Here is a 45669-nt window from a genome sequence, read left to right on the forward strand (position 1 = left end):
CACTGGCTCATAGGTTGTTCTCCTCAGCTTCCAGCAGAGTGACGGGAATACGTTCATCCGGACGCGCCGGCCGATGCTGTTCGCGCTCGGCCACGACTTGTACGTTCGGATCGCGCAGGCTGCTGTTGATAAAGTGGGCGAAACGCACCTGGGCCTGAGGATCTTCGACGGCTTCTTTCCACTCGCAGATCACCGCCTCACGCAAGCGGGCGATTTCGGCTTCCAACTGATCGTTGATGCCCAGTTTGTCGTCAATGATCACTTTGCGCAGATAATCGATGCCGCCTTCCAGGCTTTCCAGCCACACCGAGGTGCGTTGCAGCTTATCGGCGGTACGGATGTAGAACATCATGAAACGGTCCAGATAGCGTTCCAGCGTAGCGCTGTCGAGATCCGCCGCCAGCAGGTCGGCGTGACGGGGCTTCATGCCGCCGTTACCGCACACGTACAGGTTCCAGCCGTTCTCGGTGGCGATAATGCCGACGTCCTTGCCCTGCGCTTCAGCGCATTCGCGGGTACAGCCGGAAACGCCGAACTTCATTTTGTGTGGCGTACGGATGCCTTTGTAGCGGTGTTCCAGTTTGACGCCAAACCCGACGCTGTCACCCACGCCAAAGCGACACCAGGTGCTGCCGACGCAGGTTTTCGACATGCGCAACGCCTTGGCGTAGGCGTGGCCGGTTTCAAAACTGGCGGCAATCAGCTTGCTCCAGATGGCCGGCAGGTCGTCTTTCTGCGCGCCGAACATGCCGATGCGCTGAGAACCGGTCATCTTGGTATACAGGTTGTATTCCTTGGCAATCTGGCCGACCGCCATCAGTCCGTCCGGCGTAATTTCACCGCCGGCGGAGCGTGGGATCACCGAGTAGGTGCCGTCTTTCTGGATATTGCCGAGGAAGTTGTCGTTGGTGTCCTGCAGCGGCGTGTGTTGCGGTTTGAGCACGAACTCATTCCAGCAGGAAGCCAGCAGCGAGCCGACGGTCGGTTTACAGACTTCGCAGCCGTAACCTTTGCCGTATTTGGCCAGCAGTGCGTCGAAGGACTTGATGCCTTCAACGCGGATCAGGTGGTACAACTCCTGGCGTGAATAGGTGAAGTGTTCGCATAGGTGATGGTTAACCTCGATGCCCTGTTTGCTCAGTTCGGCGTTCAACACCTGAGTGATCAGAGGAATACAGCCACCGCAGCCGGTACCGGCCTTGGTTTCTGATTTTATCGCCGCGACGGTGTGGCAACCCATCCCGACCGCCTTGATGATGTCGCCTTTGGTGACGTCGAAGCAGGAACAGATTTGCGCGGTTTCCGGCAATGAATCTACGCCGATGGCCGGTTTGCTGCCCGCATGCGCCGGCAGGATCAGGCCGTCCGGATTTTCCGGCAGTTCAATGGAGTTCAGCGCCAGTTGCAACAGGTTGCCGTAGTCGCTGGTGTCGCCGACCAGCACCGCGCCGAGCAGGGTTTTGTTGTCGGCGCTGACGATGATGCGCTTATAGACTTCTTTGCTTTCATCCAGATAAACGTAGCTGCGTGCGCCTTCAGTGCGACCGTGGGCATCGCCAATGCCGCCAACGTCTACGCCCAGTAGCTTCAGTTTGGCGCTCATGTCGGCGCCCTGGAAGGCATTTTCGCGGCCCAGCAGATGATCGGCCGTGACCTGCGCCATTTTATAGCCCGGCGCCACCAGGCCGAAGGTGCGTTCATGCCAGGAGGCACATTCGCCGATGGCGTAAACGTCCGGATCGGAGGTTTGACAACTGTCGTTAATCACGATGCCGCCACGGCGGGCGGTAGCCAGGCCACACTGGTGAGCCAGCTTGTCCTGAGCGCGGATGCCGGTGGAGAAGACGATAAAGTCCACTTCCAGCGCGGTGCCGTCGGCAAACTGCATGGTTTTGCGCGCCTGTTCACCGCCGTTGACGATTTCCTGGGTATTTTTACCGGTATGGACTTTGACGCCCATGCGTTCAATCTTGCGGCGCAGTTGATCGCCGCCCATCGGATCGAGCTGTTCGGCCATCAGTACCGGCGCAAACTCGATGACGTGAGTTTCAACACCGAGGCTTTTCAGCGCACCGGCGGCTTCCAGCCCCAGAAGGCCACCGCCGACCACCGCACCGCGTTTGCTGCGGCGGGCGCAGGCTTCGATAGCGTTCAGATCTTCAATGGTACGGTAGACGAAACAGTCCTGACTTTCGGCACCTTTAATCGGTGGGATCCACGGATAAGAGCCGGTAGCCATGATCAGCTTGTCGTAGTAGACGGTGCGGCCGGTATTGGAGTGAATGACTTTCTCGCTGCGGTTAATGGTGATGGCGCGTTCGCCGACCAAAACCTTCACGCCCTGCTTCTCGTAAAAGCCTTCACGTACCAGTGAAAGTTCTTCGGCGGTGTGGTGGGAGAAATAAGAAGAGAGGTGTACGCGATCGTAGGCGATGCGCGGTTCTTCGCAAAATACGGTGATGTCGAATTGGTCTTTGTCTGCTTTTTCCAACAGATCTTCGATAAACCGGTGGCCGACCATGCCATTGCCGATGACAGCGAGTTTGACTCTGCTCATTATTGCCTCAAAATTCTGGTTTCCTAGCGTTACCTTATTCCTCCCGGTGGGCGATTTATTGATGCAAATCAATCGCCCCTCCATATACCTCTAATGTGGTATATGAATGATTTTTATCGTTATTTGTTAAGTTGCGGTTTTTATTAATCTTTAGCTGAAACGAGCCAGTTAATGCGAATTCTACCCATTCGGGAGTAATGGGTGGGGGTAATAAATTCTTGGCGTCTTTGTCAGTCTGATCCGCTGCCAGTATGATGAATGAAACAGACTGGAACAGCAGAGGTGAAGGGTGGCCAAAAGTCCATTGAAGTTTATCGATAACCTGCGTCTGAGCGGGCATGAAGGGCTGTGGCAATTGGCCATTGAGCAGGGGCGCATCGCCCATATCGTGCCGCAGCCGGAAGGGCTGGAATGGCGCAATGATGTGCTGGATGCGCAGGGCGGGCTGGCGCTGCCGGCGTTTGTCGAACCGCATATCCATCTGGATACTACCCAGACCGCCGGGCAACCGGCCTGGAACCAGTCAGGCACCCTGTTTGAAGGCATTGAGCGCTGGGCAGAGCGCAAGGCGCTTCTGACCCACGAGGACGTCAAACAACGCGCCTGGCAGACGCTGAAATGGCAGATCGCCAACGGCGTGCAGTATGTGCGTACCCATGTTGACGTTTCCGACCCAACCCTGACCGCGCTACGTGCGATGCTGGAGGTGAAACAGGAAGTCGCCCCCTGGGTCACGCTGCAAATCGTCGCTTTTCCGCAGGAAGGCATTATGTCTTATCCCAACGGCGAGGCGCTGTTGGAAGAGGCGCTGCGGCTGGGGGCCGATGTGGTGGGAGCCATCCCGCACTTTGAGTTTACGCGTGAGTACGGCGTGGATTCGTTGCACAAGGCGTTCGCCCTGGCGCAGAAATACGATCGGCTGGTGGATGTTCACTGTGATGAGATAGACGACGAACAGTCGCGCTTTGTCGAAACCGTGGCGGCGTTGGCGCTTAAGCTGGATATGGGCGCCAAAGTCACCGCCAGCCACACCACGGCGATGCATTCCTACAATGGGGCTTACACTTCACGGTTGTTCCGCCTGTTGAAAATGTCCGGCATCAACTTTGTCGCCAACCCCTTGGTCAATATTCACCTGCAAGGTCGCTTCGACAGCTACCCGAAACGGCGCGGTATCACCCGGGTGAAGGAGATGCTGGAGGCGGATATCAACGTCTGCTTCGGCCATGATGATGTGTTCGATCCCTGGTATCCGCTGGGCACTGCCAACATGCTGCAGGTGCTGCATATGGGGCTGCACGTGTGCCAACTGATGGGATACGGCCAGATCGACGACGGGCTGAAACTGATCACCAGCTATAGTGCGCGCACTCTACATCTGACCGACTACGGCCTGACCGCGGGCAACAGTGCCAACCTGGTGATATTGCCGGCCGATAGCGGCTTTGATGCGCTGCGCCGACAGACGCCGGTGCGTTACTCGATACGTCAGGGCACGGTGATTGCCGAAACCCAGCCAGCAGAAACCACGCTGTATCTGGCGCAGGATGAGAAGGTGGATTTCCGGCGTTGAGGCAGAACTACCCTAATAAAAAAGGCGCCGGGGCGCCTTTTCAATATCACGTCATTGATGACAGATCAGTGGGTCACGTGACCGTGGCTGCGGTGCTTGGTGACGAAACCGAGCAGCAGGCACATCACGAATACCGCCAGATACAGGCCGTTAGCGGTAGTCAGCGCCGCGTGCGCGCCGCCTTTGGCTACGATCGGGCCGGTCACCACGAAGGTCAGCATGGTACCGATGGTGCCGCAGGTCAGGATGAAGTTAACCAGTTTCGGTGAGGAAACCTTGGTCTGCAGCGAGCCCAGCGTGATCAGCGTGGTGTAGATTGCGCTGGAAACGAAGCCCAGAGCCATAATGTAGTAGCCCAGATGTTCCGGATTGTCGGTGCTGACAAACAGGTACATCGCACCGGTCGCCAAAGCGGCCAGAACCGTGACGATGCGCTGCAAATCGAAGAAGCGCAGGATAAAGCTGAACACCCACATGCCGATCATGTACGAGGTCCAGAAATCGCTCACCAGCTTGCCGGCCTGGCTGATATCCATCCCGAACGACTTGGTGGCGTATTCCGGCACCCACTGAATGAAACCAAGTTGGCCGAGGATGTAGCACAGTGCGGCGATCGACAGGAACAGCACGCCGATACCCCATTTTTCTTTCACCACCGGCTGGCCAGCGTCGGCACCTTTGTTGCCCAAAACCGGGAACTCGGAGAACAGGGCCAGCACAAAAATACCTACATACAGCAGGCCGATGCAGGCGTACACCCAGTACCAGCCGATCTGACGTGCCAGCAGCATCGCGGCGACAATCGGGAAAATCATCCCGGCCATGCTGAAGAAGGAGTCAGTGAACAGCAGGCGCGAACCGCGTTGGCGGCCGGCATACATATGGGTGATCAGGAAGGTGCCTATCGACATGGTGATACCGCTGACCACGCCAAGGATAAACATGCACAACGAGAACATGGTCAGGCTTTTGCCGAGCATCAGTCCGGCAATAGCCAGTACCATCAGCACAAAGCCAAATATCAGTTGACGTTTCAGCGGGATAATTTCCATCAGCCAGGCATTGAGGAAGATCGAAATCAAAATACCGGCGTTAAGGAAGGTAAAGGTATTACTCATGCTGGAAACCGGCAGATTAAAGTACTCTGCAATGTTCCCCATCACCATCCCTGTGACGATAACTAAAGCACCGGTCAGCGCATAAGAAAAATAGCTGATCCAGGTAAGCCGTAGACGGTTGCTGTCATTCATTATATAGGCCTGATTATGTCTGTTAGGATTATTCCCGTCGCCTTTCAAACCGCAGCGTTGTTACCTGCACTAACTTACCCCACTCACTTACCTAAGTAAGCTCCTGGGGATGAGTGAGCTGGGTGCCTAGCTGCAATTTGAAATTCATAGGGTATAACGCTGGATTAAGGCCGCTGGCTTTTCCTGGCAAAAGCAGGAAAAGTCCCGATCAGGCCACCAGGGAGCGGATCCTAGCACAGACAACGGGAGTTTTTGTGATGCCTATCTACTTTTTGATGCAATCAATGAGAGGCGCTGAAATATTTTTGTGATCTATTTTCTCGCCGTCACGATCGAGTCGCGGCTGATAACGAGCGGCGCAAAGCTAACCGGTGACGTGGCTGGGTCAATCAGCAGGCGGGCGGCATATTGCGCCATTTCACTGATCGGGAAATGCACGCTGGTCAGCGCCGGGCGGACAAAGGGGGCGCGTTCACCGCTGTCGTAACAGATTAGCGAGATATCTTGCGGCACCCGCAGGCGGTGTTCGTTGACGGCCAGCAGTGCGCCGATGGCCATCTCTTCATTGCAGCAGTAGATGGCGGTGGGCAGGGTTTTCATTTTCAGCAGTTGATCGGCGCAGCGATAACCGCTCTCCAGATCGTAAAGCCCCTCGACGCAGGCGACCGGCTTGATATGCGCCGTCTGCATAGCCTGTTCAAAACCCTGCAGCCGCAAGAGACTGGAAGGGCGGTCGCGCGGGCCGCTGATGCAGGCAATGTACCGGTGGCCGGCATCAATCAATTGTTGTGTTGCCATGCGGCTGGCGCACTGGTGATCGAATGTGACGCAGTGCGCTTCCAGACCAGGCACCAGACGATCGAGCAGCACAAAGCGGCGTTGCTCTGCCGCCAGTTGGCGTAACTGGTCATCGCTGAGGAAACGGACGTGCAGGATCACGCCATCGCAGCGCAGATTGAACAGTCGTTGGATCGCCTGCCATTCGTTTTCCGCACTGTTACGCCCCTGGGTCACCAACAACTGCTTGCCGTGGGATTCGGCTTCGGTTTGCACGAAGTCCATCAGTGCGCCGAAGAAGCCGCCGCGATAGGAGGTAGTGACCAGCCCCAGGGTATTGCTGTGGCTGGAGGCCAGTGCGCGGGCGGCCGGATTGGGCGTGTAGCCAAGTTGGGCCACCGCCTTTTCAACCTTCTCACGGGTTTGCCCCTTAACGTTGGTATCGCCATTCACTACGCGTGACACGGTGGCGCGGGACACGCCCGCCAGGGCTGCGACATCTTCCAGTGTCACCATCATCCGACTCCTGATTACGACAAAAATGGGGCCGACGCAGCGGCCCCCGTATATTAGGTATAGCAATGTATCAGCAACCGCGGTTGGCCCGACGGTTATTTGAACTGGGGCAGATAAGGCGCATTCACCGCCAGCACTTCATCCAACAGTGGCTGCGCCACATTGGCATTGCCGACCAACGGGTTGGTGACCAACGCCAGCAGCCCACTGCGGCGATCGCCGTGCACTGCAGCTTCGATGGTCAGGCGCTCATAAGCTTTCACCTGTTGGGTCAGCGCGTGCATGGAGTCCGGCAGCGTGCCGAAGGTCAGCGGATGGGCACCCTGAGCATCGACGATACAGTTGGTTTCTATCACCGCGTCGTCCGGTAAACCGCGAATAGCGCCACGGTTTGCGGTATTAACGACTAATTGCGTCCCGAGATTATTATGGATCGCACGAATTAGCTCCAGTGCCACTTCCGAATAATATGATCCACCGCGGAAACTTAACTGTTCCGGTTTGCTGTCGAGATGCGGATCGGCGTACAGCTCAAACAGCTCTTTCTCCACCTTCATCACCTGCTCGGCGCGGGTACCGCGTTCGGCCGCAGCGGCAATTTCCTCGGCCAGCATTTCTTTGGTTTGGTAGAAATAGCGGTGATAGGGGCAAGGGATCGCCCCGACGGCTCGCAGGAAGTCCGGTTGCCAAGGTTCTTCCTTGATGTTGTTCATGGTCAGCGCCGCACCGTCACACAACATGTCAATCACCTTGTCGGTGACGTCATGCCCGTTTTGCAGCACCTGATGCACCCATACCATGTGGTTCAGCCCGGCGAACTGCAGCTGCACCTCTTGATAACGGCTTTTCAGCATATTGGCGATCATGTGATGCATGCTGATCGGCACGTTGCACAGGCCGATGATTTTCGCTTTGGTGTAGCGGGAGACCGCTTCGGTGACGATGCCGGCTGGGTTGGTGAAGTTGATGATCCAGGCGTCAGGCGCCAGTTTTTCCACCCGGCGTGCGATATCCAGCATCACCGGAATGGTGCGTAGTGCCTTGGCAAAACCACCTACGCCGGTGGTTTCCTGGCCGATTAAATCGTACTTCAGCCCCAAGCGCTCGTCGGCGGCGCGTGCCGGTAACTGGCCAACGCGGAACTGAGTCAGAACGAAATTGGCGTCACGAATGGCCTCATCCAGTTCGAAATGCACGCTGACCTTCACCTGTTCTAGCCCGTGGCGCGCCAGCATGCGTTCGGTCAGGGCGGCAATAATCTCGACCTTTTCACGGCCAGGCTCAACGTCCACCAACGCCAGTTCGGTCACCGGCAGCTCATCAATGCGTTGGATCAAGCCATCGACCAATTCTGGCGTGTAGCTGCTGCCGCCGCCGATGACAGCGATTTTTAACGGTTTCATGCGCGAATCTCCATTTGGGTCTGACGGCGATAAAGCTCAATCATGTCGTCTGCCAGATCCTGGATCACCATGGCGTTCATCAGATGATCCTGAGCATGAACGGTAATCAGGTTGATGGTCAGTTTGCCGCAGCCTTCGTCCAGGCCGATCAGTTGGGTCTGGATCTGATGGGCCTTTTTTACCGACTGTTTGGATTCGGCCATGTGTTTGGCTGAAGCTTCAAAGTCGCCGGCACGCGCTTGTTGCAGCGCCAATAGCGCACTGCTGCGGGCGCCACCGGAGAACACCAACAGCTCCATGATGGTGCTTTCAAAATCGGGGCTGATTTCAGTTTCAGGCATCAATTCACTCACGTTATTTCTCCTGTATTGCACGGCGGTGGTGCCGGCGGACATTCATTATTCTCATCGTTGCGCCAAAATGAGAGCGCTCTCATTGACCTAATGTAACGGGAATGGAAAATGAAACCGGGAGTTGTGTCGCAAAAAACAACCAAGGCGTAAAAAGGGCAAAAGATGCGTGATGCAGTTGGCAAAAAGGTCTAAGGCGATCATACTTTTGGCAGTAAAATCCGGGGCTGACTGAGATAAGTCCCACAATTAAGTAAATATAGGTAAATGGCTGGCACTCGCAGGCGCAGCTCTTTAGAATCAATGCGCTTTTCCGTTGTTTGTCTCTCAGAGAAAGGACCCGTTAATGTTCAAACGTACTTTAGTGACCTTCGTTGCGCTGTGTTCCCTGACAGCAATGGCACCTGCCGCGCTCGCCGCCGGTGAAACTCATGTCATGCTGACTACCTCGGCAGGGAATATCGAATTGGCGCTCGACAGTCAGAAGGCTCCGGTTTCCACCAAGAACTTCGTCGACTACGTGAACAGCGGCTATTACAACAACACCATTTTCCACCGTGTGATCCCGGGCTTTATGGTTCAGGGCGGTGGTTTTACTGCGGATATGCAGCAAAAATCCACCCAGGCACCGATCAAGAACGAAGCGGATAACGGCCTGCGCAACCTGCGCGGTACCATTTCGATGGCGCGTACTGCCGACAAAGACAGTGCCACCAGCCAGTTCTTCCTCAACGTGGCGGATAACGCCTTCCTGGATCACGGGCAGCGCGATTTCGGCTATGCGGTATTCGGTAAAGTGGTCAAAGGCATGGACGTGGTAGATAAAATCTCCCAGGCACCGACCGGCAACGTCGGTCCGTACCAGAATGTTCCGAGCAAACCTATCGTCATCCTGTCAGCAAAAGTGCTGCCATAATGATTTTGCGCCGGCCCCAGGTGGGCCGGCTGCGTTGCTTTCCCCGGAAGCCTTGCCTGCATCACTGTTTTTTCCCCCTTCACATGTTTTAATCGCCAGCTTATAACCAGACCGGAAACCCGGCGTTCTGCATCTGTTTTGTTAAGGGATGAGCTGCTGCCATGTTTGAATTTAGCCAGGTTCTGCTGCTGTTGCAGCAGATGTGCGTTTATCTTGTCATTGCTTATTTACTGAGCAAAACCCCGTTATTCATTCCACTGACACAGGTAACCATTCGCCTGCCGCACAAGCTATTGTGCTACGTCATTTTCTCGGTGTTCTGCATCATGGGCACCTATTTCGGTCTGCATGTCGAAGGTTCCATTGCCAACACCCGTGCGATCGGTGCCGTATTGGGCGGCCTGCTGGGTGGGCCTTCAGTAGGGCTACTGGTGGGGCTGACCGGTGGCCTGCACCGTTATACCCTGGGCGGCATGACCGATATTGCCTGTGCGGTATCAACCGTGGCGGAAGGACTGGTGGGGGGGCTGGTGCATAGCATCGCCATGCGTCACCGGCGTATCGACCTGCTGTTTAATCCGCTGTTTGTCGCCGGGGTCGCGCTGGTGGCCGAAGTGCTGCAAATGGTGATTATCCTGGCGATTGCCCGGCCGTTCGACGAGGCGCTGCGGCTGGTGGAACATATCGCTTTGCCAATGTTGATCGCCAATACGGTGGGGGCCGCGATGTTCATGCAAATCCTGCTGGACAGGCGAGCGATGTTCGAGAAATACACCGGTGCGTTTTCCGCCAAGGCGCTGAAGATTGCCGAACGTACCGAAGGGATCTTGCGACAGGGGTTTGATCAGGAAAACAGCATGAGAGTGGCGCGGGTGATCTATCAGGAGCTGGGTATCGGTGCCGTAGCGATAACCGACCGCGATAAACTGCTGGCGTTTATCGGCATCGGTGACGACCACCACCTGCCGGGCACACCGATTTCATCAAAGCACTCGCACCGTGCGATCGACAACAATGAAGTGGTCTACGCCGACGGCAATGAGCACTCCTACAGCTGCTCGATTAACTCCAGTTGCAAACTGGGCTCGACGCTGGTGATCCCGCTGCGCGGTGAAAATGAGCGGGTGATCGGCACCATCAAACTGTATGAGCCGAAGAGCCGCTTGTTCAGTACCATCAACCGTACGCTGGGGGAAGGTATCGCCAATCTGCTATCCGCACAGATTATGGCCGGTCAGTATGAGCGACATAAACAGCTGCTGGCGCAGTCAGAGATCAAATTACTGCATGCACAGGTCAATCCGCACTTCCTGTTTAACGCCCTGAATACGCTGGTGGCGGTGATCCGCCGTGACGGCGACCGGGCCTGTGAGTTGGTGCAAAACCTTTCGACCTTTTTCCGCAAGAACCTCAAGCGTTCCGGTGATGAGGTCAGCCTGGCGGACGAGCTGGAACACGTGAATGCCTACCTGCAAATCGAACTGGCACGTTTTGCCGATCGGTTGGAAGTTGTGGTTTCGTTGCCGCAAGAGCTGTTGGCCGTGCGGCTGCCGGCATTTTCACTGCAGCCGATCGTTGAGAATGCCATCAAGCATGGTACTTCGCAGTTGTTGGGGGTAGGGCGGATTGATATCGGTGCGCGGCGCGAAGGAGAGTGCTTGTTGCTGCAGGTGACCGACAATGCCGGATTATTCCAGTCGCAGCCGAACAACAGTGGACTGGGGATGAACCTGGTGGATAAGCGTATCCGCGTACGCTACGGCGACGACTATGGCGTACAGGTAGCCTGTGAGCCGCAAACATTCACTCGCATTACGATCAATGTCCCTTTGGCGAGGGCTGCCTGATGTTAAATGTACTGATTGTTGACGATGAACCTTCTGCGCGCGATAACCTGCGGCATTTGCTGGAGGCTGAAGAAGGTATCTCTATTGTTGGCGAATGCGCCAATGCAATAGAGGCCATCAGCGGGATCCATCGCTTGCAGCCGGACGTGGTGTTTTTGGATATCCAGATGCCGCGCCTCACCGGGCTGGAGATGGTAGGCATGCTCGATCCCAATCGTATGCCGCACATCGTCTTTCTGACCGCCTACGACGAATATGCGGTGCAGGCTTTTGAAGAACATGCGTTTGATTATCTGCTGAAACCGGCGGAGCCGAAGCGGTTGAGCAAAACGCTGCAGCGCCTGCAGCAGCGCCGCGGGCAGCAGAATGTCGCGGCACTGGATGAGAGTGCCGGCTATCTGAAATACATTCCCTGTTCCGGCCACAGTCGCATCTACCTGCTGCGTTTTGACGAGGTGGTGGCTGTCCGTTCGCGGTTGAGCGGGGTGTTCGTGGTGCGCAATGACGGCATGGAGTGTTTCACCGAACTGACGCTGCGGACGCTGGAACTCCGTACGCCGCTGGTACGCTGCCACCGCCAGTATCTGGTCAACCTGGAGCAGGTACGCGAAATTCGCTTCGAGGACAGCGGTGCGGCGGAGATGATCATGCCGGCCGGAGAACCGGTGCCGGTCAGCCGCCGCTACCTGAAAGCTCTGAAGGAAGAGCTGGGACTGCGGGGTTAGGGCGATTCTGAAATTATTGGCTTTGCGGGCGTCTTGATGACGCCCTTTTTGTTTGTCCTTGACGGGGTTACGCCGCGCTTATAGCTTTATTGACATCAACAGGCGCTTTTCGCGCCGGGTCAGCGTCAAAGGAAAAGAAAATGAGTGAAGCACGGATTATCGCCAAAGCGATGAAAGACGGGAAACCGGTACAGGATCTGGCGATCCTGCCCGCTTTGGCGAACCGCCATGGTCTGATCACCGGCGCAACCGGGACGGGTAAAACCGTGACGCTGCAAAAAATGGCCGAGCAGTTCTCGCGTATCGGCATTCCGGTATTTTTGTCCGACGTGAAAGGCGACCTGTCGGGGATTGGTGCCGAAGCCGTGCCTTCCGAGAAACTGCAGACACGCCTGACGGCCATTGGCGTCACTGACTGGCAGTCTCAGGCCTGTACCATTATTCCATGGGACATTTACGGCGAGAAGGGTCACCCAATCCGCGCCACTGTGTCTGATTTGGGCCCGCTGCTGCTGGGGCGTTTGCTGGATCTGAACGAAGTGCAAAGTGGCGTGCTGCAGTTGGCGTTCAAAATTGCCGACGATAACGCGCTGCTGTTGTTGGACATGAAAGATCTGCGTGCCATGGTGCAGTACGTGGGTGACAACGCCAAACAGTTCCAGACCCAATACGGCAATATTTCTTCGGCTTCGGTGGGCGCTATCCAGCGTGGGCTGTTGACGCTGGAAGAGCAGGGTGCCAACCAGTTCTTCGGCGAACCGATGCTCGACATCAACGACCTGATGAAAACCGATGCCAATGGCCACGGGGTGATTAACCTGCTGGCGGCGGACAAACTGATTAATCAGCCGAAGCTGTATTCGGTGTTCCTGCTGTGGCTGCTGGCCGAATTGTTCGAACACCTGCCAGAGGTGGGCGACCCGGAACAGCCAAAGCTGGTGTTCTTCTTTGATGAAGCACATCTGCTGTTCAATGATGCGCCGGCGGCATTGCTGACTAAAATCGAGCAGGTGGTACGCCTGATCCGCTCCAAAGGCGTCGGCATCTACTTTGTGACCCAGAACCCGCTGGATATTCCGGACAGCGTGCTGGGTCAGCTAGGCAACCGCGTACAGCATGCGTTGCGTGCTTTTACTCCTCGCGACCAGAAGGCGGTGAAGGCGGCGGCACAAACCATGCGTGCCAATCCGGCCTTCGACGCCGAAACGGCGATCACCGAACTGGGCGTAGGCGAGGCGCTGGTGTCGTTCCTGGATGAGAAAGGGCGGCCAAATGTGGTGGAGCGAGCGATGGTGATCGCACCGGAATCCAAAATGGGCATGCTGGGGGCCGAAGGGCTGAACAGTGCGATCAACAAGTCGCCGCTGTATGGCCGCTACGAGGACATGATTGACCGAGAATCCGCTTATGAGAAGTTATCTTCGTCAGGTTTTGCTACCGTCGGCACGCCGCAACCGGGTCAGCCGGCGCAGCAACCACAGGCGCAGCAGCAGGCGGGCGGTGGCTTGATGGGCGGTCTGAACGATATCCTGTTTGGTTCCACCGGCCCGCGCGGTGGCAAGCGTGACGGTATCGTCCAGACCGCCGCCAAGAGCATGGCGCGCGACCTTGGCCGCCAGATCCTGCGTGGGGTGCTGGGGTCGATTATGGGCGGTCGCAAAAAGTAAGCTGAAATTATCGCTGGCGGCAGTATTGCAGGGGCGTTGTATAATGCACCGGTGTCAATCGGGGCGAGCCCCTTACTATGCTGTTTGTTGGAACCCCTATGCTGCTGCTAATCGATAACTACGATTCTTTTACCTATAACCTTTACCAGTACTTCTGCCAATTAGGTGCCGAAGTGCTGGTGAAGCGTAACGATGAACTGCAACTGGCCGATATCGAAAGGCTGGCCCCGCAGCATTTGGTTATCTCCCCTGGTCCTTGCACCCCAAACGAAGCCGGCATCTCGCTGGCAGCTATTCGGTATTTCGCCGGCAAGCTGCCGATCCTTGGCGTTTGCCTGGGGCACCAGGCACTGGGGCAGGCCTTTGGCGCTAAGGTAGTGCGTGCCCGTGAGGTAATGCACGGTAAAACCTCGGCGATCCGGCATTTCGACAGCGGTATTTTTCACGGGCTGAACAATCCGTTGACCGTGACCCGCTACCACTCGCTGGTGCTTGAGGCCGCTACTTTGCCGGACTGTTTTGAAGTGACGGCCTGGAGCGAGCGCGACGGCGTACACGATGAAATTATGGGGATCCGTCACCGCCAACTGGCGCTGGAAGGGGTACAGTTCCACCCGGAGAGCATCCTTAGCGAGCAGGGCCACCAGCTGTTGGATAATTTCCTTAAAAGTTAATTGGTTAAGTTTTTTTTAACTGCGAAGACGATTTGCGTTTGCCCTTTATTGGTTTTTTATGCATATTTTGTGATTATATTCTCACTTGATCGCAACCAAAAGACTGAGTCAAATTCAGGGTGGGCCCCATAATGACCGAAAAATCCGCAGTTAACCGCAGTACCTTTGACCAGGTTATCCTGCCTGTTTATGCACCCGCGCAGTTTGTTCCGGTCAGGGGCAAAGGCAGCCGCGTGTGGGACCAGCAGGGGAAAGAGTATATCGATTTCTCAGGCGGCATTGCGGTGACGGCGTTAGGGCACTGTCACCCGGCTTTGGTCGAGGCGCTGAAACAGCAGGGCGAAACCCTGTGGCATACCAGCAACGTTTTTACTAACGAGCCGGCGCTGCGTCTGGCCACCAAGTTGATCAACGCCACCTTTGCCGACCGGGTGTTTTTCGCCAACTCCGGCGCAGAAGCCAACGAAGCGGCCTTCAAGCTGGCTCGTCATTACGCCATTACCCGCCACAGTCCGTATAAAACCAAAATCATCGCGTTTTATAATGCTTTCCACGGTCGCACGCTATTCACCGTCTCGGTGGGTGGGCAGGCCAAGTATTCGGATGGTTTTGGGCCAAAACCGGCTGACATCGTGCACGTCCCCTTCAACGACCTGGCGGCGGTGAAAGCAGTGATGGACGACCACACCTGTGCGGTGGTGATGGAACCGATCCAGGGGGAAGGGGGCATTACCCCGGTTAACGCCGAATTCCTCAAGGGAGTACGCGAACTGTGCGACAAGCACCAGGCGCTGCTGGTGTTCGACGAAGTGCAAAGCGGCATGGGGCGCAGCGGCAAGCTGTTTGCCTATATGCATTATGGTGTGGCGCCGGACATTCTCACCACGGCCAAAGCGCTTGGCGGCGGTTTCCCGGTCAGTGCCATGCTGACCACCGAAGAGATCGCCTCGGTGATGCAGGTCGGTGCCCACGGCACCACTTACGGCGGTAATCCGCTGGCCTGTGCTGTGGCGGAAGCGGCGTTGGACGTGATCAATACGCCGGAAGTGCTGAGCGGCATTGAGTTGCGTCATGGGTTATACGTGCAGGCGTTAAAGAAAATTGGCGAGAAGTACGGTGTTTTCAGCGATATTCGCGGCATGGGCCTGCTGATTGGCGCTGAATTAACACCGCAATACCACGGCAAAGCGCGCGATTTCCTGACCGCAGCTGCCGCTCGTGGGCTGATGATCCTCAATGCCGGGCCAAATGTGATCCGCTTTGCCCCTTCGCTGGTGGTGGAAACCCAAGACATCGACCAGGGTATGGCGCTGTTTGAGCTGGCGGTGCAGGACGTGATTAACGCTTAATTTGCTATTTGCTGCATGGTTAACCGGGCGCCGTGTGGCGCCCTTATTCATCGCGCAGTTTGCGTTTCAGCCAGATGCCGTGGTGTGGGCGTTGGCTCCAGGCTAATGACGAGATGGTATGCATGACGCTCAGGTGCGAAAGAATGCGCCGCAGGTGGCGCTCCATTTCGGTCACCGGCATCTCAGGGTGCAAATCCGGCGGCTGCATAATGCTGTTGCCACTGCTCGGCCCGTCGTACTCCAGCCGTTGCTGGCAGCTTTGCAGCGCAATCTCGCAAGATTGCAGATACTCCTCCGCCAGCTTTGGCGTCAGCATATAGTGCTCGCGCGCCAGGATAGTCATTGCATTCAGATGCTCGACAATAAACTGGCTGTGCGTCACCCACAGGCGCATATCCGCCAGATAGTTCGATTCAAACCCCGGCTCCTGCATGGCCTGATTCAGCGAGGTGAATAACGCATTGTGCGCCTGATTGACCTGCATACGTGCGTAGGCCAGTGCACTGGGATCTGGCTCTTGCTCTTCCAGCAACAGACGTAATGCCTGCTGATCGTTTTCCAGCGCCTGATGGGCATTCTTGCGCAGTAATCCGCTTTGCCACTGTGGCCACAGCCAGATGGTACTGCCGAACACCAGCACGCAGCCGATCAGCGTGTCGATCAGCCGCGGCACCAGGAAATGTGTGCCGTTGAGGGCCAGCAGTTGCAGGGTGTAGACCGCCGTCACCGTAAAACCAATAACCGCCAATCCGTAGTTTTTACGTGAAACCAGATAGGCCAGCAGCGTAATCACCAGCATCACGCTCAGGGTCTCGGCTTCGGGCAGTTGTAATTGCAGCAGACCGGCGGCGATGACGAGTCCGGCCAGAGTACCGAGCGCACGGTGCTGGATGCGCACCCGGGTGGCATTGTAGCCGTTCTGGCTTACCAGCATGATAGTGAGCAGGATCCAGTAGGGTTTCGGCAGGTTGAACATCATCCCGAGGCTGCTGCCTGCCGCCAGCGTGACGCCTAATCGTGCCGCATTACGCATGGCATTGGATTTGAACGACAGATAACTGACCAGCGCCGGCCAAAACGGCAGGCGGTTTTGATTGGCCATCAGGTCACGCCGGTAGAGTGGATGCTGGGTACGCAGCAGGCGGGCGATGCGGCTGAAGTGGTAGTAGCAGAACTGCCCAACCGGATTCTCCGGGTGCTGTGCCGCCACTTTTTCCAATGCTGTCAGTTCATTGCCCATATTGAAGCGTTGCGAATGTTGGTGGTAGAGAATATCGTGCGCCACCGTGCGCAGCCGATTGGCAATTACCTGCGCATTGCGGCGGATAATGGCTTCGGCCTGGCTCTGTTCTACCAGTTTTTGCACCTCTTCCGGCAGGTGCAGGCTGACGGTGATGTGTTCCTGCAAATCCAGCGCGACCTGGAAGGTGCGTTGCAGGCGCTTTTGTTCGAGATTGCTGGCATGGGGGAGAAAATTAAGTTGTTGATACAGCAAGGTGATCAGATCCATGACCTTTTGCTGGCGCACCAGCAGGGGAGGTAATGCGGTCTGCGGGTCGGTGTGCTGGGTCAACAGCGAATATTTGGCTTCGAAGTAGTCCGCCAGTTCCAGATAGAGCTGATTAAGCGACTCGCGCATCGGCTGTTCTTTCCACAGCTTGAACCAGAACCAGGTAAACAGGCCGTACCAGGCCGTGCCCACGATATATAACACCGGCGCGTGCCAAAGCGGCACCGTACCGGCCATGCTGAGGGAGAAGATGGCGGCAACTAGCGCAGCAGGCAGCAGACGGGCGTGTAGCGGGCTTATTTCACCGTTGACACCGAGCAGCAGCGCCAGGCCGAGCATCAGTATCGGCAGCGGCAACTGCCACAACAGAGCTTGCTGCAGCAACAAACTGCTGAATGCAAACAGTGAACCGCCGACGATCAGGCGTTTAAAGAAGCGTTTATGAGGCGTGTCCAGCCCGGCGATGTTGCAGCAGGCGGGAACCAGGGAAAATAGCAGGCCGTATTGTAGTTGGCCGATCAACAGCCCGAGCAGAACCGGCAGGCACAGCACCAGCGTTTGTCGTAGTGCGTAATTAACTTCCGGATGATAAATCAGTCGGCGCCACATGATGACTAGGGGCATAAAAAAACGGCGCGAATTATCGCGCCGTTTTTTCAGTGATTAACGGGTGCCGTAAACGACAATAGTTTTGCCGTGGGCGGAGATCAGGTTTTGATCTTCCAGCATTTTCAGAATACGACCAACGGTTTCACGTGAGCAACCGACGATCTGACCAATTTCCTGACGGGTAATTTTAATCTGCATACCATCCGGGTGGGTCATGGCATCAGGCTGTTTCGCCAGGTTCAGCAGGGTTTGCGCGATGCGGCCTGTAACGTCCAGGAAAGCAAGGTTACCCACTTTCTCAGAGGTGATCTGCAGACGGTTTGCCATCTGAGCTGACAGGCGCATCAGGATGTCCGGGTTAACCTGAATCAACTGGCGGAATTTCTTGTAGGAAATTTCAGCCACTTCACAGGCGGTTTTCGCCCTAACCCAGGCGCTACGCTCCTGACCTTCTTCAAATAATCCAAGCTCGCCGATGAAATCCCCCTGGTTAAGGTAGGACAGGATCATCTCTTTACCTTCTTCATCCTTAATCAGCACCGCGACGGAGCCTTTGACGATGTAGTAAAGCGTTTCGGCTTTTTCACCTTGGTGAATCAGCGTACTTTTGGATGGATATTTGTGGATATGGCAATGAGACAGGAACCATTCGAGAGTAGGGTCTGTTTGCGGTTTGCCGAGAACCATTCGCTGTTATCCTCTGTTGTTATCGCTGCCTTGTGTCACAGGGGTCAGAGTTCCCTGTAAAACGTGCTGTCGCCGTTGTTTTAATGGTAGCTGGCAGCAGGTTTTGAGGCGTGTCATAAATATACGCTGTCGCTCTAGCATATTAACTTGCCGGGAGAGCTGCAAGCTACATTCTGTTAACATACCGGTAAAGGAGCCTTTCCCTGGGAGTTTCCCTGAAATCAGTGTCCCGGAAAGATTTATTGCGGCTCTGTTTGTAGCACAGAGTGAGGCGGGTGTCTTGTGTTGTCTCGCTTCAGCATGATTAGCATCAGGTTCCGTTGCCAGTTTCTATGCGAAAGCGTAGTCTGATTTTAAGAAATTAACCGGAGTGACCAGCATGCAGGCAAGAGTTAAGTGGGTGGAAGGGTTGACGTTTCTGGGCGAATCCGCGTCTGGCCATCAGGTATTGATGGACGGCAACGCCGGCGATAAAGCGCCCAGTCCGATGGAAATGGTGCTGATGTCGGTGGGAGGATGCAGCGCGATAGATGTGGTGTCGATCCTGCAAAAAGGACGCAACGACGTGCGTGATTGCGAGGTGAAGCTGACCTCTGAAAGGCGCGAAGAAGCGCCACGGTTGTTTACCCATATCAACCTGCATTTCATCGTCACCGGTAAAGATTTAAGTGACAAAATTGTTGAGCGCGCGGTGAATCTTTCCGCCGAGAAGTACTGTTCGGTGTCATTGATGCTGAGCAAGGCCGCCAGCGTGACCCACAGTTTTGAGATCCGCGCGGTGTCCTGATAGATAAAGGGGCGCGGTCCGTTGCCGCGCTCCGGTAAGTTAGCCGATTTTTTTGCCTTCCAGCAGTTGCTGCACCAGCGGCGCCATAATCAACTCCATTGCCAATCCCATTTTGCCGCCCGGCACCACCAGCGTATTGATATGCGAGATAAAAGATCCCTGCAGCATCGCCAGCAGATAAGGGAAATCGATCTGATCCAGGCCGCGGAAGTGGATCACCACAAAGCTCTCGTCCAGCGAGGGGATCGCCTTGGCGGCGAACGGGTTGGAGGTATCTACCGTCGGCACCCGCTGGAAGTTGATATGGGTGCGCGAAAACTGCGGTGTGATGTAGTTGATGTAGTCTTCCATCGAACGCACCACTGAATCCATCACCGCTTCACGGGAGTGGCCACGCTCGCCGGTATCGCGAATTAACTTTTGGATCCATTCCAGGTTAACAATAGGCACCACGCCGACCAGCAAGTCGACATGCTTGGCCACGTCGTTGTGTTCGGTCACTACGCCGCCGTGCAGCCCTTCATAAAACAGCACGTCGGTCGGTGCCGGTAAGGCTTCCCACGGGGTAAAGGTCCCCGGTACCTGGTTATAGGGCACCGCTTCATCGTAGGTGTGCAGATACTTGCGTGAACGACCGGTGCCGTTGGTACCGTACTCGCTAAAGCTTTGTTGCAGCAGGCCAAAATCGTTCGCTTCGGGGCCGAAATAGCTGATATGACGGCCAAGATCGCGCGCTTTGCGGATCGCCGCGTCCATTTCCGGCCGGGTATAGCGGTGGAAACTGTCACCTTCCAGCTCCGCGGCGCGGATGTTCAACTGCTGAAAGATTTTACGGAACGCCACGCTGGTGGTGGTGGTGCCGGCACCGCTGGAGCCGGTCACTGCGATAACGGGATGTTTGGCGGACATGGTGATGGGTCACTCCGTGTTTAATGCGCAGGCGTCAGTTAAAATTTTTGGTCTGTTTGACACCTTTTCGCCAAGGGCAAAATTCCGCGCGTTGGTTTGCAATCCCTCATTGTTACCTGATTTTTTCCGTCAGTCATAGAACCGACAGTCACTAAATTTCTTCTTGCCCGGCACGGAACTGCCCGCGCGGCATGATGTTGATGGTCTCATGCAGTTCTGACCATACCAGTAGCACCTCGCCGTTTTTCAATTGGCGGCGCACGTCTTCCACTTTATGTTCCAGGGAACGTTCATGCTCACCGTAGTCGGTCCCTTCGCGCAGCACAAAGGATTCAATCAGGCTATTGAGGGTCTCGGTTTCCAGTTCTTTCCAGGGGATGATCACTTGATTGTTTCCAGGTAAGGGGCAAGCCAGGATGGAATACGGTATTCCAGCCACATATGGGGTTTTTTCAATGTACCGCCGACAAAACCGACGTGGCCGCCAAACTCGGTCAACTGATATTCAATGTTGTGCGGCAGCGTGGCGGTTTCGGGGATCACTTCGTCGGTCATAAAAGGATCGTCCTTGGCATGGATGATCAACAGCGGCGTTTGGATCGACGGCAGCAGTGGCAGGGCGCTGCAACGGCGGTAATAATCGGTGGCATCGCTAAAGCCATGGATGCGCGAGGTAATCGCATCATCAAAGTCGCGGATCCGACGCAATGCCTTGAGCTGCGGCAGCTTGAGCGGCAGGGTATCAGGATAGTGCAGCAGTTTACGGGTGGCGTTTTGTTTCAACTGGCCGAGCAGGTAGTGCTGATAAACCCGCGAGAAGCCTTGATCCATCCGCCATGAGCAAGGTTCCAGCATCAATGGCGCAGAAACCACCACCGCCGCCTGCAGCAGACTGTCGGCGCCCTGCTGTGCCAGATAACAGGCCAGCATATTGCCGCCGAGTGAGACGCCAACGGCAGCGGTGGGGGCTTCTCCGTAGGTAGTACGCAGCCACTGGAGGAAGAAGCGCGCATCTTCCGTTTCACCGGAATGATAGATGCGTTGCTTGCGGTTCGGCACGCCACTGCAACCGCGAAAATGCATTACCACCCCGAGCCAGCCCTTTTCACGCCAGGCGTTGAGTTGACCATGGGCATAGGGACTGTAGAAACTGCCTTCCAGGCCATGGAACAGCACCACGCGCGGCTTGCCGCCGGCCTGAGCCGGATCTTCGCTCCAGGCGAGATCGACAAAGTCACCGTCGGGCAGTTCCAGCCGTTGCCAGTGGGGTTTCAACTGCACGTGGCGACGCACCAGCCGTGGTAGCAGCGTTTGCAGATGGGGATTACTGGCCCCGCTCAACGGGCGAAAGGATTCATGCATAGCTTGAATTAAATTCTTATTGGCCACTCTTGTGGGATGATTAGTGCGCTGATAGCTTCACTACCCTGAGTTAACAATAATACTGCAAAAAATGACCTGGGTGAGGAGCGCCCGCCTGATGGATGCGAGTTTATTTCTTTCGATGTTAGGTTTTCTGTGGGTTGCCGCGATCACACCTGGCCCCAACAATATGTTACTGACCACTTCCGGTGCCAACTTCGGCTTTATGCGTTCACTGTTGCTGATGATTGGCATCATGCTCGGCATGCAAAGCATTTTGCTGTTGGTGGCGTTCGGCGTCGGCAGCTTGATTCTGGTTTATCCGGCGCTGCATCTGGTGCTGAAAATTCTCGGAAGCCTGTATCTGCTGTGGCTGGCATGGAAAGTGGCTACCGCCGCTTATGAAAAACTTGAAACCGACGTGGCACCGCCCAAACCGATACGGCTGTACCAGGGTTGGCTGCTACAGTTCCTTAATCCCAAGGCCTGGTTGATGGCGCTGGGGGCGGTGGCCAGCTTCAGCCTGGCTGGTGCTCAATACAACTCCTCTATTCTGGCGATCTCACTGGGCATATTCGTGGTGAACATCATTGCCGGCGTGATTTGGCTGGGATTTGGCACGGTGATTGGCCGCCTGCTGCGCAGCAAAAAGGCCTGGATCATTTTTAACGTTTCTATGGGGTTGCTCACCGCGGCCTGTGTGTTACTCATCTGGCATTGAGGAATTGTGAATGGTGGAGAATTACTTCCATATTGCGGCCTTCACCGGTCAAGGGTTTCGTGGCAATCCGGCCGGCGTCTGCCTGCTAAAACAGCCTTTGTCGGCTGCGGAGATGCAGGCCATCGCCAATGAACTGAACCTGCCGGAAACCAGTTTTGTCTGGGACGATGGCGATATGTCGGCCATCCGTTGGTTCACGCCCCAGCGAGAAGTCGATTTGTGCGGTCACGGCACGCTGGCGGCGGCACACGTGATGTTCAGCGTGGTGAACCCGGCGCTGCAGGATATTCGTTTCCGCTCGGCGAGCGGCGACCTGTACGTCAAACGCGACGCCGAAGATGGCGAACGCATGGTCCTGGATTTCCCGTCCCGGCCACCGCAGAAGGTTGTGGAACCTGAAGGGTTGGCGGCGCTGCTGGGCGCTCATCCGCAGGAAGTGTGGCAGGCCAATGCGCTGTTGGTAGTGTTGGAAAACGAAGCGCAGGTCAGGGCATTGCAGCCGGATATCCCGGCACTGATTGCCTTGGTCGGCCGGGCAGTGATTGTCAGCGCTCCGGGTGAGGCGGCGGATTTTGTCTCGCGCTATTTTACCCTCGACGGCGGCGAAGACCCGGTGACCGGATCCGCACACTGCACGCTGATGCCATACTGGAGCGCACGTCTTGGTCGCCATCAGTTGCACGCACTGCAGATTTCGGCGCGCGGTGGAGAGTTGTTCTGTGAGCTGAAGGGCGATCGCACCTTGATTGGTGGCTATGCGCACACGTTTTTGCGTGGGGAATTGAGCCTGTAATCAGGCTGAGCCACGCTCAACCAGCCGCCACTTAAGCATTTCATTGCGCGGCGGTTGTTGCGGATTTTTGATTTTTTCCAGCAGTAACTGCACGCTGCGCACGCCGAACTGGTGCATCGGTTGTTCGACGGTGGTTAGCGGTGGCGTGGTGACGGCACCGAATGGCACGCCGTCAAAGCCCATTACCGCGACATCTTCGGGAATGCGCAATTCCTGTTGGTGCAGGGTGCTCATCGCTCCACCGGCGATCACGTCGGAGATGGTGAATACCGCATCCGGCCGCGGCTCGGTATCCAGCAGGCGACCCATGGCCAACGCACCGGCGGCATATTCCAGCCCCTCGACGTATTCCACCTGACAATAGTCGAACCCGGCTTCGGCCAGCGCCTGTCGATAACCTTGCTCTCGCTGCTGCGAGTAGAGATAACGCATGTCGCTGTTGATCAGGGCAATACGTCGTCGGCCCCGTGCAACTAAATAACGCACGCCGGCCATCGCCGCCTGATGGTTGTCAATGGTGACTGAAGAGGCGCGAAACTCGGGATCGCCTTCACCGCATTGTACCCAGGGGAAATCGCCAATCATTGCGGTCAGGCCGGGCAGGCAACTGACGGCGTCCATGGTAATCACGCCGTCGACCACTTTACCGCTCAGCAGGCTGAGATAGGCGGACTCCCGGGTTGGATTGGATTCGGAGTTGCACAGTAAAATGTGGTAGCCGTGGCGTTCGGCTTCTTCTTCGATCCCGCGTACTACCAGGGAACAAAAAGGATTGGTGATACTGGAAACCAACACCAGCAGCATACGGCTACGCGAAGTGCGTAGCTGACGCGCCAGCAGGTTGGGTTGGTAGTCGCATGCGTGGATCGCCGCCAGTACCTTGTCGCGAGTGGCCGGTTTGACGATTTGCTGGCCGTTCAATACCCGTGAGACCGTCGCGGCAGAGACGCCGGCGAGTTTCGCCACCTTTTCGATCGACATGGTTTGCTGTTCCTTCTGCCCAATTGCCCCGCACAATATGCCCAAGTGCGACAAAAAATCTGCGTCTGACCTCAGGATTGTGATGTGGGTTACAAATTCATCTTATCAGTCCCTTGCGCCAGATTAATCAGGTTGCCGAAAAAAAGAAATCGATTACATTTTGTTCATGGTGGAAATGAAATCGATTACATTTTGCGATTTCGCGTTATTTCGCTGAACCCATAATCTGAAAAGAGGTGGCGGATGCAGGTGCAACTGAGAGTAGCGGAAAACGGTGATCGCCAGGCGGTCGCACAACTGATTCATCTGTCGACCAATGCCTGGTATCAACGCCACGGCATGGGCGCCATCTTTTCCGCAGAGCCGACCAGCTGCGGGCTGTTTGTTGACGTCTATCGCCATCTGGATCCCGGCCAGCACTGGGTTGCGCACGATGAACATGGCGTGCTGTGCGGTTCCTGCTTCTTTCACTCGCGTGAAACTCATCTCGGGCTGGGCATCATGAATGTACATCCCGACTACTTTGGCCGTGGTATCGCCGCGCAACTGTTGGGCAAGGCCGATGAACTGGCGGGAGAGCGGCCTATAAGGTTGCTTTCCAGCGCGCTGAACCTGGATTCCTACGCCCTGTACCACCGCGCCGGTTTTACGCCCTATGCGATTTACCAGGATATGACGATCCCGGTGCCGGTAAAGGGATTTTCCTTCCCCAGTCTGACGCGCGGCAGAGTGCGCGCCGCCCAGCCAGAGGATCTGCCCGGCATCCTGCAGTTGGAACGAACGCTGTTGGGCATCGAACGTCGGCGCGATATTGACTACTTCCTCAACGACGCCAGCGGGCTATGGCGGACTGCCGTGTGGGAACTTGACGGCAGCATTGGCGGTTATCTGGCTTCGGTGGCGCATCCGGCTTCCCGCCTGTTGGGGCCGGGCTGCAGCCACAGCGAAGAGATTGTCCTGGAGTTGCTCAGTTGGATGCTGGATCGCCACCATCGCGGTACCACGCCGGTGGTGCTGGTACCGGCGCAACGTTCCGCCCTCAGCCAGGTACTGTTGCAGTGGGGCGGGCGGATTTGTGAATTGCATTTGGCGCAGGTGAAAGGCCGTGCGCTACAACCCGGCGGTGTGGTTATGCCGTCCTTCCTGCCGGAAAGCGGTTAGACAACACCACAACAAGACCAATGGGGGAATTATGCAAACTGACAGCGCGGTCCTGGGGACCAAAAGCGTCACATTTAAATGGGTGGTGCCGCGGTTGGCACTGATGATGTTTCTGCAGTTCTTTGTTTGGGGGGCGTGGTACGTTACGCTCGGCGTAGTGATGGGTAAGTTCGGTCTGGCGGCGATCATCGGCGATGCCTACTCGACCGGGCCGATCGCTTCGATTCTGTCACCGTTCGTGCTGGGTATGCTGGTCGATCGCTTCTTTGCCTCGCAGAAGGTGCTGGGGGTGCTGCATCTGATCGGTGCCGGGTTGTTGTGGCTGATGCCCGGCTTCTTCCACAGTGGACAGAGCGGTCTGTTGTGGATCATTTTCGGTTATGTGCTGTGTTATATGCCGACTATCGCCCTCAGCAACAACGTGGCGTTTTATAGCCTGAGCAACAGCGAAAAAGCCTTTCCTGTGGTGCGGGCGTTCGGCACCTTTGGCTGGATTGTCGCTGGGCTGATCGTCGGTGCCAGCGGGTTGTCAGACAGTACCGGTATTTTCACACTGGCGGCGGTGGCCTCGTTGGTGTTGGCCATTTACAGCTTCACCCTGCCACACACCCCGGCGCCGGAACGCGGCAAACCGATAAAAATGCGCGACCTGTTGTGTGCCGATGCTTTCGCCATGCTGAAGCAGCGACACTTCCTGGTATTTATCCTCTGCGCGACGCTGATTTCCATCCCTTTGGCGGCCTACTATGCCTATGCCGCGCCTTTCATCGCGGCGACCGGTTTCAGCAATGTCGGCGGGGTGATGTCGCTGGGGCAGATGTCCGAACTGTTCTTTATGCTGCTGATCCCGTTTCTGTTTGTACGGCTGGGCATCAAGGTGATGCTGCTGATTGGCATGTTGGCGTGGTTCCTGCGCTACGTGATGTTTGCGCTGGGGATTACCGAAGAACTGCGTTGGATGATTTACCTCGGCATCATTCTGCACGGCATGTGCTACGACTTCTTTTTCGTGATCGGTTTTATCTACACCGACAAGGTAGCCGGTGACAAAGTCAAGGGCCAGGCCCAGAGTCTGCTGGTGTTATTCACCTATGGTCTGGGCATGTTGATCGGTTCGCAAATCAGCGGTGCCCTGTTTAATCGTTTGGTGACTGCAGAAGGGGCGGCAGCGCTGCCGCAGTGGCAGAGTTTCTGGTGGTATCCGGCCATTGGTGCGTTGGTGATCGCGGCACTGTTCTTCTTCACCTTCAATTACCGGGAAATCCCGCAGGGGGAGAAACGCGATGACTGACTTGCGCGTACTGGTGGTGGGCTGCGGCAATATGGGGGCTTCACATGCTGAAGCCTATGACGGTCTGGACGGTGTCGAGATTTGTGGATTGGTGGCGCGCGGTGATTCCCGACATCGGCTCAATACTCGGTTGGGGGGCGGCTACCCGGTGTTCGGTGATTTCGCCCAGGCGCTGACGGTGACGCGTCCGGATGCGGTTTGCCTGACCACCTGGCCAGATACCCATGAGGCCTACGCGTTGGCGGCGCTGGCTGCCGGTTGCCATCTGTTCATTGAAAAACCGCTCGCCACTACCCTGGTCGGTGCGGAGCGAGTGATTGCCGCCGCACGGGCCACCGGGCGGCAACTGGTGGTCGGCTATATTCTGCGTCACCATCCGTCATGGCAACAATTTGTCGCATTGGCCCGTGACCTGGGCAAACCGCTGGTGATGCGCATGAACCTCAATCAACAGAGTCACGGTGCGATGTGGGATGTACACCGCAATTTGATGCAGTCGCTGTCGCCGATTGTCGACTGTGGCGTGCATTACCTCGACGTGATGTGCCAGATGACCCAGTCGGAGCCGGTCAGCGTCAGCGCCATCGGTGCACGACTGAGTGGGGAGCTGCCGCCGGAAATGTACAACTATGGCCAGTTACAGGTGCGTTTTGCCGATGGCTCCGTTGGCTGGTACGAAGCCGGCTGGGGGCCGATGATCAGCGAAACCGCCTACTTCGTCAAAGACGTGATTGGGCCGCGTGGCTCAGTCTCGATCGTCGCGCGGCAGGCGGATGCGGATTCAGATAACGTCGACGGCCACACCCGTACCGACTCGTTGCGTATCCACAGTGCGGCGTTGGATAGCACTAATCAGTTTATCCAATCGGACCGCTGGATTGACTGTCAGGACGAACCGGACCATCTGGCGCTGTGCCTGAGCGAGCAGCGCTATTTTCTTCAGGCGATCCAGGGCGGGTTGGATCTCGACCGGCATTGGCAGGATGCCCTGAACAGCCTGCGGGTGGTACTGGCGGCGGACGAAGCGGTGCGCAGCCGACAAACAGTAATATTAGGGAGGTCATCAGCATGAAAACCATTCAGGGGCCGGGGCTGTTTCTGGCCCAGTTTATCGGCCCGCAAGCGCCGTTTGATTCGCTGAACGGGTTGGCCGGTTGGGCCGCCGGGCTGGGGTTTAAAAGCCTGCAGATCCCGACCACGTCCCCTGCTATTTTTGATCTCAAGCGGGCGGCCCACAGTCAGGAATATTGTGATGAGGTGCGCGCGTTGCTGGCGGGACACGGCCTGACGATCTCCGAGTTATCCACCCATTTGCAGGGGCAATTGGTGGCGGTGCATCCGGCTTACGATCCGGCTTTTGACGGCTTTGCTCCGGTCCAGGTGCGCGGCAATCCTCAGGCCCGGCAGGCATGGGCAACGGAGCAATTGCTGATGGCAGCACAGGCATCGCAGCGGTTGGGTTTAGCGGCACACGTGACTTTTTCCGGCGCGCTGGCCTGGCCCTATTTTTACCCCTGGCCACCGCACAATGCGCTGTTGCTGGAGGAAGCCTTCGGACAACTGGCACAACGTTGGCGGCCGATCCTCGATGCTTTTGACGACGTCGGTGTCGACCTTTGCTATGAACTGCACCCGGGGGAGGATCTGCATGACGGTGTGACCTTTGAGCGCTTCCTGCGGCAGGTTGGTAATCACCCGCGTTGCCATATCCTGTATGACCCCAGCCATCTGCATTTGCAGCAGATGGACTATCTTGGCTTTCTTGATGTTTATCACCCGCGCATCCGGGCGTTTCACGTCAAGGATGCTGAATATCGGCCCAGTGCTCGCAGCGGCGTGTACGGCGGTTATCAGCCGTGGCTGGAAAGACCCGGACGTTTTCGTTCACTCGGCGATGGGCAGATCGACTTCCCGGCAATCTTCAGCAAGCTGGCGCAGTACGATTTTCCCGGCTGGGCCACGCTGGAGTGGGAGTGCTGTCTGAAATCATCGGAGGACGGTGCGCGGGAAGGGGCTGAGTTTATCGCCCGCCATATTATTCCGGTTGCTGAGAGGGCGTTTGATGACTTTGCCGCTGTCGGCGGTGAACGCAAACAGGTCAGACAGATGTTGGGTATGGGAGAGCAACCATGAGATTACGCTTGGGGATGGTCGGCGGGGGCGAAGGAGCCTTTATCGGCGCAGTGCATCGTCTGGCGGCGCGGATGGACGATGAGTTTGAGCTGGTAGCCGGGGCTTTCTCTGCGGATTGGGAAAACTGTCGCCGCACCGGCGAACGGCTACACCTCGACCCACAGCGCTGTTATCACGATTTTAACCAAATGGCGCAGGCAGAGGTGGCGCGTGAAAACGGCATCGATGTGGTGGCTATCGTCACCCCCAATTATCTGCATGCGCCGGTGGCGACCGCGTTTCTTAACGCCGGCATCGACGTCATCTGCGACAAGCCTCTGTGCAACAGCTATGCCGAGGCCTTGCAGTTGGCCGAGACGGTGCGGCGTAGCGGAAAGCAGCTGATATTGACCCATAACTACAGTGCCTATCCATTGGTGCGCGAGGCGCGTAGTCGGGTATTAGCCGGTGAATTGGGGGCAATCCGCTTTATCGAGGTGGAGTATTTACAAGAATGGCTGGCGCAGCCGCTGGAACTGACCGACAACAAGCAGGCTGACTGGCGTTCCCAGCCAGAAAAGGCCGGGGCCGGCTGTATTGGTGATGTGGGTACCCATGCCTGGCAGTTGGCGCACTTTGTCAGCGGCCTGTTGCCGCAGGCGATCAGCGCTGAACTCACTGCGTTTATTGCTGGGCGTCAGATAGACGACGATGTGCGGGTGCAAATGCGCTACGCCAACGGTGCCAGAGGTCGACTGTGGGCCAGTCAGGTGGCTTGCGGCCATGAGAACGACCTGCGTTTGAGAATCTATGGTAGCGACGGCAGCCTGGAATTTTGTCAGGAGCAACCTAATCAGCTGTGGATGCGGCCCCGGGATGCGCCAGCCTATTGCATAACCCGCGCCTCTTCATTCCAGTATACGGAGAATCGTTCACTGGCACGGGTACCGGCAGGGCATCCTGAAGGCTATCTGGAAGGATTTGGTCAGATTTACCGCGAGGCGGCGGCACGATTGCGGGATGGGGCGCAGGCGGCCCCCCTGTTACCGGGGATTGATACCGGGGTGCAGGGCATGGCATTTATCGATGCTGCCCAACGTAGCAGTGCTGCTGGAGGGCAATGGATCGACCTGAATGAACTTTTATTCCCATAAGTAATAACGCAGTTTTTTTTATTCTTTTATAGCTCGTCACCGCTCAGATAAAACTGTCAGCAACTGAACAGACTTTTATCAACGGAGCGGAACATGGCGAGCAAACGGTTTTCATTACGCAGCGCGGCACTTTTGGTGTTGTCACTCAGCGCAGCCAGCGCCTATGCGGTGGACGTGACCGTGGCTTACCAGACGTCTGCGGAACCTGCCAAGGTGGCGCAGGCGGAAAACAGCTTCGCCAAACAATCCGGCGCCACCGTCGACTGGCGTAAATTCGACAGCGGCTCCAGCGTGCTACGCGCGTTGGCTTCCGGTGACGTGCAGATCGGTAATATCGGTTCCAGCCCACTGGCGGTGGCCGCCAGCCAAAAACTCCCTATCGAAGCCTTCCTTATCGCCTCCCAACTCGGCAGCTCCGAAGCCCTGGTGGTGAAAAAAGAGCTCAAAAGCCCGCAGGAGTTGATCGGCAAGCGTATCGCCGTGCCCTTTATCTCAACCACTCACTACAGCCTGCTGGCCTCGCTGAAGCATTGGGGCATCAAGCCTGAACAGGTCAAAATTATTAATCTGCAACCGCCGGCCATTGCCGCAGCCTGGCAGCGTGGTGATATCGACGGGGCTTACGTCTGGGCACCGGTGGTGAATGAATTAGCCAAACAGGGCAAGGTACTGACCGATTCCGCCCAGGTTGGACAATGGGGCGCGCCAACGCTCGACGTTTGGGTAGTGCGCAAAGACTTTGCCGAAAAACACCCGGAAGTGGTGACCGCCTTTGCTGCCAGCGCGCTGAACGCGCAAAAAGCCTATCTGGCGCAGCCGGAGCAGTGGCTGAAGGACAAGGGCAATCTCAGCACGCTGGCCCACTTGAGCGGCGTGCCGGAAGAACAGATACCGGTGCTGGTGAAGGGCAATACCTATTTGCCGGTGGCGGAACAAATCACCCAATTGGGCCAGCCTGTGGACAAGGCCATTCGCGATACTGCCGAGTTCCTTAAACAACAGGGAAAAATTCCACGAGTCGACAGCGATTACAGTACCTACGTCACCGATCGGTTTGTAAAACAGGTGCAGGCTGCGCCGCAGTCGTAGGGGAGCAGAATGTTAAACGTTAATCACCTTTCAGCAGAGTATCAGGGCCGCCCCGCGCTGCGCGACGTCTCTTTCCAGATTGCCACCGGGCAACTGGTGGTGGTGCTCGGGCCTTCGGGCTGTGGCAAAACCACGCTGCTGAATTTGATCGCCGGGTTTATTGAGCCTTCAGCTGGCAGCATCACGCTTGATGGAACGACCGTTAGCGGCCCCGGAGCCGAGCGGGGTGTGGTGTTCCAGCATGAGGGTTTACTGCCGTGGCGCAACGTAGTGGATAACGTGGAGTTTGGTCTGCAACTGGCCGGTGTCGGCAAACAGCAGCGACGTCAGGTGGCGCAAAAGATGTTGCAACGCGTCGGCTTGGCTGGCTATGAACAGCACTTTATCTGGCAGCTCTCCGGTGGTATGCGTCAGCGGGTAGGGATTGCCCGTGCCTTGGCTGCCGATCCGCGCCTGTTGTTGCTGGATGAGCCGTTTGGCGCGCTGGATGCTTTTACCCGCGAGCAAATGCAGGAACTGCTGTTGACCATTTGGCGTGATACCGGCAAACAGGTGCTGCTGATCACCCATGACATTGAAGAAGCGGTGTTTCTGGCCAGTGAACTGCTGTTGCTATCACCGGGACCGGGGCAGGTGGTGGAACGCCTGGCGCTTAACTTTGGTCAACGTTATGCCAACGGAGAGCCCTGCCGTTCGATTAAGTCCGACCCTGAATTTATTGCGCAGCGCGAATATGTGCTGGGCAAAGTCTTTCAACAGCGCGAGGCCTTGCTATGAGTCTGCACTCCGCTCTCAAAGAGGTGGTTCAGCCGCAGGTTGCAGCACCGACGCGTCGTTTTAGCGTACCGCGTAATGTTTGGCTAAGCAGTATCACCCTGCTGGTGGTATTGGCCATCTGGTGGGGCGTGACCGCGTTGAATCTGATCAGCCCGTTGTTCTTGCCGGCGCCGCAGCAGGTGCTGCATCAACTGATTACCATCGCCAGCCCGCAAGGCTTTATGGACGCCACGTTATGGCAGCATTTGGCCGCCAGCCTGGGGCGCATTCTGGTGGCGCTGTTGGCAGCGGTGATTATCGGCGTGCCGGTGGGTATCGCCATGGGGCTGAACGATACGGTGCGCGGCATTCTCGATCCGTTGATTGAGATTTACCGTCCGGTGCCGCCGCTGGCCTATTTACCGCTGATGGTGATTTGGTTCGGCATTGGCGAAACCTCGAAAATCTTGCTGATTTATCTGGCGATCTTCGCCCCGGTGACGCTTTCTGCCGTAGCCGGTGTGCGCAGTGTGGCGCTGGTTCGTGTGCGGGCCGCCCAAGCGCTGGGGGCAAACCGTTGGCAGCTGCTGCGTTTTGTGGTGCTGCCTAGCGCCTTGCCGGAGATTTTAACCGGCATCCGAATTGGGCTGGGGGTTGGTTGGTCGACGCTGGTGGCCGCAGAACTGATCGCTGCCACCCGCGGCCTGGGATTTATGGTGCAATCCGCCGGTGAGTTTCTGGCTACCGATGTGGTGCTGGCCGGTATCGGTGTGATTGCGATTATTGCATTTGGGCTGGAGCTGGGGTTACGCGCCCTGCAGCGCCGATTGACCCCGTGGCACGGAGTAAACCAATGAACGAACGTTTAAGTATCACCCCGTTGGGGCCTTATATCGGTGCGCTGGTGGAAAACGTTGATCTGGCACGCCCCTTGGGTGACGGCCAATTCGAACAGCTCTACCATGCGCTGCTGAAACATCAGGTGCTGTTCCTGCGTAATCAGCCAATCACCCCGTTGCAACAGCGGGATTTGGCCGGTCGCTTCGGCGACCTGCATATCCACCCGGTCTATCCGCAAGCCGCCGAGGTGAAAGAGATTATCGTGCTGGATACCCATGACAATAATCCGCCGGACAACGATAACTGGCATACCGACGTGACCTTTATCGAAAACCCACCGTTGGGGGCGATTCTGGCGGCGAAAACCCTGCCTTCCACCGGTGGTGATACGCTATGGGCCAGTGGGATTGCGGCCTATGAAGCGCTGTCTGAGCCATTCCGGCAACTGCTGGCTGGGCTGAAGGCGGAGCATGACTTCACCAAGTCATTCCCGGAACACAAGCATCGTGGCAGCGAGGAAGAACATCAGCGCTGGCAGGCAGCGGTACAGAAAAACCCACCGTTGCTGCATCCGGTAGTGCGCACGCATCCGGTCAGCGGCCGGCAGGCTCTGTTCGTCAATGAAGGTTTCACTACGCGGATTGTTGATCTGGCACCGAAGGAAAGCGACGCGCTGCTGAATTTCCTGTTCGCCCACGTCACCAAGCCGGAATTTCAGGTGCGTTGGCGCTGGCAGGAAAATGACATTGCCATCTGGGATAACCGCGTGACGCAGCATTACGCCAACGCGGATTATCTGCCACAGCGGCGCATTATGCACCGCGCGACCATTCTGGGGGATAAACCTTTCTACAAGGTTTAAGGGCAGAGGCCTTAAAGGTTAAACTCGTTGGTGAACTGTTCCAACTGCTCTTGCGCATCCAGCCAGGTCATTTCCGTTTCTTCCAACGCGGATTTGGCCTGGCTTTGCTGTTGCAGACAAAGCGTTAAATCGGCCTTGCGGCTGATGTCGTACAACGCGGAGTCCGCCAGCTTCTCTTCCACCGCCGCCAGTTCGGCACTCAGTTTTTCCATCTGCTGTTCCAGCTTGGCGATCTGCTTGCGCAGTGGCTGGGTCTGGCTACGGAACTCGGCTTCCCGACGTTTCTGATCTTTACGGGCTTGCGCGCTGTTGGCGTTGTTTTCCTTGTCCGGCGCATCCTGCTGGTTTTCCTGGCGTTGCAGGTCAGCCAACCATTGCTGATAGTCGTCCAAATCGCCGTCGAATACTTCCACCTGGCCGTCGTGCACCAGATAGAGATCGTCGGTGGTGGAGCGCAACAGGTGACGGTCGTGCGAGACCACCACTAACGCACCTTCAAAGTCGATCAGCGCTTCGGTCAGCGCCTGACGCATATCCAGATCCAGGTGGTTGGTCGGTTCATCGAGCAGCAGCAGGTTAGGGCGCTGCCAGACAATCAGCGCCAGCACCAACCGCGCCTTTTCGCCACCGGAGAAACGTTCGGTAATCTCGGTGACCTTATCGCCCTGGAAGCCAAAGCCGCCCAGGTAGTCGCGCAACTGCTGCTCCAGCACTCGCGGGGCGATGCGGCTCAGATGCTGCAGCGGGGATTCGTCGGCGCGCAGGAACTCCAACTGATGCTGGGCGAAGTAACCCAGTTTGATGCCTTTCGCCAGACCAATCTCACCGCTTAGCGGCTCCAGCGAACCGGCCAGCATTTTGATCAGGGTGGATTTACCGGCGCCATTACGGCCCAGCAGACCGATACGTGAGCCGGGTACCAGGTTGAGTTTGATCGAGCTCAGGATCACCTTGTCGCCATAACCGGCGCTGACCTTCTCCATGCGCAGCAGCGGATTCGGCAGGCTTTCCGGCTGACGGAAGCTGAAGCTGAATGGGTTATCGACGTGGGCAGGCGCAATCAGCTCCATGCGTTCAAGCATTTTGATACGGCTTTGCGCCTGTTTAGCCTTGGTGGCCTGGGCGCGGAAGCGGTCAATGTAGCTTTGCAGGTGTGCCACTTTCTCCTGTTGGTTCTGGTACAGCGCCTGCTGCTGTGCCAGTTTGGTCGAACGTTGACGTTCGAACGAGGAGTAGTTACCGGTATATTCGTTAATGGTTTCTTGTTCGATATGCAGAATCTTATCGACGATCGGATCGAGGAAATCGCGGTCGTGCGAAATCAGCACCAGCGTGCCTGGGTAGCTTTTCAACCAGCGTTCCAGCCAGATCACCGCGTCCAAATCCAGGTGGTTGGTGGGTTCGTCGAGCAGCAGCAGGTCTGAACGACAGACCAGGGCTTGTGCCAGGTTCAGACGCATACGCCAGCCGCCCGAGAAGGCGCGTACCGGATTGAGCAACTGTTCGTTGGAAAAGCCCAGGCCGTGCAGCAGGCTGGCGGCGCGTGAACGGATGGTCCAGGCATCAAGGGCATCGAGTTTGCCGTGCAACGTGGCGATGGCGTGGCCGTCGTTTTTATCGTTTGCCACCTGCAGTTCGGCTTCAAGCTGGCGGAATTCGCGGTCACCGTCGATCACATACTCAAGCGCAGGGACGTCCAGCGCCGGTGTTTCCTGATTAACCCAGGCCAGGGCCCAGTTGCTTGGAAAGGTGTAGCTGCCGCCGTCTGCGGCCATCTCGCCTTTCAGCAATGACAGCAGCGTGGATTTGCCGCAGCCGTTTTTACCCACCAGGCCGACCTTCTGACCTGGATTAACCGTCGCCGTGGCGTTGTCCAACAGGACGCGGGTGCCGCGTCGGATTTGTAGCGAGGAAAATACAATCATAAAGTGCCGTATGTTCAGAGTATGTTAAATTGAGTGAGTTCTAAGTTAACAGGACGCAGACTGTCCTATTATTAGTCTTTGCGGAGCATGGTAACGGAAAACCGCTACCCTGACGACGCTTTGGAGGGGAATGATGTCGCAGCCGCCGAAGGTCTTGCTGCTGTATGCCCATCCGGAATCCCAGGACTCGGTCGCGAATCGGGTTTTGCTTCGACCGGCACAGCAGTTGGAACATGTCACCGTGCACGATTTATACGCGCACTATCCTGATTTTTTTATTGATATTCACCACGAACAACAACTGCTGCGTGAACATCAGGTCATTGTTTTTCAACACCCTCTCTATACCTATAGTTGCCCGGCTCTGCTGAAAGAATGGCTGGATCGCGTGCTGTCGCGTGGTTTTGCCAGCGGCATGGGGGGCAATGCGCTGACGGGAAAGTACTGGCGTTCGGTGATCACCACCGGTGAACCGGAGGGAGCCTACCGTACCGGCGGCTATAACCGCTATCCGATAGAAGATATTTTGCGCCCGTTTGAGTTGACCGCCGCCATGTGCCATATGCACTGGCTGACGCCGATGCTGGTGTATTGGGCGCGTCGGCAGAAGCCGGAGGTGCTGGAAAGCCATGCCACGGCGTATGGCGACTGGCTGCGCAACCCGCTGCCACACGGAGGGAGGTAAACATGGAAGGCTCAACTTTACTGACCGCAATTTTATTGTTTCTGTTCGCTGCGGTGGTCACGGTGCCGATTGCACGCCGCCTGGGTATTGGCGCGGTATTGGGCTACCTGATAGCCGGCATTGCCATCGGCCCCTGGGGGCTGGGCTTCATTCGCGATGTCGATGAGATCCTGCACTTCTCTGAACTGGGCGTGGTTTTCCTGATGTTTATCATCGGGCTGGAACTGAACCCCAGCAAGCTGTGGGAGTTGCGGCGTTCAATCTTTGGCGTCGGTGCCGGGCAGGTGCTGATTACCGCCACAGTGCTGGGGGCCCTGCTTTACCTGACTCATTTTGCCTGGCAGGCCGCGGTGATAGGCGGCATCGGGCTGGCGATGTCGTCAACCGCCATGGCGTTGCAGCTGATGCGCGAGAAAGGCATGAACCGCAATGAGGGCGGCCAACTGGGGTTCTCGGTGCTGCTATTCCAGGATATGGCGGTGATCCCGGCGCTGGCGTTGATCCCCATCCTTGCCGGGGCCGGTGGCAGCAGTGACGACTGGGCACAAATTGCACTCAAGGTGGCGGCGTTCGGCGGCATGCTGATTGGCGGGCGGTTCCTGTTGCGGCCACTGTTCCGCTATATCGCCTCTTCCGGGGTACGCGAAATCTTCACCGCTGCCGCTCTGCTGGTGGTGTTGGGGGCAGCGCTGTTTATGGATGCGCTCGGCCTGTCGATGGCGCTCGGCACCTTTATCGCTGGCGTGTTGCTGGCGGAGAGTGAATATCGCCATGAGCTGGAGATTTCAATCGAGCCGTTCAAGGGGCTGCTGCTGGGGTTGTTCTTTATCTCGGTGGGCATGGCGCTGAATATCGGCGTACTCTATACCCATCTGGCCGAAGTGCTGCTGGGAGTGGTGCTGCTGGTGACGATCAAGTCAGGGGTACTGTATTCGTTGTCGCGTATTTTTGGCCTGCGTAGTTCGGTGCGTTTGCAGTTTGCCGGCGTGCTTAGCCAGGGCGGAGAGTTTGCCTTCGTACTGTTTTCGGCGGCGGGCACGCAGAAGGTGCTGCAGCCCGATCAACTCGCGCTGTTGCTGGTGGTGGTGACCTTGTCGATGATGACTACGCCGCTGTTGATGCAAATTATTGACCGTATTCTGGTGCGGCGATACAACGCCAGGGATGAAGACGAAGAGACGCCGTATGTGGAGGACGATGACCCGCAGGTGATTATTGTTGGCTTCGGGCGTTTTGGCCAGGTGATCGGCCGGTTGCTGATGGCCAACAAGATGCGCATCACCGTATTGGAGCGCGATGTCAGCGCCGTTGGCGTGCTGCGCCGCTACGGTTACAAGGTCTATTACGGCGACGCCACCGAACTGGAGCTGCTGCGAGCGGCCGGTGCGGCGAAGGCCAGGTCGATCGTGATCACCTGTAATGAGCCGGAAGACACCATGGAAATTGTGCGGCTGTGCCAGCAGCATTTCCCCGATCTGAGCATTTTGGCGCGAGCACGTGGTCGTGTGGAGGCTCACGAATTGCTGCAGGCCGGGGTCAAGCAGTTCAGCCGTGAAACCTTCTCCAGTGCGCTGGAGCTGGGGCGAAAGGCACTGATGGAGTTAGGCATGCATCCGCATCAGGCCTATCGTGCGCAACAGCACTTCCGCCGGCTGGACATGCGCATGCTGCGTGAGTTGATGCCGCCGCATCACGGCGATGTGGCGCAAATTTCCCGCGTGAAAGAAGCGCGGCGTGAGTTGGAAGAACTTTTCCACCGAGAAATGCAAAAAGAGAGTCGCCAGTTCGACGGCTGGGATGAATACGAATAATTTGGAGCATTGAGATGTCTGCAACACGTAAAAGATTTATCGCCGGAGCTGTCTGCCCGAGCTGTAAGGCTATGGATACGCTGGCAGTTTGGCGGGAAGACCAGGTCGAAGTGGTGGAGTGCGTCAAGTGCGACCATCACCAGCGACAGACCGAAGAACAGGTGGAAAAGCACGTCCGGCCGCAGGAGCAGGTGATCGGTATTTTCCATCCGGAGTAGCGTTATTGGGCGCGATTTTTTATGCTGAAGGGTACAGCGGGAAAGATTTCCGATACAATCTGTCCGGTTAAGGCGCGGCCCCCATGACGGTTGCGTCCAAGTATCCAACGGTAGGAGATATCATGAAAGTAGCAAAAGACTTGGTGGTCAGCCTGGCTTACCAAGTACGTACAGAAGACGGTGTGTTGGTTGATGAGTCTCCGGTGAGTGCGCCGCTGGACTATCTGCATGGGCATGGTTCACTGATTGCGGGTCTGGAAAAAGCACTCGAAGGCCACGAAGCGGGCGATCGTTTTGACGTGAATGTTGGCGCTAACGATGCGTACGGCAACTACGACGAAAACCTGGTGCAGCGCGTGCCGAAAGACGTCTTTATGGGCGTTGACGAGTTGGAAGTGGGTATGCGCTTCCTGGCTGATACCGATCAGGGCCCTGTGCCGGTCGAAATCACCGAAGTGGACGGCGACCACGTAGTGGTTGACGGTAACCACATGCTGGCGGGTCAGAACCTGAACTTCAACGTGGAAGTTGTCGCGATCCGCGAAGCTACCGCTGAAGAACTGGCTCATGGCCACGTACATGGCGAGCACGATCATCACCACGACCATGAACACGGTGAAGGCTGCTGCGGCGGTCATGGCCATGACCACGATCATGACCATGCACACGACCAGGCTCCAGCCAAGAAAGGCGGTTGCGGTAACGGCGGTTGCGGTTGCCACTAATCGCAATACTGTAACGGCAAAAAAAGGGCGGCCCTGGGGCTGCCTTTTTTATTGTTTATCAATAATGTGGCGGTGGAGTTTCTTCCGACTGCGAAGCGATCATCGACGTCTGGCTCGAACGCAGTTTATCGGTCAGCACGCGCAGGTGCTCTTGTAATTTCAGCATTTCAAACTGGTGTTGCACCACGATCTGATTAAGCTCTTCGATGGTGACTTCTTGGAAGGCCTGGCGGCTCTCCAGTTCTTCCAGCCGCAGTAACAGGCTGTGGTTATCGGCGTTGTGCATGGTGCTACCTCTGACGCGGTTTAATCCTGAATCTGACGTTATGTTAACAGCTGCCGCCGGCTTTGCGCTGCGCTATTTCACCTCGTTTCGTGGGGGTGATAACCGAACGCTTCAGAGCACTGTGTAAAGTGCTGAAAAATAGAGCGCTTACCTCGGGCGGATTTGTTATCGTTGGGCGTCGGATGATGGAAAAATCTGATTTATCATACGGGTAGCACATTAAAGGAAACTTCTGTTTAAAGCTGGAGTCACACTTTGACTCGATTGGTTACCTGTGTGGCTGTTTTGTTTTGTTTCGGACAGCTATAGTAGCCCGGTTATCTTACTTAATGATTGTTTGGGGCATTGCTTCAGACACTGGAGAAATGGATGAAATCTTTGTTTAAAGTCACGCTTCTGGCAACCACCATGGCTTTTGCTTTGAATGCGACCCAGGTTATGGCTGCTGATGCAGCTAAACCAGCAGAAGCGGCTAAAGCTGCCGACGCGGCACCAAGCACTGGCAAGTTCAAGAACGATGACGAACAAGCGGCCTACGCATTGGGTGCATCCCTTGGCCGTTACATGGACAACTCGCTGAAAGAGCAAGAAAAACTGGGCATTAAGCTGGATAAAGAACAGTTGATCTCAGGCGTTCAGGACGCTTTTGCCAACAAGAGCAAGCTGAACGATGCAGATATCGAAAAAACCCTGCAAAGCTTTGAAGCACGCGTGAAGGCTTCCGCTCAGGCGAAGATGGAGCAGGACGCGAAAGATAACGAAGCGAAAGGCACCAAGTACCGTGATACCTTCGCTAAAGAAAAAGGCGTGAAGAAAACCGAGTCTGGCCTGCTGTATCAGGTAGAGAAACCAGGTACCGGCGCGGCACCTAAAGACAGCGATACCGTTGTGGTGAACTACAAAGGCACCCTGACCGACGGTACCGAGTTTGATAACTCCTACACCCGTGGTGAGCCACTGTCATTCCGTCTGGACGGTGTGATCCCAGGCTGGACTGAAGGCCTGAAACACATCAAGAAAGGCGGCAAAATCAAGCTGGTTATCCCACCGGCGCTGGCCTACGGTAAAACTGGCGTCCCGGGTATTCCGGCTAACTCCACTCTGGTGTTCGACGTCGAGCTGCTGGATGTGAAAGCCACGCCGAAGGCGGACGCCAAGGCTGAGAAACCGGCTGATGCAGCGGCTGATGCCAAAGCGAAGTAAGTCTGCCTGAGCCCCACACCGCCGCGAACATTCTTTGCGGCGGTGTTCATTTCAGCCTGCCAAATCAGGCGCAACTTTCGCTTCCTCCCCCACTGATCGCTTGACGCCTGCCGGGCATCGGGCTTAACGTCAATACCACGCGCAAACGCAAGGACTTTACTCTGGCTGTTTTGCTAGACTAATTGTCCGGACTTATAAGTCATGCGCCTGCCCCTTAGGGCGTGTACCTAAAACTGTTCCTGGTCGTCAAGGCCGGCGGACGCACATCGTGCTGTTTCAGACTGATATCAGCCAGCCACCCTGCGTAATCACAAGGGTGTGCCGCCTGTGGAAGGGAACCCGCACGAGCAGTTTTAGCTGCGCCCCCTGGCACAGGCGATCTTTGAGGGTGGTATTTTCGATGTCTAATTCGCTTTTATCCAGCGAAGCCAGCGAACTTGATTTGCTGAACGAACGTCCGTTTACCCAAACGGATCATGAAATTTTGAAGTCTTACGAAGCAGTAGTTGACGGCCTGGCGATGTTGATCGGCGGGCACTGTGAGATCGTGCTGCACGCACTGGAAGATTTGAAATGCTCGGCGGTACGTATTGCCAACGGTGAGCATACCGGGCGGCAAATCGGTTCGCCGATTACCGATCTGGCGCTGCGCATGTTGCACGATATGGCCGGCAATGACAGTAGCGTATCGCAGGCCTATTTTACTCGCGCCAAGAGCGGTGTGCTGATGAAGTCGGTGACTATCGCCATCCGCAATCGCGAGCAGCGAGTGATCGGCCTGCTGTGTATCAACATGAACCTCGACGTGCCTTTCTCGCAGGTGATGCAGACCTTTATGCCACCGGAAACCCAGGAAGTGGCCCCTTCGGTCAACTTTGCGTCCTCCGTTGACGATCTGGTGGCACAAACGCTGGAGTTCACCATCGAAGAAGTTAATGCCGACCGCAATGTTTCCAACAATGCAAAAAATCGTCAGGTGGTGCTGAACCTCTATGAGAAGGGCATTTTTGATATCAAGGATGCGATTAATCAGGTGGCGGATCGTCTGAATATCTCCAAGCACACCGTCTATCTGTACATCCGCCAGTTCAAAAGCGGCGATCTGCTGGGAACTGAGCGCTGATGCTGAATTACTGCCTTTTGGTCACCGGCCCGGCATATGGCACTCAGCAGGCCAGTAGCGCCTATCAGTTTGCTCTGGCTCTCTTGGCGAAAGGACACCGCCTATCCAGCGTGTTTTTTTACCGTGAAGGGGTGTTGAATGCCAACCAACTGACTGCACCCGCCGGTGATGAGTTTGATTTGGTCCGTGGCTGGGCACAATTGGCGCAGCAGCATGGCATCGAGCTCAATGTCTGCGTTGCCGCCGCGTTGCGACGTGGGGTAACCGATGAGCAGGAGGCGGCGCAACAGGGGCTGCCTGCGGCAAACCTCCAGCCGGGTTTTATCCTCAGCGGGTTGGGCTCACTGGCCGAGGCTGCGCTGAGCAGTGACCGCCTGGTGCAGTTCTGAGAGAATTTATGAAACGAGTTGCTTTTGTTTTTACCCAGGGGCCTCACGGCAACGCCGGCGGCAGGGAAGGGCTTGATGCGTTACTGGCCACCTCGGCGCTGAGTGAAGATCTGGGCGTGTTTTTTATCGGCGATGGGGTACTGCAGCTATTGCCGGGTCAGCAACCGGAAAAAATTTTGGCGCGTAATTATATCGCCACCTTTGGTGTACTGCCATTGTATGACGTTGAACGGTGCTATCTGTGCCAGGCATCCTTGCAGGAGCGCGGTCTGAGTCAGGTGACTGACTGGGTGCTGGACGCCGAGGTATTGGCACCGGACGCGCTGGGCCAGCTATTGGCCGGCTATGATGCGGTGATGACTTTTTAGGAAATTCTGATGCTGTATACCCTTAGCCGTTCCCCCACTCAATGCGATTTGCCTGCACTGCTGCGGCTAACTACATCGAGCGACGACCTGCTGCTGTTACAGAATGGCGTGCTGGCTGGTCTGGCCGGTAGTGCGCATCTTGAATTGCTGCTTAATGCCCCCATATCCCTTTATGCGCTGCAAGATGACCTGGAGGCCAGAGGCTTGATTGGTTATTTTTCGCACAAAATCACCGTCGTCGGCTATAATCACTTCGTTGAATTAACCGAAAAGCATTGCAGCCAAATGTCTTGGTGATGAGAGTAATGTTGTATATTTCTTGACACCTCTACTACTCAGCCATAAAATTCTGCGTCCCGTACTTTGCCTGTAGTGCATACGGGGGGATTTATCATATGTTTACGAAGCAACAAACGAAGCAAAAACCAGGAGCTTTTTAATGGCAACAATTAATCAGCTGGTACGCAAACCACGCTCTGTGAAGGCTGCTAAAAGCAACGTTCCAGCGCTGGAAGCTTGCCCGCAGAAACGTGGCGTATGTACTCGCGTATATACCACCACTCCTAAGAAACCAAACTCCGCACTGCGTAAAGTATGCCGTGTGCGTTTGACTAACGGTTTTGAAGTTACCTCCTACATCGGTGGTGAAGGTCATAACCTGCAGGAACACTCCGTGATCCTGATCCGTGGCGGTCGTGTAAAAGACTTGCCAGGTGTGCGTTACCACACCGTCCGTGGTGCACTTGACTGCTCCGGTGTTAAAGACCGTAAGCAAGCTCGTTCCAAGTACGGCGTGAAGAAGCCAAAGGCTTAATGGTTCTCCGTTAAGTAAGGCCAAACATTTTCACTTTAATGTCAAAATAAACTCGTAGAGTTTTGGACAATCCTGAATTAACAACGGAGTATTTCCATGCCACGTCGTCGCGTAATCGGCCAACGTAAAATCCTTCCAGATCCTAAGTTCGGATCCGAACTGTTGGCCAAATTTGTAAACATCCTGATGGTAGATGGTAAAAAATCTACTGCAGAAGCAATCGTCTATACCGCGCTGGAAACCCTGGCTCAGCGTTCTGGTAAAGATCACCTGGAAGCTTTCGAAGTAGCTCTCGACAACGTTCGCCCGACTGTAGAAGTTAAGTCGCGCCGCGTTGGTGGTTCTACTTATCAGGTACCAGTTGAAGTCCGCCCGGTCCGTCGTAATGCTCTGGCAATGCGCTGGATCGTTGATGCTGCTCGTAAACGCGGTGATAAATCCATGGCTCTGCGCTTGGCGAACGAACTTTCTGATGCAGTTGAGAACAAAGGTTCTGCTGTTAAGAAACGTGAAGACGTTCACCGTATGGCAGAAGCCAACAAGGCGTTCGCCCACTACCGCTGGTAATTGCCACGCAGTAGTTATGCTAACCAAGCGGGCGCTTCAAGAAGCCAACCCGCTTGGGTTAACTGAACTTGAACGCCTAAGGCAATAGAGGAATCAAATGGCTCGTAAAACACCCATTGAGCGCTATCGTAACATCGGTATCAGCGCCCACATCGACGCCGGTAAAACGACCACTACCGAACGTGTTTTGTTCTACACCGGTGTAAACCACAAAATCGGTGAAGTGCACGACGGCGCTGCTACCATGGACTGGATGGAGCAGGAGCAGGAACGTGGTATTACCATCACGTCCGCTGCGACTACTTGTTTCTGGTCTGGTATGGCCAAGCAGTTCGACGCACACCACATCAACATCATCGACACCCCAGGACACGTTGACTTCACCATCGAAGTAGAACGTTCCATGCGTGTTCTTGATGGCGCGGTAATGGTTTACTGTGCAGTTGGTGGCGTTCAGCCACAGTCTGAAACCGTATGGCGTCAGGCTAACAAATATAAAGTTCCACGCATCGCGTTCGTTAACAAAATGGACCGCATGGGTGCTAACTTCCTGAAAGTTGTTGATCAGATTGAAAAACGTCTGGGCGCAACTCCGGTTCCTCTGCAGCTGGCTATCGGCGCAGAAGAGAAATTCACCGGTGTTGTTGACCTGGTGAAAATGAAAGCCATCAACTGGAACGAAGCCGATCAGGGCGTGACCTTCGAATACGAAGAGATCCCGGCTGATATGCAAGAACTGGCTGAAGAATGGCGTCAGAAGCTGGTTGAGTCCGCTGCTGAAGGTTCTGATGAGCTGATGGAGAAATTCTTTGGTGGCGAAGAGCTGACTGAAGAAGAGATCAAAGCTTCTCTGCGTAAGCGCGTTCTGAAAAACGAAATCATCCTGGTTACCTGTGGTTCTGCGTTTAAAAACAAAGGCGTACAGGCAATGCTGGATGCTGTTGTTGAGTATCTGCCAGCACCAACTGACGTTGAAGCAATCAACGGTATTTTGGATGACGGTAAAGACACTCCAGCAGTTCGTCGTTCTGACGATGCTGAGCCGTTCTCTGCTCTGGCGTTCAAAATCGCTACTGACCCATTCGTGGGTAACCTGACGTTCTTCCGTGTTTACTCCGGTCTTGTTAACTCAGGTGACACTGTATTTAACCCAGTGAAATCTCAGCGTGAACGTCTGGGCCGTATCGTTCAGATGCATGCTAACAAGCGTGAAGAGATCAAAGAAGTTCGCGCAGGCGACATCGCTGCAGCTATCGGCCTGAAAGACGTGACTACCGGTGACACTCTGTGTGATCCGAACAACGTGATCATTCTGGAGCGCATGGAGTTCCCAGAGCCGGTAATCTCCGTTGCAGTTGAACCAAAAACCAAAGCTGACCAGGAAAAAATGGGTCTGGCTCTGGGCCGTCTGGCGAAGGAAGATCCATCATTCCGCGTATGGACTGACGAAGAATCAGGTCAGACTATCATCGCAGGTATGGGTGAACTTCACCTGGACATCCTGGTTGACCGTATGCGTCGTGAATTCAACGTTGAAGCAAACGTGGGCAAACCTCAGGTTGCTTACCGTGAAGCGATTCGTTCGAAAGTTACCGATATCGAAGGTAAACACGCCAAGCAGTCTGGTGGTCGTGGTCAGTATGGTCACGTTGTGATCGACATGTACCCACTGGAGCCGGGCTCAAATCCGAAAGGTTTCGAGTTCATCAATGACATTAAAGGTGGTGTGATCCCAACGGAATACATCGGTGCCATTGATAAAGGCCTCCAGGAGCAGCTTAAGTCTGGTCCACTGGCCGGTTACCCGGTAGTTGATCTCGGTGTGCGTCTGCATTTCGGTTCTTACCACGATGTTGACTCCTCCGAATTGGCGTTTAAACTGGCCGCTTCTATCGCCTTTAAAGATGGCTTTAAGAAAGCGAAACCTGTTTTGCTTGAGCCAATCATGAAGGTTGAAGTTGAAACGCCGGAAGAGAACACTGGTGACGTCATCGGTGACCTTAGCCGTCGTCGTGGTCAACTGAAAGGTCAGGAATCCAACGCTACTGGCGTTCAGATTCACGCTGAAGTTCCGTTGTCCGAGATGTTCGGCTACGCAACTCAACTGCGTTCTCTGACCAAAGGCCGTGCTTCTTACTCCATGGAGTTCCTGAAGTACGATGATGCGCCGAACAACGTCGCTCAGGCCGTTATTGAAGCCCGTGGTAAATAAGCTTTCGGGTTTAACACATTGATCAGTGCTCTCTCCATGAGGGGAGAGCATAAGAGTAAGGAATATAGCCGTGTCTAAAGAAAAATTTGAACGTTCCAAACCGCACGTTAACGTT

45 protein-coding genes (1 of these 45 only partly in view) are annotated in these 45669 nt (G+C 55.9%); 31 read left to right on the forward strand and 14 right to left on the reverse strand.

Features of this window, described 5'->3' with window-relative positions; translation table 11 throughout:
* Together nirD and nirB are read right to left on the reverse strand one after the other, a co-directional pair.
* A protein-coding gene (gene nirD, locus ACUTSU_RS20115) for a nitrite reductase small subunit NirD (RefSeq protein ID WP_445652849.1) crosses the window boundary here: on the reverse strand, positions 1-11 show its beginning. The gene continues 316 nt to the left of window position 1, outside the view; only the first 11 of its 327 coding nucleotides appear in the window; the start codon lies at positions 9-11; its stop codon lies off the left edge, out of view.
* Positions 8-2557 carry a nitrite reductase large subunit NirB gene (nirB, locus tag ACUTSU_RS20120; protein WP_445654650.1) on the reverse strand — a complete coding sequence of 850 codons (2550 nt, stop codon included), beginning with the start codon at positions 2555-2557 and terminating at the stop codon, positions 8-10. Before nirB ends, nirD begins: the two co-directional genes overlap by 4 nt.
* 304 nt (positions 2558-2861) lie before the next feature.
* On the opposite strand from nirB, the gene ACUTSU_RS20125 reads away from it, so the two are divergent.
* Positions 2862-4130, forward strand: a complete 1269-nt coding sequence (locus tag ACUTSU_RS20125; RefSeq protein WP_445654659.1) for a cytosine deaminase — start codon at positions 2862-2864, stop codon at positions 4128-4130.
* A gap of 65 nt (positions 4131-4195) precedes the next feature.
* Here the strand turns inward: ACUTSU_RS20125 and tsgA are convergent, their stop codons facing one another.
* The 4 genes from tsgA to ACUTSU_RS20145 form a co-directional block, all read right to left on the reverse strand.
* The gene (tsgA, locus tag ACUTSU_RS20130) at positions 4196-5380 is read right to left on the reverse strand and encodes an MFS transporter TsgA (RefSeq protein ID WP_445652851.1); all 1185 of its coding nucleotides are present in this window, start codon (positions 5378-5380) and stop codon (positions 4196-4198) included.
* Between the two features lie 312 nt (positions 5381-5692).
* A complete protein-coding gene (locus tag ACUTSU_RS20135) occupies positions 5693-6673 on the reverse strand; it encodes a LacI family DNA-binding transcriptional regulator (protein WP_445652880.1) in 981 nt (326 codons plus the stop codon).
* A 95-nt stretch (positions 6674-6768) separates the two neighbouring features.
* Positions 6769-8076 (reverse strand): 6-phospho-beta-glucosidase, encoded by a 1308-nt coding sequence (locus ACUTSU_RS20140; RefSeq protein WP_445652852.1) that lies wholly within the window; start codon positions 8074-8076, stop codon positions 6769-6771.
* Complete coding sequence (locus tag ACUTSU_RS20145; protein ID WP_445652881.1) at positions 8073-8417, reverse strand: PTS lactose/cellobiose transporter subunit IIA; 345 nt, start codon at positions 8415-8417, stop codon at positions 8073-8075. Before ACUTSU_RS20145 ends, ACUTSU_RS20140 begins: the two co-directional genes overlap by 4 nt.
* A 355-nt stretch (positions 8418-8772) precedes the next feature.
* On the opposite strand from ACUTSU_RS20145, the gene ppiA reads away from it, so the two are divergent.
* From ppiA to argD, 6 genes are all read left to right on the forward strand, one after another.
* Complete coding sequence (ppiA, locus tag ACUTSU_RS20150; protein WP_012147266.1) at positions 8773-9342, forward strand: peptidylprolyl isomerase A; 570 nt, start codon at positions 8773-8775, stop codon at positions 9340-9342.
* Between the two features lie 161 nt (positions 9343-9503).
* The gene (locus ACUTSU_RS20155; RefSeq protein WP_445652853.1) at positions 9504-11189 is read left to right on the forward strand and encodes a LytS/YhcK type 5TM receptor domain-containing protein; all 1686 of its coding nucleotides are present in this window, start codon (positions 9504-9506) and stop codon (positions 11187-11189) included.
* Positions 11189-11914: a two-component system response regulator BtsR gene (btsR, locus tag ACUTSU_RS20160; protein WP_445652854.1), complete on the forward strand. Its 726-nt coding sequence runs from the start codon at positions 11189-11191 to the stop codon at positions 11912-11914. Before ACUTSU_RS20155 ends, btsR begins: the two co-directional genes overlap by 1 nt.
* A 140-nt stretch (positions 11915-12054) precedes the next feature.
* Positions 12055-13581 (forward strand): helicase HerA-like domain-containing protein, encoded by a 1527-nt coding sequence (locus tag ACUTSU_RS20165; protein WP_445654651.1) that lies wholly within the window; start codon positions 12055-12057, stop codon positions 13579-13581.
* A 98-nt stretch (positions 13582-13679) separates the two neighbouring features.
* Positions 13680-14255, forward strand: a complete 576-nt coding sequence (locus ACUTSU_RS20170) for an aminodeoxychorismate synthase component II (RefSeq protein WP_445652856.1) — start codon at positions 13680-13682, stop codon at positions 14253-14255.
* Positions 14256-14386: 131 nt separating this feature from the next.
* Positions 14387-15604: a bifunctional acetylornithine/succinyldiaminopimelate transaminase gene (argD, locus tag ACUTSU_RS20175; RefSeq protein WP_445654652.1), complete on the forward strand. Its 1218-nt coding sequence runs from the start codon at positions 14387-14389 to the stop codon at positions 15602-15604.
* 43 nt (positions 15605-15647) lie between these two features.
* Here the strand turns inward: argD and ACUTSU_RS20180 are convergent, their stop codons facing one another.
* On the reverse strand, positions 15648-17723 hold the full coding sequence (locus ACUTSU_RS20180; protein ID WP_445652882.1) for a YccS/YhfK family putative transporter: 2076 nt from the start codon (positions 17721-17723) through the stop codon (positions 15648-15650).
* Positions 17724-17777: 54 nt separating this feature from the next.
* Positions 17778-18410, reverse strand: coding sequence for a cAMP-activated global transcriptional regulator CRP (crp, locus tag ACUTSU_RS20185; RefSeq protein WP_004718520.1), 633 nt, complete (start codon positions 18408-18410; stop codon positions 17778-17780).
* 379 nt (positions 18411-18789) lie between these two features.
* Here crp and ACUTSU_RS20190 point away from each other — a divergent pair, with 379 nt between their 5' ends.
* Positions 18790-19197 (forward strand): OsmC family protein, encoded by a 408-nt coding sequence (locus tag ACUTSU_RS20190; RefSeq protein ID WP_012147257.1) that lies wholly within the window; start codon positions 18790-18792, stop codon positions 19195-19197.
* Between the two features lie 39 nt (positions 19198-19236).
* Here ACUTSU_RS20190 and ACUTSU_RS20195 read toward each other — a convergent pair whose 3' ends face one another.
* The 3 genes from ACUTSU_RS20195 to ACUTSU_RS20205 form a co-directional block, all read right to left on the reverse strand.
* Positions 19237-20106 (reverse strand): phosphoribulokinase, encoded by an 870-nt coding sequence (locus ACUTSU_RS20195; protein ID WP_261097093.1) that lies wholly within the window; start codon positions 20104-20106, stop codon positions 19237-19239.
* A 151-nt stretch (positions 20107-20257) separates the two neighbouring features.
* Complete coding sequence (locus tag ACUTSU_RS20200; protein WP_445652858.1) at positions 20258-20491, reverse strand: YheU family protein; 234 nt, start codon at positions 20489-20491, stop codon at positions 20258-20260.
* Positions 20488-21468, reverse strand: a complete 981-nt coding sequence (locus tag ACUTSU_RS20205; protein WP_445652859.1) for a hydrolase — start codon at positions 21466-21468, stop codon at positions 20488-20490. The genes ACUTSU_RS20200 and ACUTSU_RS20205 overlap by 4 nt, the downstream gene beginning before the upstream one ends.
* 118 nt (positions 21469-21586) lie before the next feature.
* Between ACUTSU_RS20205 and ACUTSU_RS20210 the strand changes: the two genes are divergently transcribed.
* Entirely contained in the window at positions 21587-22189 is a 603-nt protein-coding gene (locus ACUTSU_RS20210) for a LysE family translocator (RefSeq protein ID WP_174355160.1), read from the forward strand.
* A gap of 10 nt (positions 22190-22199) precedes the next feature.
* Positions 22200-22982: a PhzF family phenazine biosynthesis protein gene (locus ACUTSU_RS20215; RefSeq protein ID WP_445652860.1), complete on the forward strand. Its 783-nt coding sequence runs from the start codon at positions 22200-22202 to the stop codon at positions 22980-22982.
* Here the strand turns inward: ACUTSU_RS20215 and ACUTSU_RS20220 are convergent, their stop codons facing one another.
* A complete protein-coding gene (locus tag ACUTSU_RS20220; RefSeq protein WP_445652861.1) occupies positions 22983-23963 on the reverse strand; it encodes a LacI family DNA-binding transcriptional regulator in 981 nt (326 codons plus the stop codon).
* Positions 23964-24206: 243 nt separating this feature from the next.
* Between ACUTSU_RS20220 and ACUTSU_RS20225 the strand changes: the two genes are divergently transcribed.
* The 9 genes from ACUTSU_RS20225 to tauD all read left to right on the forward strand — a co-directional run bounded on the left by ACUTSU_RS20225 (position 24207) and on the right by tauD (position 33228).
* Positions 24207-25124 carry a GNAT family N-acetyltransferase gene (locus ACUTSU_RS20225; protein WP_445652862.1) on the forward strand — a complete coding sequence of 306 codons (918 nt, stop codon included), beginning with the start codon at positions 24207-24209 and terminating at the stop codon, positions 25122-25124.
* Between the two features lie 31 nt (positions 25125-25155).
* Positions 25156-26415 (forward strand): MFS transporter, encoded by a 1260-nt coding sequence (locus ACUTSU_RS20230; RefSeq protein WP_445654653.1) that lies wholly within the window; start codon positions 25156-25158, stop codon positions 26413-26415.
* Positions 26408-27487 carry a Gfo/Idh/MocA family protein gene (locus ACUTSU_RS20235; protein WP_445654654.1) on the forward strand — a complete coding sequence of 360 codons (1080 nt, stop codon included), beginning with the start codon at positions 26408-26410 and terminating at the stop codon, positions 27485-27487. Before ACUTSU_RS20230 ends, ACUTSU_RS20235 begins: the two co-directional genes overlap by 8 nt.
* Positions 27484-28548, forward strand: coding sequence for a sugar phosphate isomerase/epimerase family protein (locus tag ACUTSU_RS20240; RefSeq protein ID WP_445652865.1), 1065 nt, complete (start codon positions 27484-27486; stop codon positions 28546-28548). The genes ACUTSU_RS20235 and ACUTSU_RS20240 overlap by 4 nt, the downstream gene beginning before the upstream one ends.
* The gene (locus tag ACUTSU_RS20245; protein WP_445652866.1) at positions 28545-29681 is read left to right on the forward strand and encodes a Gfo/Idh/MocA family protein; all 1137 of its coding nucleotides are present in this window, start codon (positions 28545-28547) and stop codon (positions 29679-29681) included. The genes ACUTSU_RS20240 and ACUTSU_RS20245 overlap by 4 nt, the downstream gene beginning before the upstream one ends.
* A gap of 93 nt (positions 29682-29774) precedes the next feature.
* Positions 29775-30770 carry a taurine ABC transporter substrate-binding protein gene (tauA, locus tag ACUTSU_RS20250; protein ID WP_445654655.1) on the forward strand — a complete coding sequence of 332 codons (996 nt, stop codon included), beginning with the start codon at positions 29775-29777 and terminating at the stop codon, positions 30768-30770.
* A 9-nt stretch (positions 30771-30779) separates the two neighbouring features.
* A complete protein-coding gene (tauB, locus tag ACUTSU_RS20255; RefSeq protein WP_445654656.1) occupies positions 30780-31547 on the forward strand; it encodes a taurine ABC transporter ATP-binding subunit in 768 nt (255 codons plus the stop codon).
* Positions 31544-32383, forward strand: a complete 840-nt coding sequence (gene tauC, locus ACUTSU_RS20260; protein ID WP_445652869.1) for a taurine ABC transporter permease TauC — start codon at positions 31544-31546, stop codon at positions 32381-32383. Before tauB ends, tauC begins: the two co-directional genes overlap by 4 nt.
* Positions 32380-33228 (forward strand): taurine dioxygenase, encoded by an 849-nt coding sequence (gene tauD / locus ACUTSU_RS20265; RefSeq protein ID WP_445652870.1) that lies wholly within the window; start codon positions 32380-32382, stop codon positions 33226-33228. Before tauC ends, tauD begins: the two co-directional genes overlap by 4 nt.
* A gap of 11 nt (positions 33229-33239) precedes the next feature.
* On the opposite strand, the gene ACUTSU_RS20270 is transcribed toward tauD, so the two are convergent.
* Positions 33240-35153 carry an ABC transporter ATP-binding protein gene (locus ACUTSU_RS20270; RefSeq protein WP_445654657.1) on the reverse strand — a complete coding sequence of 638 codons (1914 nt, stop codon included), beginning with the start codon at positions 35151-35153 and terminating at the stop codon, positions 33240-33242.
* A gap of 133 nt (positions 35154-35286) precedes the next feature.
* On the opposite strand from ACUTSU_RS20270, the gene kefG reads away from it, so the two are divergent.
* The 4 genes from kefG (at position 35287) to slyD (ending at position 38592) form a co-directional block, all read left to right on the forward strand.
* On the forward strand, positions 35287-35838 hold the full coding sequence (gene kefG / locus ACUTSU_RS20275) for a glutathione-regulated potassium-efflux system ancillary protein KefG (RefSeq protein ID WP_445652883.1): 552 nt from the start codon (positions 35287-35289) through the stop codon (positions 35836-35838).
* 2 nt (positions 35839-35840) lie between these two features.
* Entirely contained in the window at positions 35841-37649 is a 1809-nt protein-coding gene (gene kefB / locus ACUTSU_RS20280) for a glutathione-regulated potassium-efflux system protein KefB (protein ID WP_445652872.1), read from the forward strand.
* Positions 37650-37663: 14 nt separating this feature from the next.
* Complete coding sequence (locus ACUTSU_RS20285; protein WP_445652873.1) at positions 37664-37867, forward strand: YheV family putative zinc ribbon protein; 204 nt, start codon at positions 37664-37666, stop codon at positions 37865-37867.
* A 122-nt stretch (positions 37868-37989) separates the two neighbouring features.
* Complete coding sequence (gene slyD, locus ACUTSU_RS20290) at positions 37990-38592, forward strand: peptidylprolyl isomerase (RefSeq protein ID WP_012147236.1); 603 nt, start codon at positions 37990-37992, stop codon at positions 38590-38592.
* Between the two features lie 58 nt (positions 38593-38650).
* On the opposite strand, the gene ACUTSU_RS20295 is transcribed toward slyD, so the two are convergent.
* The gene (locus ACUTSU_RS20295) at positions 38651-38878 is read right to left on the reverse strand and encodes a SlyX family protein (RefSeq protein WP_012147235.1); all 228 of its coding nucleotides are present in this window, start codon (positions 38876-38878) and stop codon (positions 38651-38653) included.
* Positions 38879-39247: 369 nt separating this feature from the next.
* On the opposite strand from ACUTSU_RS20295, the gene fkpA reads away from it, so the two are divergent.
* The 8 genes from fkpA (at position 39248) to fusA (ending at position 45554) form a co-directional block, all read left to right on the forward strand.
* Positions 39248-40081 (forward strand): FKBP-type peptidyl-prolyl cis-trans isomerase, encoded by an 834-nt coding sequence (gene fkpA / locus ACUTSU_RS20300; protein WP_445652874.1) that lies wholly within the window; start codon positions 39248-39250, stop codon positions 40079-40081.
* Between the two features lie 400 nt (positions 40082-40481).
* Positions 40482-41204, forward strand: coding sequence for a helix-turn-helix transcriptional regulator (locus ACUTSU_RS20305; protein ID WP_012147233.1), 723 nt, complete (start codon positions 40482-40484; stop codon positions 41202-41204).
* A complete protein-coding gene (gene tusD / locus ACUTSU_RS20310) occupies positions 41204-41593 on the forward strand; it encodes a sulfurtransferase complex subunit TusD (protein ID WP_445652875.1) in 390 nt (129 codons plus the stop codon). Before ACUTSU_RS20305 ends, tusD begins: the two co-directional genes overlap by 1 nt.
* 8 nt (positions 41594-41601) lie before the next feature.
* On the forward strand, positions 41602-41961 hold the full coding sequence (tusC, locus tag ACUTSU_RS20315; protein WP_012147231.1) for a sulfurtransferase complex subunit TusC: 360 nt from the start codon (positions 41602-41604) through the stop codon (positions 41959-41961).
* Positions 41962-41970: 9 nt separating this feature from the next.
* Complete coding sequence (tusB, locus tag ACUTSU_RS20320) at positions 41971-42258, forward strand: sulfurtransferase complex subunit TusB (RefSeq protein WP_445652876.1); 288 nt, start codon at positions 41971-41973, stop codon at positions 42256-42258.
* A 142-nt stretch (positions 42259-42400) separates the two neighbouring features.
* Positions 42401-42775 carry a 30S ribosomal protein S12 gene (rpsL, locus tag ACUTSU_RS20325; RefSeq protein WP_004930426.1) on the forward strand — a complete coding sequence of 125 codons (375 nt, stop codon included), beginning with the start codon at positions 42401-42403 and terminating at the stop codon, positions 42773-42775.
* 96 nt (positions 42776-42871) lie between these two features.
* The gene (gene rpsG / locus ACUTSU_RS20330; protein WP_012147229.1) at positions 42872-43342 is read left to right on the forward strand and encodes a 30S ribosomal protein S7; all 471 of its coding nucleotides are present in this window, start codon (positions 42872-42874) and stop codon (positions 43340-43342) included.
* A 97-nt stretch (positions 43343-43439) separates the two neighbouring features.
* A complete protein-coding gene (fusA, locus tag ACUTSU_RS20335) occupies positions 43440-45554 on the forward strand; it encodes an elongation factor G (protein ID WP_445652877.1) in 2115 nt (704 codons plus the stop codon).
* Positions 45555-45669 lie beyond the last annotated feature (115 nt).

This window comes from Serratia sp. NA_13, assembly GCF_052691735.1.

Excerpts from the sequence above, each read along its gene's own strand:
- ACUTSU_RS20210 (WP_174355160.1), top strand. The coding sequence starts at position 21,587 with ATGGATGCGAGTTTATTTCTTTCGATGTTAGGTTTTCTGTGGGTTGCC.
- ACUTSU_RS20220 (WP_445652861.1), bottom strand. The coding sequence starts at position 23,963 with ATGTCGATCGAAAAGGTGGCGAAACTCGCCGGCGTCTCTGCCGCGACG.
- ppiA (WP_012147266.1), top strand. The coding sequence starts at position 8,773 with ATGTTCAAACGTACTTTAGTGACCTTCGTTGCGCTGTGTTCCCTGACA.
- slyD (WP_012147236.1), top strand. The coding sequence starts at position 37,990 with ATGAAAGTAGCAAAAGACTTGGTGGTCAGCCTGGCTTACCAAGTACGT.
- nirB (WP_445654650.1), bottom strand. The coding sequence starts at position 2,557 with ATGAGCAGAGTCAAACTCGCTGTCATCGGCAATGGCATGGTCGGCCAC.
- ACUTSU_RS20145 (WP_445652881.1), bottom strand. The coding sequence starts at position 8,417 with ATGCCTGAAACTGAAATCAGCCCCGATTTTGAAAGCACCATCATGGAG.
- ACUTSU_RS20165 (WP_445654651.1), top strand. The coding sequence starts at position 12,055 with ATGAGTGAAGCACGGATTATCGCCAAAGCGATGAAAGACGGGAAACCG.
- ACUTSU_RS20190 (WP_012147257.1), top strand. The coding sequence starts at position 18,790 with ATGCAGGCAAGAGTTAAGTGGGTGGAAGGGTTGACGTTTCTGGGCGAA.
- ACUTSU_RS20285 (WP_445652873.1), top strand. The coding sequence starts at position 37,664 with ATGTCTGCAACACGTAAAAGATTTATCGCCGGAGCTGTCTGCCCGAGC.
- tauB (WP_445654656.1), top strand. The coding sequence starts at position 30,780 with ATGTTAAACGTTAATCACCTTTCAGCAGAGTATCAGGGCCGCCCCGCG.
- ACUTSU_RS20155 (WP_445652853.1), top strand. The coding sequence starts at position 9,504 with ATGTTTGAATTTAGCCAGGTTCTGCTGCTGTTGCAGCAGATGTGCGTT.
- tauC (WP_445652869.1), top strand. The coding sequence starts at position 31,544 with ATGAGTCTGCACTCCGCTCTCAAAGAGGTGGTTCAGCCGCAGGTTGCA.
- ACUTSU_RS20135 (WP_445652880.1), bottom strand. The coding sequence starts at position 6,673 with ATGGTGACACTGGAAGATGTCGCAGCCCTGGCGGGCGTGTCCCGCGCC.
- tusD (WP_445652875.1), top strand. The coding sequence starts at position 41,204 with ATGCTGAATTACTGCCTTTTGGTCACCGGCCCGGCATATGGCACTCAG.
- tusB (WP_445652876.1), top strand. The coding sequence starts at position 41,971 with ATGCTGTATACCCTTAGCCGTTCCCCCACTCAATGCGATTTGCCTGCA.
- ACUTSU_RS20245 (WP_445652866.1), top strand. The coding sequence starts at position 28,545 with ATGAGATTACGCTTGGGGATGGTCGGCGGGGGCGAAGGAGCCTTTATC.
- ACUTSU_RS20140 (WP_445652852.1), bottom strand. The coding sequence starts at position 8,076 with ATGAAACCGTTAAAAATCGCTGTCATCGGCGGCGGCAGCAGCTACACG.
- tusC (WP_012147231.1), top strand. The coding sequence starts at position 41,602 with ATGAAACGAGTTGCTTTTGTTTTTACCCAGGGGCCTCACGGCAACGCC.
- tauD (WP_445652870.1), top strand. The coding sequence starts at position 32,380 with ATGAACGAACGTTTAAGTATCACCCCGTTGGGGCCTTATATCGGTGCG.
- kefB (WP_445652872.1), top strand. The coding sequence starts at position 35,841 with ATGGAAGGCTCAACTTTACTGACCGCAATTTTATTGTTTCTGTTCGCT.
- tsgA (WP_445652851.1), bottom strand. The coding sequence starts at position 5,380 with ATGAATGACAGCAACCGTCTACGGCTTACCTGGATCAGCTATTTTTCT.
- ACUTSU_RS20225 (WP_445652862.1), top strand. The coding sequence starts at position 24,207 with ATGCAGGTGCAACTGAGAGTAGCGGAAAACGGTGATCGCCAGGCGGTC.
- ACUTSU_RS20240 (WP_445652865.1), top strand. The coding sequence starts at position 27,484 with ATGAAAACCATTCAGGGGCCGGGGCTGTTTCTGGCCCAGTTTATCGGC.
- rpsL (WP_004930426.1), top strand. The coding sequence starts at position 42,401 with ATGGCAACAATTAATCAGCTGGTACGCAAACCACGCTCTGTGAAGGCT.
- ACUTSU_RS20170 (WP_445652856.1), top strand. The coding sequence starts at position 13,680 with ATGCTGCTGCTAATCGATAACTACGATTCTTTTACCTATAACCTTTAC.
- ACUTSU_RS20295 (WP_012147235.1), bottom strand. The coding sequence starts at position 38,878 with ATGCACAACGCCGATAACCACAGCCTGTTACTGCGGCTGGAAGAACTG.
- ACUTSU_RS20215 (WP_445652860.1), top strand. The coding sequence starts at position 22,200 with ATGGTGGAGAATTACTTCCATATTGCGGCCTTCACCGGTCAAGGGTTT.
- kefG (WP_445652883.1), top strand. The coding sequence starts at position 35,287 with ATGTCGCAGCCGCCGAAGGTCTTGCTGCTGTATGCCCATCCGGAATCC.
- ACUTSU_RS20205 (WP_445652859.1), bottom strand. The coding sequence starts at position 21,468 with ATGCATGAATCCTTTCGCCCGTTGAGCGGGGCCAGTAATCCCCATCTG.
- ACUTSU_RS20230 (WP_445654653.1), top strand. The coding sequence starts at position 25,156 with ATGCAAACTGACAGCGCGGTCCTGGGGACCAAAAGCGTCACATTTAAA.
- ACUTSU_RS20305 (WP_012147233.1), top strand. The coding sequence starts at position 40,482 with ATGTCTAATTCGCTTTTATCCAGCGAAGCCAGCGAACTTGATTTGCTG.
- tauA (WP_445654655.1), top strand. The coding sequence starts at position 29,775 with ATGGCGAGCAAACGGTTTTCATTACGCAGCGCGGCACTTTTGGTGTTG.
- rpsG (WP_012147229.1), top strand. The coding sequence starts at position 42,872 with ATGCCACGTCGTCGCGTAATCGGCCAACGTAAAATCCTTCCAGATCCT.
- crp (WP_004718520.1), bottom strand. The coding sequence starts at position 18,410 with ATGGTTCTCGGCAAACCGCAAACAGACCCTACTCTCGAATGGTTCCTG.
- btsR (WP_445652854.1), top strand. The coding sequence starts at position 11,189 with ATGTTAAATGTACTGATTGTTGACGATGAACCTTCTGCGCGCGATAAC.
- ACUTSU_RS20235 (WP_445654654.1), top strand. The coding sequence starts at position 26,408 with ATGACTGACTTGCGCGTACTGGTGGTGGGCTGCGGCAATATGGGGGCT.
- argD (WP_445654652.1), top strand. The coding sequence starts at position 14,387 with ATGACCGAAAAATCCGCAGTTAACCGCAGTACCTTTGACCAGGTTATC.
- fkpA (WP_445652874.1), top strand. The coding sequence starts at position 39,248 with ATGAAATCTTTGTTTAAAGTCACGCTTCTGGCAACCACCATGGCTTTT.
- ACUTSU_RS20180 (WP_445652882.1), bottom strand. The coding sequence starts at position 17,723 with ATGTGGCGCCGACTGATTTATCATCCGGAAGTTAATTACGCACTACGA.
- fusA (WP_445652877.1), top strand. The coding sequence starts at position 43,440 with ATGGCTCGTAAAACACCCATTGAGCGCTATCGTAACATCGGTATCAGC.
- ACUTSU_RS20270 (WP_445654657.1), bottom strand. The coding sequence starts at position 35,153 with ATGATTGTATTTTCCTCGCTACAAATCCGACGCGGCACCCGCGTCCTG.
- ACUTSU_RS20195 (WP_261097093.1), bottom strand. The coding sequence starts at position 20,106 with ATGTCCGCCAAACATCCCGTTATCGCAGTGACCGGCTCCAGCGGTGCC.